Origin of the sequence: Enterobacter soli ATCC BAA-2102, from assembly GCF_001654845.1 — a bacterium.
GTDB classification, from domain to species: domain Bacteria; phylum Pseudomonadota; class Gammaproteobacteria; order Enterobacterales; family Enterobacteriaceae; genus Enterobacter; species Enterobacter soli.
The window spans coordinates 1-57671 of sequence record NZ_LXES01000018.1 but is presented as its reverse complement, the minus strand read 5'-3'; the positions used below and the strand labels follow the sequence as shown (position 1 = coordinate 57671).

The window sequence follows — 57671 nt, the reverse complement described above, 5'->3', positions numbered from 1 at the left end:
CCCGATGGGGCTGGGAAAATGGCAACACATTGAGGCCTTAGGGAAATTACCTTCCGTGGATGCCCGCTGGCAGGCAAAATTTGGCCGTGCAATGACGGCAGGCGACATCGATAAAATCTACGCCACCTTTATGCCGCTGCAAATCGCCAAAGTTGTCGATTTTGCGGCACCTATTGAGGGTGTTGTCGACACGATCGCTACTCTGCGCGCTCAACAGATAAAGATTGGCTCCTGCTCGGGCTACCCGCGTGCCGTGATGGAAAAGCTGGTGCCAGCCGCAGCCGCGCAAGGTTATGCACCGGACTGCTGGGTCGCCACTGACGATCTTGCACCTGGCGGTCGCCCTGGGCCGTGGATGGCGCTGCAAAATGTTATCACCCTGGGTATCGACGATGTGGCGCACTGCGTCAAGGTAGACGATGCGGCTCCGGGGATTGAAGAAGGCATTCATGCCGGGATGTGGAGCGTTGGGCTGGCGGTTTCCGGCAACGAGTTTGGTGCAACCTGGGAAGAGTATCAATCGATGTCGCCGCAAGAGATCGCCACCCGCCGTGAGGGGGCAGCCGCGAAGCTGTATGCCGCAGGGGCGCACTACGTGGTGGATTCACTGGCAGCGCTGCCGGAAGTCATTGCCGATATCAACGCTCGCCTGGCAAAGGGCGAACGTCCGTAATCTTTTCCCCCTTTTCCCCTGTGCGGGAGAAGGGGGACATTTTAACTATTTCGCCTTAACTTTCCCTGCCACCAGCAGCGCCGTCAGTAGCATCAGCGTGCCGGAAATCACCAGCGGCGACGTCAACCCGATATGGTCAAGCGCAATGCCGCCCACCGCCGCGCCACAGGTATTCGCCAGCTGAATCACCGCCACCTGAATCGACCCGGCTTTTTCGGCCTGATCGGCCAGAGAGCGGGTGATCCACGTTGACCAGCCCACCGGTACCAGCGCAAAGGCAAAGCCCCAGATAATCGCAATCGCCGACGCGACCCATTTATCGCTACCCCACAGTACCAGCACCGCCGCGCTTATCGCCAGCACCAGCGGGGCACCCGCCAGCGCCACTTTCAGGGAGCGTTTCAGGAACTGGGACGACAGGGACGTACCGATAAAGCTGGCAATGCCGAAGCTCAACAGCACCAGCGTCAGACCATCCACATCAAAACCGGCCATGGTCATAAACACCGGACGGATATAGGTAAAGAAGGCAAACTGCCCGGCAAAGGCCATAAAGATGGCGCTCATCCCCGCCAGCACGCCCGGGCGTTTCAGCAGGCTGAACATATTCTGTTTGTGATGTGCCGCCTCACCCGGCAGGGACGGCAACGCTTTCCACACCCAGATAATGCACAGCAAACCCATGACAGCCGCTGCGTTAAACACATTTCGCCAGCCGATAATCCCGCCCAGGAAACTGCCCAGCGGCGCGGCGATCACCAGTGCGATAGACACGGCGCCAAAGATAACGGACAAGGCTTTAGGCACCGTGCGCGCAGGCACCAGACGCATGGTGAGGGATGCCGACATTGCCCAGAAGCCGCCCAGCCCTAATCCCAGACAGGCGCGCCCAAGCAGCAGCAGGGTAAAGTTATTGGCAAAAGAAACCAGCAGGCAGGAGAGCGTCAATAGCACGCTAAAAAGAATGACCACTTTGCGGCGGTCGATCGTGCCAATTACCTGGGTGATAAACAGGCTGGCGAACATCGCCACAAACGCGGTCACAGTAACAGACTGCCCCGCTACGCCTTCGGAAATACCCAGATCCTGCGCCATTGGCGTCAGCAGGCTGACCGGTAAAAACTCGACGGTAATCAGGCAGGCCACGCAGAATGCCACGGAGAAAACCGCCGACCAGTTCGGGCGTGAAACCTCTTTGGTCTGCGGTCTGGTCGTGGTCTGGATATGTTCGGTCATGGCGTCACCTGAAGATAAATGTGCGGAAAAGCTGCGCAGTTTATCATCAAAAGTGTGACGAATTTAACGTTTTGACAACTTTTCTTTCATCGCGGCATTCGCCAGCCCGACGATCCACTCCTGGTGTCCGTTAATCATCGGGTTCGGCACGGTGCGTGCTAATTCCTGCGCCGGAACACCTTTCTGCGACTCCTGAGTCAGAATGCGCACGCGGTTACCGGGCAGGTCTTCAAACAGCCACGCGTGGATCACGTCCAGACGCGAGTTCGCCTCGCCCTCCACCCAGCCGTGCCAGGCGATACGCGCCGCTTCACCGTCAACCGGCGGCACATATTCCGTCACCTGCGCTTCAACCGGGAAGCCAAAGGTGGTGAAGCGGAAACGGGCGTTGGCACTCAGTTCAGGGCCGCTGCCGTCGTGGAAACGGATATCCTCAGCGTTGCTGTAGTAGCCCGGCCACAGGGCCGTGTCGTTGAGCTGCACCCAAATCTCTTTGGCGCTCAGCCCGGCAACGATGATTTCGTTAGATGCAAAGTTATCAGTGGTACCTGGCAGATAGTCGTTCGGCCAAATAATCGCGGATTGTTTCATGGTTCACCTCGTCATGTTGTTGATGAGGTGATGTTGCGCTCACGGGTGGTATAAATCTAATGATGATGTTTTATACTCTTCATCACGATTCGTGATATCAGTGCAGGTAAAACACGCCCTCTTGCGGCAAGAAAAGCTGGTTATAACGCAGCTGGAAGGCATTAAGTTCCTGCGGATCTGGCTCCATCTCGCGCATAAAGCCCAGCGCGAGGCGGATTTGCGCATCGGTGATTGGCGCGGCAAGACGGGCTTTACGCAGCAGCCGATGCCAGGTATGCAGGTTCTCTTCGCTGCCGTTGACGATACAGACCTGCCAGATCAGCAGCACCTGCGCCGCGTTTTGCAGATGCGCTTCGTCCGGGCGCTCAAGGTAGCGGATAAACTCATTGCCGGGCGTTTTACCAAACTGATCGATCATCGATTCTACCGGCACCAGAGTGATACCCAGACGCTCGCTTAATCGTTTGATCGCGCGGCGGGAATCAGAGGTCAGGATCCGAAATCCGACCACGAACACCACCACGAGGGTTGCCAGCATTATCCAGACCATGCGTTCTCCTTAAATTAGCCGCTCATCATATCGGGAAACGCGCAGCGTCAACAGCAGGCAGCGCCATAATAGTGAACTGAAAAAAGGTGGAATAACCTCATGAAAGCGGATCTGCGCACCCTGGATCTCAACCTGTTGAAAACGCTGGATGCCCTGCTGGACGAACGCAGCGTCACCCGCGCCGCAGCGCGTCTTGCCCTTACACAGCCTGCGGTGAGCGGGATGCTGAACCGCCTGCGGGATTACTTCGACGACCCGTTGTTTATCCGCGCCCCACACGGCATTGTGCCAACCATCCGTGCGGAAGCGCTGGCCGCGCCTATCAAGCGCATTCTGGCGGATATCGATGTGCTGTTGCAGCCTATCGACTTTGATCCGCTCATCGCCAGACAGACCTTTACCCTCGCCGCCACGGATTACGCGTTGCGCGCGGTGATCGTGCCGTTTATCGCCGCCCTGAAGGTGCAAGCCCCTTACATCCGCGTGCGCGTGGTGCCGGTAGAGCCAGATCGACTCGTCACCCAGCTTGAGCAGGGGAAAATCGACCTCGCCCTGCTGACGCCGCACACCACACCGGATGAGCTCCACAGCCGCGCGCTTTATGATGAACGGTACGTCTGCATGATGCGTGCCGATCACCCGGATGCAGGCAAACCGCTTTCACTTGAGCGCTTTTGTACTCTGGAGCATGTGCTGGTGTCTTACGAGGGCGAAAGCTTCCACGGTGTGACCGACGATGCGCTGGCAAAGGCCGGGCGCGAGCGACGCGTGGGATTATCGGTGAGCAGCTTTTTGGTGCTGCCGGAGGTGCTGGCCATCAGCGATATGATCGCCGTCGTGCCACAGCGCATGGCCGAAAACCGGGCGGATATGTTTGTGTGTGACACGCCGGTTCCGGTGCAAGGGTTTACCAAAAGCATGGCCTGGCACGCACGCACGCACCGAAACCCGGCGCAGGTGTGGCTGAGGGAGTTGTTGCTGGAGACCAGCGGGCGGGCGTAAACCAACCACCCGTACCACATGGGAATACCCAGGATCATCCATATGTCTGAACGTTGAGGCGCAAGGCGGAAAGCCGCATATCAATGGTGTATTGTCGATGAAAATCATGCCCGCCGATCGCGAATATTCATGTCAGGGAAGGAGCGAATATGTCCATAACTATCAGCGTCCTGCTGGAAAATCGTCTTAGCTACAGCGCTAAAAAATTACTGCACGCTAAAGCAGGGCTGAGCCTGTTTATACAGGATGAAAATGATTCCATTTTATTTGATACCGGACCTGATGATAGTTTCTGCCATAACGCAGCGCTGATGGGGATCGATTTAACCAACCTGACCGCAGCCGTGCTTTCTCACGGCCACTATGACCACTGTGGTGGTGTTCCGTGGCTGCCTGAAAAATGTCGGATCGTATGTCACCCCCTCGTGACCAGCGAGCGCTACTCGGCAATAAGGTTTTCAGGGTATACCGTCAGAATAAAAAAATTGTCTCTGAATAATGACTATTCCCGTTATCACATGGAATACAGCAGCACTCCGCTTCGAATTGGAGAACGTTTTATGTGGTCAGGCGAGATCCCAGTAGCCAGGCCACACGCATACGGTGTTATCGGTGGTAAAAATACGACAGTGGATTATGTAAAAGACGAAGGGGTTTTAATCTATAAATCTGACCGTGGGTTGGTTATTTTTATCGGCTGTGGGCATCGAGGGCTGAATGATATTGTGCGTCACTGCCAGAGAATAACCGGCATTAATCATGTTCACGCTCTGTTCGGTGGTTTTCACCTGCGTAGCGCCTCACCCCGGAAGCTCTGGGCTATCAGGCAGTTTTTGCACGACCTGAAACCCGATAAAATAATGGGCTGCCATTGTACAGGGAAATGGGGCAATTTATGGTTGCCGGAAGCAATCACTCCATCCACAGGGGATGTTTATGTTCTTGGTTAGAACATAACTATGTGAATAAAAAAAGCCCGGCATCACGCCGGGCAAAAAGTTACCTGCACACTCAGGCTGCTTTCAATTTCTGCTTCTGCGCGCGGTTTTCGCGGCGAATTTTACGTTCTTCCAGCACCGCGACCATTGCCATCAGGACGATACAGCCGATGGCTGCGGCATCCAGCGCGGCGAAGGTGCCAGCCCAGCCGGTGAGGCCGAAAATCGGCGTGCCGTCAGCGATCATCCCCAGACCGAGCTTGGCGAAGCTGTCACCAATCAGATACGCGAAGGTGCCCTTAATCCCATCGGCAGCGCCGATCGCTTTTTTCGGTACGAAACCAACGGCGGCTACGCCGATCAGCAGCTGCGGGCCAAACACCAGGAAACCCAGCGCGAACAGCGATGCGAGGTAAACGTACTGATTGCTGGCATGTTGATAAACACCGAGGGTCGCGATGATCAGGGCCAGCGCCACACAGGCCACCAGCGCACGACGTCCGTTGGCAAGGTCAGAAAGCCAGCCCCACAGCAGCGTGCCGACCAGCGCGCCCACTTCAAACAGGGTAAAGCCCTGGATCGCGACTTCTTTGGACAGCTTCAGCTCCTGGAAGGCATACACGGTAGACCACTGGTCGATACCGATACGCACCACGTACAGAAAGATGTTCGAGAAACATAACAGCCAGATCACTTTGTTTTTCAGCACGTACTCAACAAAGATCTGCCATTTGGTCATCTCGTTTTCTTCGGTTTCTTTGTCCTCTTCGCTGATCTCCTCGCCAAACAGCTCTTCAGCTTTGCCCAGACCGTAAGATTCCGGGGAGTCGCTGCCAAAGCGCAGGCCGATAAAACCAACGATCAGGGCGATAATCGACGGGAAGATAAACATACCGATCACGTGGCCATCGAACAGATAGTTAGCACCGAACAGCGCCACGCCAGCCGCACCCGCACCACCGAGGTTGTGGGAGATGTTCCACATGCCAAGATACGACCCACGCTTACGGCGCGGCGTCCATTTGGTGATGGTGGAATAGCTGCAAGACCCGCCGGTACTCTGGAAGAAACCGCTCAGGGCGTAGAAGGCAATCATCAGGAACAAGCTGACCGAGCCCGCGCCCATGCTGGCGCTAAAGCCGAGCATACAGATGGCGGAGAGGATCAGCATAAACGGCAGGAACTGCTTGGTATTTTTGCCGTCGGCGTAATAGGAAACCAGCGTTTTACCCACGCCGTAGGTGATGGAGAAGCCCAGGCCAATCATCCCCAGCTGCGTCATGCTCAGCCCGTAGGTCGAGATCATGTCGTTCTGCGCGATGTTAAAGTTCTTGCGGATCAGGTACATGGTCAGGTAGCCAATAAAGACCACCAGGTAGGACTGCATGAAGGGTTTGAACCACATTTTACGCCGCACATCGAGCGGCAGATCCAGGGTCGGCTTACGTACCTGGTTTAAGAAGGCCAGCATGGTTTGCTCCTGAGCTGATTTTTATACCTGCGAATGGCAGGCATTGTAAAAATCAGCCGGGAGAGACGCCTGAGACAGCGTCCAGGTGAAACCGGGAAAATTTCCTAGTTTTGCCCCACTCGGGGCGAAAAGGTGAGGCGCATCACATCACACTGGTTTCGCGTGGGGCCTGAGCGTTTAAAAATGGCAGCAACAGCAGGGCGGAAATCCCCGCAGCGATAGCGATCACCGCAAAAAACCCGCTCCAGTGCCAGATGTCGATGACCCGCGCCAGCGGCCAGCCGGAAAGCGACGCGCCAAGATAGGCAAACAGCCCGACAAAGCCCGTCGCCGCGCCTGCCGCCTCTTTGTGCGAGCACTCCGCCGCGGCCATACCGATCAGCATCTGCGGGCCAAACACGAAGAAACCGGTGGTGAAGAAGCACGCGGCCTGCATCACGTAGCTGGCAAATGGCATCAGCCACAGCGAGCCCACCGAGAGCAATATCCCGGCGGCGAAAATCAGGTTCATCGGGCCACGGTTACCGTTAAACAGCTTGTCCGACCCCCAGCCCGCCACCAGCGCGCCAATAAACCCGCCCAGCTCGAACATGGTCACCGCCGAGTTAGCCGTCACCAGATCCACGCCGAGCGTCTCGGACATGTACAGGTTACCCCAGTCGTTGATCGCCGCACGCACCACGTAGACCAGCACGTAACACAGCGACAGCAGCCAGATGTACGGGTTTTTCAGCACGTATTTGGTGAGGATCTCTTTGCGGGTCAGCCCCGCACCTTCCTGCTGTTGGGCAATTTCCATTTCGTCGTGCCGCCAGTCGCCCACCGCCGGCAGCCCCACGGTCTGCGGCCGGTCGCGCAAGCGCCAGCACAGGAACACCCCGGCAAGTATTGCCAGGCCGCCCGCAATCATCATTCCTGCCCGCCAGCCGTAGTGCAGTGCCGCGGCACCCACCACGATCGGGATCAGCGCGCCGCCAACGTTATGCGCGGTATTCCAGATTGCCCACCAGCCGCCACGTTCGTTGCGTGAATACCAGGTGGTGAGCAGGCGGGCGCAGACCGGCGCGCCCCAGCCCTGGAAAAAGGCGTTCAGCGCCCACAGCAGCGCGAAGGCCCACAACGAGGTGGAAAAACCAAACAGAATATTCACCACCCCGGTGGCAATCAGCCCGAAGCCCATAAAATAGCGGGCGTTAGAGTGGTCGCTGACGATACCGGAGAAGAACTTCGACAGGCCGTAGGTGATGTAAAACAGCGTCGCCAGCAGGCCGATATCGGTGCGTACCATCACGCCGCTGGCCAGGATTTCGGGGGCTGCGGCGTTAAAACTTTTGCGGGTGAAGTAGAACAGCGCGTAGCCGAGCCAGATGGTTGCCAGGATATGGCGTCGCCAGTAGCGGTAGCGGGCGTCGATTTCCGCTTTATCGCTTACCGGAGCGGCGTTGGCAGGCGTTTTAAACATGGAGAGTCCTTAAGCGTAACGTAGCGGCAAGCTGACGCTAACGCGGGTGCCGTGGGTGCAGGAGATGGTCAATGTACCGCCGAGGGCCGTTACGCGTTCGCGCATTCCCGCCAGGCCAAAACCCTGCTGACCTGAACCCGGAGGCAAACCGCAGCCATCGTCTTCAATTACCAGCATCAGGCGTTCGTCCTGCTGCCAGCCCTGTAGGGTTACCGCGCTGGCGCTGGCGTGCTTAACGATATTATTCAGCCCTTCCTGGCAGACGCGAAACAGCGTGACGCGCTGGCCTTCACTCAGCCCCGGTTCATCAATGTGCCACTCAAGATGGCTGACAATCCCGCGGCTTTCCAGCTCCATCTCGCGCATCAGGGAACGCACCGCCTGCTCAAGGGAAAGGTCGTCCAGCTGGCGTGGACGCAGCCGCCCCAGCAGGCGACGCACCGAATCATACACGCCGAGAGAAAGCTGTTCGATATGTGCCCCGCCCTGCTTCACGCCTGTGTTTTCTGCCGCCAGGCGCTGAACAATACCCGCCTGGGTGCGGATGGCGGTGATGGTCTGGCCGATGTCGTCGTGCAGCTCACGCGCCACCTCCTGGCGCACTGACTCTTCGGTTTCCAGCAGGCGTTCTGCCAGACGACGGTTGCGCGCCAGCTCGGTTTGCAACGACTGGTTCAGCTCACGCAGGCGCTGAATGCCCGCCCCGAGCAGCAGCCCGGTCAGGCTTTGCGCCAGCAGAGAAAGGAGTAAATCTACCGGATGATCGTGCCAGGTCTGGCTGGCAATCAGCGCAATGGCGTTCATCAGCGTGGCGATCAGCGCCCCCTGCCAGCCGTAATGCCAGGCAAGCGCAATGATCGGCAGCGCCAGACAAAACGGTGTAAAGCGTGAAAGCTCCGCAGGCAGGCCAAGCTGCAACCACAGGCTCACCACGAACAACAGCAGATACCAGATGAGATGCCGCGCACGCCAGTTTACCGGCTGAGACACCAGCCCCGGGCCGAGCGGCTGCCAGACGGTGCTGGTGAGGTAATGCCAGATAACCAGGCAGGTTGGCGCGAGCGTCAGGCCGCCGGTGAGGGTGAGCAGCAGCGCGTTGAGCATCTCTTTTTCACCCACCCACGGCAGGGACTGGAGCAGCGCGGCAGCAATCAGCGCCGCCCCCTGACGCAGCAGCGTGCGCCAGTCCCGCTGGTGTCGGTAGCGGGAGATAAGCGCAACCGGGAGAAGCGTAAGCAGGCTTCCGGTCATCAATAATGGCAGATGCGCCAGAGACACTTCCTGCGCCAGCCACACCAGCATCAGCCACTCGGCGCCGAGCAGCACCGGCCAGTAGCCACGCGGGCATTGCAGCATCAATCCCAGACGCAGGCCAAACGGGAACAGCAGCACCGCCAGTTCCGGGCGTTCAACCAGATGCAGGCTGATGCTCCACAGGCAAAACCAGGCGGCAGAGAAGATAAAAAAGCTGGCGATGACGGCAATCAGCCGCGAGAAAACGGGACTCATTGCCAGGTATCAAACATGCGGCGCGCCAGCTCGACATCATTGCTGACACCGAGTTTTTCCATCAGGTTGGCGCGGTGAACGTGAACGGTTTTGGGTGACAACCCCAGTTCGGCGGCGATCTCTTTGACCGCCATCCCCTGCGCGAGTTTTTCCGCCACCTGGCGTTCGCGTCGGGTCAGCGGATCCTGGCGTCCTGCCGCCAGCTTGATGGCAATATCCGGCGTAAGGTAACAGCCCCCCGTCGACACGGTGCGTACGGCGGCAATCAGTTCATCCGGGCTACAGCGTTTGGAAAGGAATCCACGCGCTCCCGCGTTAAGCGCCTGTTCCACCAGCGCCGGGCTGTCGTGTACCGAGAGCATGATGGTCGACATCCCTTTCGGCAACTGGGTTAACAGCTCCAGCCCGGAGAGATCCGGCATTGAGATATCGCAGATACAGACCTGGACCCCGCGTCCGGGCAGACCGGCCAACGCCTCGCGGCCAGAACCGAACTCAGCCACCACCTGAAAATCAGGTTCGAGGCTCAAAAGCTGGGCAAATCCGGAGCGGACGATCAGGTGGTCGTCGATAAGGGCGATGGTGGTCATGGCGCGTTCCTGGCGGGCGGATAAAAAAACGCGCTTACCTTAACGATAAGCGCGTGGGTGTTCAAGCAATGAGCGATTTATTCGAAGAACACCGCAATTTTGTTAAACATGGTGGGATCGGACTGGTTGCGCGCCACTTTGGTCACATCTTCCAGTTTATCGATCTGCGCCATCATCTGTTCCAGACGTTGATCGTCGTTAACAAGCAGCCAGATGCGGCTGTGTTCACTGCCCTGAATCGGCAGACAGAGGATGCCTTCTACGTTAAACGCGCGGCGGGCAAACAGCCCGCAAACGTGCGTCATAACGCCAGGGTGGTTACGGACGGTGAGTTCCAGAATGACGTTATCATGTTGTTTCTGCATGGTTTATTCCCCCACCATCTCAGTATTTGCCGCACCCGGCGGCACCATCGGATACACTTTTTGTTGCGCGTCGATACGCACGTGGATCAGCGCCGGGCCCGGGCGAGAAATCGCTTCCTGCAACGCCGCGTGCGCGTCTTCTTCTGCGTTCAGATCGCAGGTATGCAGGCCAAAACCGGCGGCAATCTGCATAAAGTTGATCATACCAGGGTAGGTCGCGGCAAACACGCCCTGCTTGTAGAACAGACTCTGCTGCTGATGCACAAGCCCCAGCGCTTCGTTGTTCATCAGAATGATTTTCACGTCTAACTGGTTTTCGGCCGCGGTCGCCATTTCCTGAATGTTCATCATCAGGCTGCCGTCGCCGGAGAAGCAGATAACCTTGCGATCCGGGTTAGCCAGCGCCGCACCTACCGCCGCAGGCAGGCCAAAGCCCATGGTGCCCAGGCCGCCGGAGGTCAGCCACTGGCGCGGACGGTTCAGCGGATACGCCTGGGCAGTCCACATCTGATGCTGGCCCACGTCGGTGGTAATGATGGCGCTGTCGTCCACGCAGGCAGCAACGGCGTTAATCAGCCCGTAGTGGCTGAGCGGGTCGCCTTCGGTCGGGATGGCGCCCGGGAACTCTTTTTGCAGGTCTGCCACCAGCTGACGCCAGTCTTCACGGCCTGTCGCGTCGGTTTGTGGGATCAGCTGTGACAGTACCTCGGCAACATCACCCTGAATCGCGACATGCGGCTGTTTGATTTTGCCAAGCTCAGCGCGGTCGATATCCACGTGAATGATTTTGGCGTTCGGGCAGAACTGTTCGGTTTTACCAATCGCCCGGTCATCAAAACGCGCACCCAGAACAATCAGTAAATCAGACTCTTGCAGGATATAGTTGGTGCTACGCGCGCCGTGCATTCCCAGCATCCCCAGTGACAGCGGGTGCGCTTTTGGCAACATGCCGAGCGCCATCAGGGTCATGGTGGTGGGCAGGTTGGCTTTTTCAGCGAACTGGCGCACCTCTTCTGAGGCGTTGATCGCCCCGCCACCCAGATAGAGCACCGGGCGTTTGGCAGCGTTAATCATCGCCGCAGCATCACGCACGCTGTCAGCACTGAATTCTGGCGCAGGGGCACGGCCGCCCGGCTCAGGCAGCACGTCGATGTCGATTTCTGCGGTTTGCACATCCTTAGGAATGTCTATCCACACCGGGCCCGGACGGCCAGACTGGGCAATGCGGAACGCATCGCTGATAACCTGTGGAAGTTCGGCGATATCGCGAACTAAATAGTTATGTTTGGTGATGGGGATAGAGATGCCGTAGGTGTCCACTTCCTGGAACGCATCCGTACCAATCATCGACGACGGCACCTGGCCGGTAATGCAGATCAGGGGAATGGAGTCGAGGCGCGCATCGGCGATAGCGGTCACCAGGTTGGTCGCGCCCGGCCCACTACAGGCCATACAGACCGCCGGTTTACCCTGCGTACGCGCCATGCCCTGGGCGATAAAACCTGCGCCCTGCTCGTGGCGTGCCAGTACGTGACGGATCTGCGTGCTTTGGCTTAACGCATCATACAGCGGCAGCACTGTCCCGCCAGGGATACCCGCAACCGTGGTGATGCCCTGTCGTTCCAGTAAATGAACGATCAGCTGCGCGCCGGTGAAACGCGTCTTGGTGGATGTTGTGCCCGAAATTGCCATGCTCCAGTCCTTTTATGGGCCGACTTTCCGGGAGGCGTTTAAACGAAAAACCCCGCCCGGTTTGCGCCGGCGGGGTTTTGGAATCGTGTGTTGTTCCAGTCCCTACGGCGCATTGCCGACGACCACCACCACACGCACGACGACCACTGCGGCTGATGGCGCAGTTTTTAGTAGGGTCGCGGTGTTCATGAATGTAGTCATTGGGGACCTGTGTTTGGAATCATTGATAGAATTTATACAAACACAGGTTTTTCGGCGTGACAATGGAAATATTTTCATGCGCGCAAAAATGCGCCAGGGATCACGTTTCGGCTGTTGAGTAATTTGGTGAATTTCATCGTGACGGGAAAAGGGTTTAGCCCTGACAAATTAAGAGATTACCAAACGGTTGGCAAAGTCTGAAAATCCACGGAAATCATTTAACCCTCATACTGAAGTGGTTATTCTTTGTGCTCACCAAAATGGTGATTTACGTTAGGGAAAACAGATGAAAATCTATTTCATCGCTTTTATTGCCACAATCACGCTGCTCAACGGATGCGACAAGCCTGTCAAAACAGAGCCCACCCCGCCCGGCGGGGGCGGCACCATCGAAGCCATCAACCACACCAGCTGGGCCATTAACCGCTTCAGCGTTAACGGACAGTCCGGCCTCGATATTATCAACCCCTATTCCGGCGGCGGCGGGGGTTGCTGCTTTGGCGTGAAGGGCCCGTGGCAGCCCGGCATGACCGTGCAGGTTGACTGGGAAACTGGCGTCGCCTTCGCCAGCGATGTGCCGGAAATTCCTGAGCCTGAAAGGCCTGTTTTAACAGGTAAAAGCCGGGAAGAAAGATACAAATTGGCACAGGAATATTTCGATAAAAAACAAGAATGGTACAAGAAAATTGAAGCGTTCAGCAGGAAGCATACCCGACTCGTTCCCCTGCCCGACTACACCGGCCAGAAAACCTGCGGCATCACCGTGCATTTCCTGCCCTGCGACCAGGTGAAGGTCACCACCAGCTGTGCCGCCTACGGCAGCCCGGACTACCCCATCAAAGAACGCGTGCAAATGGAGAAGCCGACAGTATGTCCTCAATAAACTCAATTATCCTTCTGGCAGCCATTCTGGTGCTGGCCGGGTGCGACAAGCCTGTCAAAACCGAGCCCACGCCGCCCGGCGGGGGCGGCACCATCGAAGCCATTAACCACACCAGCTGGGCCATTAACCGCTTCAGCGTTAACGGACAGTCTGGCCTCGATATTATCAACCCCTATTCCGGCGGCGGCGGGGGTTGCTGCTTTGGCGTAAAAGGCCCCTGGCAGCCCGGCATGACCGTGCAGGTTGACTGGGAAACCGGCGTTGCCTTCGCCAGCGATGTGCCCGAAATTCCTGAGCCTGAAAGGCCCGATACCAAAGGGATGGATGAGAAAGCTTATTACAAGGCCTGGCAGGAATATACCGAGCGACGCCGTGAATGGCGTAAAATCATTAAAGCGAGGAATAAACAACATTCTTTAAATGTCCCTCTCCCCGACTACACCGGCCAGAAAACCTGTGGCATCACCGTTCATTTCCTGCCCTGCGACCAGGTAAAGGTCACCACCAGCTGTGCCGCCTACGGCAGCCCGGACTACCCCATCAAAGAACGCGTGCAAATGGAGAAGCCGACAGTATGTCCAAATTAAATCCTGCCAGCGCCTGGTACCCACCTGAATTTCCCGAAATCGGGAGACTTCCAACGGAGAAATCCGTAATCGGCAAAAACTGCAAACAGCATGACAGCCTGGACATACAGCACCATGATGCACTGTGCGCGGCAGCTAACCGCCGGGTTGCCCCCCCCTGCTGTAAGACCCTGCATATCAGCCTGTTTTTTGACGGCACGGGCAATAACCTGAACCACGATCTCTTTGAATCCACCCCACCCCATCCCACCAATATCGCCCGCCTGTTTCGCGCCACCATCGGGCAGGGCTATGCTGGCGGCTCGCGAGCCCATACCGCGGAGCTGGTTGATCAAGAGGGCTCGGCGGGCAACCAGTATTACAAATATTATATGCCCGGCGTGGGCACGCCCTTTCCGGAGGTGATGGATCTCGATTTCAGCGATGAGGGGCTCAAGTATGCCACTGGTGGTGAAGAGCGCATTAACTGGGCGCTGCTGCGCCTCATTGACGCCCTGCGCCAGACTCTCGGTCTGAATAAACTGAGTGATAACGAAAACTGGCTCGCCGTCCAGTCCATGGCCACCACCCATACCGAAGCAAAAGTGTCGGGCGAATACCGCCGCCATACCGCGTTTTTCCGGCTGCTCAACGGGTTAGGTAAGACGCTGCACGTCGCGTTAACCCAGCCCGAGCCCGGCAAACCAAAGCTGCTGGGCATCAAGCTGTATGTCTACGGGTTTTCCCGCGGCGCAGCGTCTGCCCGGGCCTTTGTGAACTGGCTGAACCAGCTGCTTTCCCCGTCCGGCGCAGGTGCACTGCTTCCCTTCTGCCTGGCCACTGAGCACGGCGAAATCCCCGTCAGCATCGAGTTTCTCGGGCTGCTGGATACGGTGGCCTCCGTCGGCATCGCCCACATCGCCCCGGTGGCCGAAGGCCATATGAGCTGGGCCGACGGCACGATGGAGCTGCCGGACAACGCCCTGATTAAACGCTGCGTGCACCTGGTCTCTTCCCACGAGCAGCGGCTGTGTTTTCCGCTTGATTCCATCTGCCGCACAGATGGTCGGTATCCGGAATATGCCGTTGAAGTGGTTTATCCCGGCATGCATTCGGATGTGGGCGGGGGATATCCACCTGGCGACCAGGGAAAAGCTTGCGGTGAAAAAGATGTACTTCTGCTGTCAAAAATTGCGCTGAATGATATGTATGCGGCAGCATTTGCCACAGGAGCCCCTTTAAAGGTTAGTGCCCTTGCTCTTCCAGATGACCTGAAAGCCAATCCCTGGCGAATCATGCCAGCGGAGCTAATTCAGGAGTTTGAAATTTCGCCTGATGTCATCCAGCGCTTCAACGCCTGGCGGCAGCTCACCCTTAACCTGCCGCCCAGCAAAACCGGCATTCCCGATGAACAGACCACCCACTACTCCCCCGTTCGCGCAGATATCAACGTTATTGAAGCGCTGGAGCGACAAACGGGCTGGATCACCGCATGGCGAATCGGCCGCTACGCTCACGGCACCTTCCGCACGCAAAACTTCTACCGCGACGCCGCCGCCAACGATCAGGATAAAGATCGCGATCCCGCCGTCAGGGCCGAACGGGAGCGGGAGCGTGCCAAAACGCAAAAAGACATTGAGCGGGTGCGTATTCATGAGATCAGCAAAAAACAGAGGGGCGAGTTTGTACTGCAATCGACAGGCCCGAAAGACTTCGATGCCCGTCTTGGACAAACGCAGCTTTCAGAGGCTGCTATTGAATTTAAAGAGGATTATCAGCAGATCCCCCGCACTCATACAAAAAGCTTCACCTATGCGGCGCTGGATTACTTTAAGGGATTTGTGTACGCCTTTAATCAGGATGATATGCCCGTTGAATATAAAAAAATTAAAGCGGCAGGAGAAGCGCACCTGGCCACGCTGTTCCCGGTACAGGGTGAACGCCATAACGCAGACGCTCCCTCCGGGCTGGTGAGAGCGCTGTTTGATGACCAGGTGCATGATTCCCGCGCCTGGTTTATGCACAGCGCGCTTGGCGCACGCGAACCCTGGGGAAGCTATTTTCTGTACCGCATGATTTACTTCGGGGAGGCCACCAGCAAGCAGGTTAAGCCTCTCGCGATGCTGGGGTATGTGGCAGGCCTGGGCTACCCCATCTCAACGCACCAGATTAATTTCCTCATTGAGATGATTGAGAAACCCCGTACACCCGGAGAACCCGCTTCTGTCGAACAGAAGATTTCCCTGGTGGATGCCGGAACAGGCTATCCGCTGGGCGTTCTGCAGGATAAAACGCGACAAATTCCGTGCGTTAACTACCCGGCAACGGCGCTCGCTGAATGCCAGAAAGTGCAGGAAATGGCTGTTGAGCAGCAGAAGGCCCGGGTTTTATCTCTTTTCAGTAACGAACGCTGAGCGCAGCGGTTGACCACAGACAAGGAATGCACGATGAAATGTTTGCCCTTTTTATGTCTGGCAGCAGTCTCCCTGCTGACGGCCTGCGACAAGCCCGTAAAAACAGAGCCCACCCCGCCCGGTGGAGGCGGCACCATCGAAGCCATTAACCACACCAGCTGGGCCATTAACCGCTTCAGCGTTAACGGACAGTCCGGCCTCGATATTATCAACCCCTATTCCGGCGGCGGCGGGGGTTGCTGTTTTGGCGTAAAAGGCCCGTGGCAGCCCGGTATGACCGTGCAGGTTGACTGGGAAACCGGCGTCGCCTTCGCCAGCGATGTGCCGGAAATTCCTGAGCCTGAAAGGCCTGTTTGAACAGGTAAAAGCCGGGAAGAAAGATACAAATTAGCGCAGGCATATTCCGATAAATATCACGAGTGGTATGAAAAGATTAAAGCCTACAGTAAAAAGCATACCCGGCTCGTTCCCCTGCCCGACTACACCGGCCAGAAAACCTGCGGCATCACCGTGCATTTCCTGCCCTGCGACCAGGTGAAGATCACCACCAGCTGCGCCACCTACGGCAGCCCGGATTACCCCATCAAAGAACACGTGTACATGGAAAAGCCAACAGTATGTCCAAACCAGACGCTGGCAAAGTAACGTCGCCGCAGCGAATCACTTGATGCAGAAAACAAAAAACCCCGCCGGAGCGAGGTTTTTTTTCAGGGTTTGCGGCTGGTAACCGCAGAACACACTGTGTTACGTCAACGCAAAAAGTATACGCGATCGGCGACGAACGCGCAATTTAAGGCACGGATTTTGACGTTTCTGAGTATGTACCCTCTGGCAATTTTTGTCCACAAAATACTGTTCATGCATACAGTGTTTATCTATACTGAGGGTGTTCGCAGTGCGCGAGGGGGCCGCTGTTTTACCGGCGCAACAAAGTCCTGGCTGAAACGGGTGGTGCCGTCAGTGCCTTAACCCCTGAAGTGAGCACACTGTGTTACGTCAATCCAGGTGCTGGCAACAGGCGGCGGAAAGGTACGCCAGCATCGTGCTCCTTTTTACCAAAAGGAGACGCGTATGAGCGTAGTGGATATGGTGGTTCTTATCCTCAAACTCATTGTTGCTGTACTGCAACTGCTTGATGCCGTCCTGAAATACCTGCGGTGATTCAGGTTCAAGTCGCACCTGAGAGGGGCGGGCAACCGCCCCTCTTTAATAACGAGGGAATGCTATGTCGCGTCTGTTAATTGAACCCATTACACCTGAAGAACCCGGGTATATTGCCCTGAAAACTGAAAGCATCACGCTGAATTTCAATATGCTACGCAGGCTGGAAGAGAACTGGCAGCGCGGTGAAAACCGCTTTAACGCACCGGGTGAAAAACTGCTGGGGGCGTTTCTGAACGGCAAACTGGTGGGCGTATGCGGCCTTAACCGCGATCCGTTTAGCCAGCAGCCGCGGGCCGGACGCATTCGCCATCTCTATATCAGCGAAAAGTGTCGCGGCCAGGGTATCGGCAAACAGCTGCTGGCCGTGGTGGTGGCGGATGCCAGCATCTGGTTTGATTTTCTCAATACCCATGCGCCGGAAACAGCCTATGCGTTCTACCATCGCGCCGGGTTTACGCGGGTTTCCGACGAGCCACGGGTCACGCACCGTCTTTTTTGCGCGGTGTAACGGGCTGGCAGCATGAAAAGGTGAATGTTACAGTTGAATGACAATTCACCATCCGATAAACCATGACCATCACCGTTTTCTGCATTTTGCTGTTTGCCGCACTGCTACATGCCAGCTGGAATGCCATTGTCAAAGCCGGAACGGACAAACTCTATTCTGCGATCAGCGTCAGCGGCTCCGCCACGCTTATTGCACTGATCTTACTGCCATTCTCACCACAGCCTTCTGCCGCCAGTTGGCCATTTTTGATTGTCTCCTGTGCATTACAGGTGGTGTATACGGTGCTGGTGGCAAAAACCTATCAAATTTCTGACATGAGCCAAACCTATCCACTGATGCGCGGCACAGCACCGCTTTTGGTCGCGCTGGTCAGCGTTCTGGCTCTGGGGGATACACTCTCCTGGATGGCCTGGTCCGGCATCGGCGTGATCTGCCTTTCGATTCTGGCAATGGCGATGAACGGGCGGATGCAATCACGCAAGGGGATCACGTTTGCGCTATTGAACGCCTGCTTTATCGCGGGGTATACCCTCGTGGACGGCACCGGGGTGCGTTTATCGGAAACGGCGCTGGGTTATACGCTGTGGACATTCTTTATGAACGGTTTTTGCCTGCTGAGCTGGGCAATGGTGGCGCGCCGTCGCGAAGCTTCCAGCTATCTGCGCCTGCACTGGAAAAAAGGCCTGCTCGGTGGCATCGGGACGATGGGTTCTTACGGCCTGGCATTATGGGCGATGACTCAAGCACCATTGGCCGTGGTGGCAGCACTACGGGAAACCTCCATTCTCTTTGGTGCACTGATCGCGTTTATCCTTCTAAAAGAAAACGTTGCTGGCCTGCGCATTGCCGCGGCGCTGGGTATTGCCGGCGGGGCGATCCTGCTTCGCCTGGCCTAAATCGCTGGCAACATTAGTTGCCAATCTTGTTTACAAAACCTGCCTTAGTGTCTTCTTCCATTCATCACAGCAATGCTTAATTTGTCATCTCATTGTGGTAGATTCCTCGCGCATTTATGGGAATGCGTAGTCACTTATTCTTTATTTCTCTCTTTTGGCAAAAGTATTCAGCGACATGAAAAAACAAAGGAACGTTAACTTATTGTTGATGCTGGTGTTACTGGTGGCCGTCGGTCAGATGGCGCAAACCATCTACATTCCGGCGATCGCCGACATGGCAAAGGAACTGAACGTCCGCGAGGGCGCAGTGCAGAGCGTTATGGCCGCTTATCTGCTGACCTATGGCGTCTCTCAGCTGTTCTACGGCCCGCTGTCCGATCGCGTCGGGCGTCGCCCGGTGATTCTGGTGGGGATGTGTATTTTCATGGTGGCAACCGTGATTGCCATTACCACCCATAGCCTGACGGTACTGATTGCCGCCAGCGCTCTGCAAGGCGTCGGGACCGGCGTTGGCGGGGTGATGGCGCGTACCTTGCCACGCGACCTGTATCAGGGCACCCAGCTTCGCCATGCCAACAGTCTGCTGAATATGGGCATTCTGGTGAGCCCGCTGCTGGCCCCGCTGATTGGCGGCCTGCTGGATACGATGTGGTCGTGGCGTGCCTGCTACGCCTTCCTGCTGGTGCTGTGCGTGATTGTGACCTTCAGCATGGCGCGCTGGATGCCGGAAACGCGCCCTACCGATGCACCGCGCACCAAACTTATCACCAGTTATAAAACGCTGTTCGGCAACGGGGCGTTCACCTGCTACCTGTTGATGTTGATCGGCGGCCTGGCGGGGATTGCCGTGTTTGAAGCCTGCTCCGGCGTGCTGTTAGGCGCAGGGCTTGGCCTCAGCAGCATGGTGGTCAGTATCCTGTTTATCCTGCCGATCCCGGCGGCGTTTTTCGGCGCATGGTTTGCCGGACGCCCGAACAAACGTTTCTCCACGCTGATGTGGCAGTCAGTGATTAGCTGCCTGCTGGCGGGCGTCATGATGTGGATCCCAGGGTTGTTCGGCGTGATGACCGTCTGGACGCTGCTTATCCCGGCGGCGCTGTTCTTCTTCGGTGCAGGGATGCTGTTCCCGCTCGCCACCAGTGGCGCAATGGAGCCGTTCCCGTTCCTCGCAGGCACGGCGGGCGCGCTGGTGGGTGGTTTGCAGAATATCGGTTCCGGTGCGCTGGCCTGGCTTTCTGCGATGTTGCCACAAACCGGTCAGGCTAGTTTGGGTTTGCTGATGACGCTGATGGGGCTGCTGATTTTACTGTGCTGGCTGCCGCTGGCGTCCCGTGTCCCGCATCATGAGCAGCCGGTTTAACCGCATGATGGCCCGGCTTCTCGGCGGGCTTTTCACACTCAGGTGTAATCATGGTCTGCAATAAGGGCTCTGGCGCAGGCCGCCAGGCCCCTTCTTCCCCGTCATAAAACTGGAAATCGGCGTTAATGGCATACGGGATTTTCGCCTTTTGCAGCTCACAGGCCATAAAAGTGGCAAACGCCAGCTGCGACGCCGTTGGCGTAAATCGGCTTGATTCGCCCACTCCCCATCCGCCCACCCAACTGACGTGTCCGGTTTTTTGCTGCCAGTGCAGCGCGGTGTTAATCCGGTTGTGAATGGCTGCTTTTTCGGCCGCCGTACCGGACGTCCACGGGTATTTGCCGTTATTTTTCAGCGGCCCCCACGGGAAGATATGCCACTCGGCCAGCAGGTAGTTTTGGCTGTGCGCAGGCAGCTTCATACTGGATAAATCTTCCGGCGCGGCGCGCAGACGTGGCGCGATAAAAATCATGCGATTCGCATCAATGCTGTGAATGACTTTGATCGTTTTCTCGTACACCCGGTTCAGCGAAGCCTGATTGTGGTTAAGCTTATCCGCAGGCTCATAGATCAGATCAAACCCAAGCAGCGGTGAGCTTTGGCCAAAATAGTGCGCCACCGCAATCCACCAGTTGATCACCTCTTTTTCATTATCCGCTTTCGGGTCGTTTTTATATTCGTCAGCCTGATAAGAGATGATGGGGATCACCCCGTATTGCTCGCACGCCTCTACCAGTTTACGCAGATGAATGAGCCTCGCTTCGGTGGGCTCATCCGCCACGCGAATACGCACATGCGTTAACCCTTTGGCGCGAAAATCACGTACCACCAGCGGATCGAATTCCCGGATGCCACGTTCAGTGCGCGCCCAGTCTACATCAATACCCACGCCAAGCTGCTGCGCGTAAAGTGCAGCCGTCAGCGGCGGCTCAGCGGCGATGGCCCAGCCGGAAGTTAGCAATAACGCAGTGGCAATGAGAGGCTTAAACACGTTGTACCTTGCGAGAAATCAAAAGCAATAACTTGTATTTAGCACGCTTTTTCACATTTCGTGTAGAGCCAAAGCGTAATAATTCTTCACTACACCATCGCCTTCAGCCAGCTGATAAAGGCATCGATTTTTGGCCACTGCCGCCCGGACGGGGTGGAAACATAATAGTGTTGATGGCATTTCAGCGTTTTCTCGCCAAAGGGGGCTATCAGCTCCCCGCGTTCAAGACGTTTTTGTACCAGCCGTTTACGCCCCATCGCCACCCCCACGTGATTCATGGCGGCAATAATGGCTAAATCAGAACGATCGAAGCCAATTCCCGATGATGGCGGCATATTGACTGCAAAATGCTGCGCCCAGCTAAACCACTCGTCGGTGCCGGAGTCATTGCTCCAGGCCTGGCGGTCGTGCAGCAAGGTGCAGTGGCGAAGGTTATCCGGGTTCTGAAGCAGCGCATGTTGTTGTGCATATTCAGGGGAACACACCGGCAGGATAACCTCATCCATCAGAAAGTGGTGAGACAGATGATTTGGCGGCGTATCGTCGAAATAGAGCACCAGATCGACACCCGTTCGCTGCATATTCACATAATCATTACCGGTCAAAATGGTCAGCGAGATCGACGGATACCGGCGGGTGAAGTCCCCCAGCATCGGCACCAGCCAGCACTGGGCTATCGAAGGGCGGGAGTAAACCGTCAGCGTGCCGGACAGCGCCTGGTTTTTAATATCCAGGATCTCCTGATTCAGGGTGTCCAGCGACGATTTTAACGTCCAGTACACACGCTTCCCTTCCTGGGTCAGCTCCACTTTGCGGTGCGAGCGCACAAACAGCTGAATGCCCAGCTCCTCTTCCAGCAGGTTGATACGGTGGCTGACCGCGCTGGGGCTTAACGACAGCTCTTCCGCCGCCAGCGCAAAGGATTCGTGCCGTGCCGCCACTTCAAAGGTGTACATTTTTGACAACTGCCAGCCATTTAACAGGCGGTTTCTGGCCTCATTTGCATCATTCATCGCCATTCTCACTCTCTTTTTACCTGCCCAGAATACCTTTCAGAGATGAATTTATGTGAACCAAACACAAAATAAGTGCGCTTTTTAGAGATTAGTCACTCACTTGATTCAATCTGGCTCACCTGAAAGGCAATTTATATCGTTTGTCAGCCCATGCCGTTTTTTCGTCCAATACCCGCAGATTACTTAAGGGTGAGGTGAGATATGGGATCTCAGGTCTGGGTTGTGGCGACGCTGCTCATCAGCATCGTGTTGATTGTATTAACCATCGTAAAACTGAAGTTTCACCCGTTCCTGGCACTGCTGCTGGCGAGCTTTTTCGTCGGCGCCATGATGGGGATGGGCCCGCTGGATATGGTAAATGCCATTGAGAGCGGGATTGGCGGCACGCTGGGCTTCCTGGCTGCGGTGATTGGCCTGGGGACAATCCTCGGCAAGATGATGGAAGTGTCCGGCGCGGCGGAGCGTATCGGCATCACGCTTCAGCGCTGCCGCTGGTTATCCGCCGATGTGATTATGGTGCTGGTGGGGATGATTTGCGGCATCACGCTGTTTGTGGAAGTGGGTGTGGTATTACTGATCCCGCTGGCTTTCTCGATTGCCAAAAAAACCCAGACCTCGTTACTGAAGCTGGCGATCCCACTCTGCACTGCGCTGATGGCCGTACATTGCGTAGTACCTCCACACCCGGCGGCGCTGTTCGTCACCAACAAACTGGGCGCCGATGTAGGGACAGTTATCGTCTACGGCTTACTGGTTGGCCTGATGGCCTCGCTGGTAGGCGGCCCGCTGTTCCTGAAACTGCTCGGTAATCGCCTGCCCTTCAAACCCGTTCCGGCAGAGTTCTCTGACCTGAAAGTTCGGGAAGAACACACCCTTCCGTCACTTGGCGCAACACTGTTCACGGTGCTGCTGCCCATCGGCCTGATGCTGGTGAAAACCATCGCCGAGCTGAACATGGCGAAAACAGGCTCGCTGTACACGGTACTGGAATTTATTGGCAACCCGATCACCGCGATGTTTATCGCCGTGTTTGTTGCCTACTACCTGCTGGGGCTGCGCCAGCATATGGGGATGGGCACTATGCTCACCCATACTGAACACGGCTTTGGCTCTATCGCCAACATTCTGCTGATCATCGGTGCGGGCGGGGCGTTTAACGCTATCCTCAAAACCAGCGGGCTGGCCGATACGCTGGCGCAGATCCTGTCGAATCTGCATATGCATCCGATCCTGCTGGCCTGGCTGGTGGCATTAGTTCTGCACGCTGCGGTAGGTTCAGCCACCGTCGCGATGATGGGCGCAACCGCCATCGTGGCCCCGATGCTGCCGCTGTATCCGAACGTCAGCCCGGAAATCATTACCATTGCCATCGGTTCTGGCGCCATTGGCTGCACGATTGTAACCGATTCCCTCTTCTGGCTTGTGAAGCAATACTGCGGCGCGACCCTGAATGAGACGTTCAAATACTATACGACGGCGACCTTTATCGCCTCGGTGCTTGCACTTGGCGGCACATTCCTGCTTTCTTTCATTATCTGAGCGCGAAGAGATTTATTATGGAAAACGCAACTATCACCACGCTAACCGCACAGTTCCCTCTGGTTGAGGATCTGATTGCCCTGAAAGAAACCACCTGGTTTAACCCGCGTACCACCTCGCTTGAAGAAGGGTTGCCGTATGTCGGGCTGACCAAAGCCGACGTGGACGATGCCCATGCACGGCTAAACCGCTTTGCGCCGTATCTGGCGAAAGCATTCCCGGAAACGGCCGCCACCCACGGGATTATTGAATCTGAACTGGTGGCCATTCCGGCCATGCACAAGCGGCTGGAGAAAGAGTTCGGCACGACGATCCCCGGCACGCTGTTGTTGAAAAAAGACAGCCACCTGCCGATTTCCGGTTCCATTAAAGCGCGCGGCGGTATCTATGAAGTACTTACTCACGCGGAAAAACTGGCGCTGGCGGCGGGCCTGCTCAGTGTTGATGACGATTACAGTATCCTGCTGGAGCCACGCTTTAAGGACTTCTTCAGTCAGTACAGTATTGCGGTAGGGTCAACCGGCAACCTGGGGATGTCCATCGGGATCATGAGTGCGCGGATCGGTTTTAAGGTCACAGTGCATATGTCTGCCGATGCCCGTGAATGGAAGAAAGCCAAACTGCGCAGCCACGGCGTGATTGTCGTCGAATACGAGCAGGATTACGGCGTGGCGGTGGAACAAGGGCGCAAAGCAGCGGAGAGCGATCCGAACTGCTTCTTCATCGATGATGAAAACTCCCGCACGCTGTTTCTGGGCTACGCGGTGGCGGGCGAACGTCTGAAAGCACAGTTTGCCGCACAGGGCCGTGTGGTGGATGCGCAGCACCCGCTGTACGTTTACCTGCCGTGTGGCGTGGGCGGTGGCCCTGGCGGTGTGGCGTTTGGTCTGAAGCTGGCCTTCGGCGACAACGTTCACTGCTTCTTTGCCGAGCCAACTCACTCCCCTTGTATGCTGCTGGGGGTTTACACCGGCCTGCACGACGAGATTGCGGTGCAGGATCTGGGGATCGACAACGTGACGGCAGCTGATGGTCTGGCGGTCGGTCGTGCGTCTGGTTTCGTGGGCCGGGCGATGGAGCGCTTGCTCGATGGCTTCTACACCTTAAGCGATCAGAGCATGTATGACATGCTCGGCTGGCTGGCGCAGGAAGAAGGCATTCGCCTGGAGCCCTCAGCGCTGGCGGGTATGGCCGGGCCGGTGCGCGTGCAGGCCAACGCCACCCACCTGGTGTGGGCGACCGGCGGCGGTATGGTGCCAGAAGACGAAATGGCGAAGTATCTGGCGAAGGGCCGTTAAGGGGTTTTGTGTATCCCTCTCCTGTGGGAGAGGGATCGATTTTTTTTACAGATTCAGGATCTGCTGAATATGGGTCACAGCAAACAGCAACGCCAGTGACAACACGGCCAGCGCGATCAAAAACTTATCCCGCACCGCTTTTGGTTGTACAAAGTCGTCCTGAGCAACATCCATCAGGTTACGGCTGCGGGTATAACGCCACAAAATGATCGCCACCAATGCCAGCACAACAAGAGAAACCCAGAACGGCACGCCTGTGCGATGCCAGTTGTGTTTAATCGCCAGCGCGATCAGCGCGCCATATCCCAGTAGCGTACGTAGCCAGGCCAGCGAGGTTCGTTCCGGCTGCAAGCCGGGATCGGCTTCGCGGCGCGCTTTGCGGCTATCCGCCATAGAACACCAGCACCATCACCACACCTGCCACCGTCAACAGTATCGCGCTGATAATCAATAACCCGCGCGTGTAGGGCAGATCCTGCTTCAGGCGCATCGCCTTTTCGTTACGTAACCAGCGCAGGTAGCCGTAAATCGCCAGCACGCCCGCAAACAGGCACAGCAGCAGGGCCAACACTTCGCGGATCAACGGGGTCGCAAAATCCGGGGCCAGTTGGTCAAGACCGACACCCGCTGCGAGAAAGCCCAGTGCAGTACGTATCCACGCTAAAAATGTACGTTCATTGGCCAGCGAGAAGCGGTAGTCCGGGGCTTCGCCGAGGCGAGAAATTTTCATCAGTTCTCCTCACAACTTCTACTTCTTCTGTTACCCGGACATCGCACAGCCGGCGTAATTAACGAGCTCAACAGGCAAGACGGTGGGCAGAATGTTACTGCGCTCAGCATAGCGTGCCGAGACGATCTGGTTAAATATTTCGAAGGGATCTTTGCAGGAGTCCCAGAACGTAGCACCCGTTTATATGTTTCCTTACCACTCTCCATACGGGTAGGTTTTGCCTTTGATGAACTCTCTTGTCTCCTGATCGTACCCGTCAGGCACGGCATAATTGAAATTAATTCTGGGTGGAACATATTTGCAGGCATCCAGTTTTTCACCGGACAGCGTTGTGAGCCGCTGTGGCTCTACCGGCAAGTTATCATTCCCACCACGGCTGTTTTGCAGCCAGATACGCACCCTGCCTTCCGGGGCCAGACCAATCAGCAGCGTGTTGTACCAGGCGGTAGCGCCAGCTGTAGTCTTTCCGGTAGGGATCAGCATTCTGGTCCTGAGCGAGGCCGGAAAAACTATCCGGGTCTCATAGGTCTTTTTGTCGATGACCGAATCCCAGCAGAACAGCATCATCACGGGTGGGTGACGCGCCTGATTAAACTGGGCGTTCCGTCGCACCCGGTTACTCCATGCTCCCACTGTAACGGCACTGTCCTGCACAGAATCCAGCGTCCGGAAGGTATACACCACGCCCTTCTCATCAATAATCAGCGCCTGCGTGACTTCGGCATACAGCGCTTTCGGGGTGAAGAAAGCAAAGTCCCATTTCCCGTAAGGCATCCCGCCGGTTTCTTCGGGGGTTGCAGGCTCTCCTGTGTGGCAGCCGGACAGCAGAAAGAGGCCTGCCAGTACTGTGGCGAATCTCCTTTTCATTGTTTTTCCTTACCACTGTCCATACGGGTAGGTTTTGCCTTTGATGAACTCTCTTGTCTCCTGATCGTACCCATCAGGCACGGCATAATTGAAATTAATTCTGGGTGGAACATATTTGCAGGCATCCAGTTTTTCACCGGACAGCGTGGTGAGCCGCTGTGGCTCTACCGGCAGGTTATCGCCAATCCCGCTGTTCTGCAGCCAGATACGCACCCTGCCTTCCGGGGCCAGACCAATCAGCAGCGTGTCATACCACGTGGTGCCGTATGAGTCCTGGCCGGTAGGCGTCAGCATTCTGGACTTCAGCGAGGCCGGAAAAACTATCCGGGTCTCATAGGTCTTTTTGTCGATGACCGAATCCCAGCAGAACAGCATCATCGCGGGAGGATGGCGCGCCTGGTTAAACTGCGCGTGTCGACGAACCTCGTTATTCCATGCTCCCACTGTAATGGCACTGTCCTGCACAGAATCCAGCGTCCGGAAGGTATACACCACACCCTTCTCATCAATAAGCAGCGCCTGCGTGACTTCGGCATACAGCGCTTTCGGGGTGAAGAAAGCAAAGTCCCATTTCCCGTAAGGCATTCCGCCGGTTTCTTCGGGTGTCGTGGGCACTACTGCCTGACACCCCGTGAGGGTGATGAAAATTAAAAAAAGCCACAATCCGCGTTGTTTCAAAATGTCTTTCCATCCATGTTATAGCGTGTACGCCGCCAGTTTTCATCGGGGCGATTGACGAAGCTAATCAGTTCAGCCAGCGCTGCGCCGCCCTGAATATCTCCACGGGCATTTGTCACGACGGGGTTCCAGTTAGCAGAGCAGTGGATATATGAACGGGCCAGAAGATTCATTTCCTGCGGAGTAAAAGCAAGCGGCACTTTGCCAGCACGTACCGCTTTTCCCATCAGCAGAGCTTTGTCGCAAAAAGCTGAAAGCTCAGAAGGAAAATTCAGTACCTCGTCATTGTTTGTAATAGCTTTGAAATTCACCCCAGACTCTTTAGCCGCCTCGATCATCACCCGCAGTATCACCTTTGCCCAGTCGTTACGAATCAACCGGTTGCGTAGCGTCAGCGCTGAATAACTGCGTTTCTGAAACTGCCCGTAGCGATCCGGTGGAAGCCGGTCGTCATACCAGGTTTCAGCCAGAATGTTACTGGTCCGCAGAATCGGAGCGAGACTGGGCACCGTATCCAGTTGCGGAAGCTGCTGTACCAGCCGCTGATAGCTGCGTGTCTGGATCCCCGGCTGGCTGAGAGGTACCGTCTCCGTAACTGGACGAGTGAGGAAGAAGTTTTCCCGCACCAGCGGCAAATAGCCCCCGCCAATGTCAGAATGCGATCCCGGCAAAACCAGCTCTGGCCATACGGGCCGGACGCTGTTCAGGGCAAAGTTAAACCGGCACTCATTCTCTGCCGTGATATGGAAAACCTTCTCCGCTATACCGGCAGGCAACGTGATTTTCACCTCTCCGGTACTGGCTGAGTGGGGATTCATGCCGTTCACCGGGCTGCCAATGGCCGCAACGGTGTCAAATATGCCAATAAAACGGGTCTTTCCGGCTGGCGGCCCCTGAAAGGCGACGCCGTTCAGTCCCTGACGAATGGCGGCGGTAATCGCGCTGTCCTGAGCCAGGACGCGGTTGGCGAAATGACGTGCCGCAGCGGCACCACGGCTGAACCCGAAAATATCGAACTTCAGGGACCTCAATATTAATTTCTCAGAGTTTAGTTCTGTTTTAATACTTTCAATAGCTTGGCTAAGTGTCTGGGCCAGACCCGCTACCGCTTTATCCGTTTTGGCAATCACGCCCGTATCCGCAATTCCCAGTGACTGGCCAATCAGGCTATCGGGTTTGCCCGCTTCCGTGCCGATACCGTCGATATACAGCGACGCCTGAACCTCAGTGCTGTCGGGTAACAGATCGGTCTGATACAACGTGTGCAGCCAGTGCACATTGGTGTAATACCCGATGTAGCTGCCTGCGCTGATGCCGGACACCCCAAATTCCTCGCGTGCACACCGGGTCATAATGACCTCAGCTTCCACGCTGGTGTAGTCGAAGTGCCTGGCCGTACAGGCTTTAATCATGTTCTCCGTGTTAACGGCATTATTCCCCGTACCGTCAAAAAACAGGCCGATGGTCAGCGTCACCTCTTGCGGCGTGGAGGAATTTGACTCAGATGGCGGTGAAAGCGGTGAAGAAATGTGCGGAGAAGAGAATGGAGGGAATGAGGTTCGCAGTGCTTCTGTCTGCCTGCTGAATGACGAATGCCCCGTGGGTTGTACAGTGTCCTGAGTTATCGCACTGACGTCAGAAAAAGGGACGATAATGCGATTGCTGCCTGCCAGACAGCCACATTTGACTTCAGAGTCATGAATGGCAGCCCAGACTCCGTCAATAATGAAATCCGGCGTGCCGGTGACAATGGTGCCGGGAATTTTACAGAGGGGGCAACACGTTGTTTTATCGCCCAAGCGAACCATGCCTCTGCCGGTGTCCTGATTAGCGGGAAGGGAGCTGATACAGCGGGCACCGGTGGTGGTTTTATCCCCGTCAAGGGCAAGCCCGAGTGCATCAATACTGACAAAGTGGGGCATTTCATATCCGTATGAAAAATGTGCTTAATGAGCCGAACTATACGCCCGGTCTGCAGGTGAAAAAATATGCTTAGCACGAAAATAGTCAGATATGGATAAAATTAGGAGTAATGCCTGGTTTATATAGGTGTTTGTTTATTAAGGGGGAAACCGGCACCACCACGATGCCGGTCAGGAAGATTAATGCAGCTCTGGCCAGTACTCTTTGTTGGCTTCAATCAGGTCATCGAGGATCGCTTTGGCGACCGATGCGCTCGGCACGGTTTTCGACAAGGTTATCGCCTGCCAGAGTTTCTGATACGAGCGCTGCTCCCAGGCATCCACCACCAGTTTTTCCACCGCCACCTGCTGGCTCATCAACCCTTTCTGGAAGTGCGGAATGTCGCCTACGGTCAGCGGTTCAGGGCCGTTATGCCCAACCAGGCAAGGAATTTCCACCATCGCATCGGCATCAAAGTTATGGATTGCGCCGTTGTTTGGCACGATAAGCAACATGCGCTCCTGAGTGTTAAACGCAATCGCGGTGGCCAGATCGACGATGTAAGACGCGTGTTCGTCGATTTCCAGTTCCCCGGCGGAAGATTTACCGGCTTCAATAATCGCCCGGCAGGAGCTGAACACATGCTTCTCGCGGTGATCCATCACCTCATTCGCGCGGGTGCGTTCCGGGTTGGAGTGCGCTACCACGTAATCAGGGAAGAAGTAATATTTCAGGTAGGTGTTCGGCATGGTGTCGGGATCCAGCGCCTGCACGTCTTTCGCTTTGGCAAAGGTATCGTTCCAGCTTGCTTCGGTATGAGCGTCCTCAGAAGGCGGAACATACCCGTTTTTCGCAACATATTCGCGCAGTTTTGGCATCAGATCGTTGCCGTTCAAATCTTCAATCGATGTCCACCAGCCGAAGTGGTTCAGGCCGTAGTAACGCACACGCATCTCTTTACGGTCTTTCAGGCCAACAATCTGCGCCATGCGCCCTTCAATGCCGATCGGCATATCGCAGATGTTGAGGATTTTGGCGTTCGGACGCAGGCGACGGGTTGCTTCTGCCACAATCGCCGCCGGGTTGGAGTAGTTCAGCATCCACGCATTTGGCGAGTACTGTTGCATGTAATCCACCAGCTCCAGCACACCGCCGATAGAGCGCATCCCGTAAGAGATCCCGCCCGGGCCGCAGGTTTCCTGGCCCAGTACGCCGTGGCGCAGCGGGATTTTCTCGTCTTTTTCGCGCATCGGGTATTTACCCACACGAATATGCGCCATCACGAAATCCACATCGGTAAAGGCCGCTTTTGGGTCAGTGGTGTAGCTAAAGTCGATGTCCGGGGCCTGCTCTTTGAGGATAATTTTGCACGCCTCAGCGATGGTTTCCTGGCGTGCGCCGTCGTTGTCATAGAACTTCAGGGCGCGCAGCGGGAAACGGTCACGGTTGGCTAACAACATCAGGACGATACCCGGGGTAAAGGTACTGCCGCCGCCTGCAATGACAACTGAGAATTTTTTCATGATACAGCCTCCGTCAGGGTGGTTTGTTCGTTCGTTAAAGGGGTTTTCATCAGCGATTCAAGCTGGTCGCGCACCTGGGGAACGTGCAGTCCGACAATCACCTGAATGCCGTTGCCGCGTCGCACCACACCGTGTGCGCCCAGGGCTTTAAAGACGTCGTCGCTTTGGGTCTGTGCCATATCCACCAGCGTGATACGTAAGCGGGTGGCGCAGTTATTCACGCTTTCGATATTGGCGGCGCCACCGAGCGCCTGTAAGAAACCGGCTGCCTGCCCAACCTGCTGGCTTGCCGCTGCCGGTGCGGTGGTTTGCCCGCGAGCGGCCTGGTAGTCGGCCTTGCTGTAGAGTTTGATTTCGCTCTCTTCGCGGCCCGGGGTTTTGAGGTTCAGCCGCTCAATCAACGTTTTGAAGACCACGAAGTAGATACCGGTGAAACAGATACCAATGCCTATCTGGGTGAACATCGTGGATGCGTGGTTGTGGAACATCGGGATCCAGTTTTGCGGCAGGAACTGGTCAAGTAGCCCGCCCCCCATGTTGCCCACCACACCAAAGACGTACATCACCGTCGCCATCGTTGCCGCCAACACGGCGTGGACAGCAAACAGCAGCGGCGAAATAAACAGGAAGGTGAACTCAAGCGGTTCGGTAATGCCCACCAGCATGGCGGTAAGCGTTGCCGGGATCAGCAGCCCTGCCACCTTGACGCGGTTTTCAGGCGAAGCGGTGTACCAGAGCGCCAGCGCAATCCCGACGGAGCCGAACACTTTCGAGTTGCCGTGCAGCGCGAAGCCGCCTTCCGGGAACAGGGTTTTCAGTGGCAGCGTGCTCTGACTGAATTCCTGTAAATGCTGGGCCCAGTACACCTGAATGCCGCCTTCCACCGCCGCCGGACCGAAGATAAACGGACCGTAGACAAAGTGGTGCAGGCCGGTTGGGATCAGAATGCGTTCCAGGAAGGTATAAACCCACACGCCCAGCGCCCCGGCAGAGCGTAAAAAGGCCTGTAAGGATTCAATGCCCATCTGCACTTTTGGCCAGCCTAACAGCGTCAGCCAGGCGCAGGGGATCATCACGAAAAATGCGAGGATGACGACAAACGACGTCCCCTGGAAAATCCCCAGAAACACTGGCAGGGGTTTGTCGAAATAGCGGTTATGGATGGCGGTGACGATGCCCGAAATAACAATCGCCCCGATAATGCTGGTATCCAGCGTTTTAATCCCGGCAATCATTGCCAGCCCGCTGCCCGCGGTGGGTTCAGCGGAGAAATCGACGCCAAAGAAATGGCCCCAGGTCATCCCCATCGCATTGATGAAGTAGTTCCAGGTCAGGAAGCTAATCAGCACCGCAAGACAAGCCCGACCTTGCGCCTGTTTTGCCAGGCCAATGGGTAAACCTACGGCGAAAATCAGCGGCATGTTGCGAAACACCGCCCAGCCACCTTCTTCAATGATGTGAACGATTTGCGCGAATAAATTATCCGGAGCAGTGAGCGCTTCACCCACGAAAAGCGGGTTGCGCAGCATGATGGCGATCCCAACCACGATCCCGGCAAACGGAAACAACAACACCGGGGTAAACATGGCACCGCCAAAACGTTGTATTTGACTGAGCATTTTTAAATCCTCATGTAACAACCTGTAGGGGGTAGAGGCCTTTATGGTTTTTTACTGGCCTGAAATGAGCATAAGAATTTACTGATCAGCAAACATGACGTGCCGCTGCGTTCCGTGATCGCATTCATGGTTTTAATTTGGTCAGTCAGGTCTACTTTTGGTTATAAATATGGACATCTTCATACCCAACTCTCCCCCTTGATACGCACAGAGAGGTCTACAGGTGATCTACAAATCCATTGCCGACAGACTGCGGTTACGGCTGAATTCATCGGATTACAATGTCGGTAGCCCATTACCGGGTGAGAAAGCGCTGGCGCTGGAGTTTGGCGTGGCGCGAATGACCATCCGTAAAGCGCTCGATTTACTGGTGAGCTGGGGGCTGGTTGAACGCCGTCACGGCAGCGGCACCTTTGTGGCGCGTAAAGACGTCCACCATGAGACCACGAACCTGACCGGGCTGGTGGAAGTGCTTCGTCAGCAAGGAAAAGAGGTGCAAAGCAAGGTGTTACAGTTCGAAGTGATGCCCGCACCGCCTGCCATTGCCAGCCAGTTACGTATTCAAATTGATGAGCGGATCTACTTTTCGCGCCGGGTGCGCTATGTAGAAGGTAAACCGCTGATGCTGGAAGACAGCTTTATGCCGGTGAAGCTGTTTCGCAACCTGTCGCTGGCGCATCTTGAAGGGTCGAAGTTTGATTACATCGAAAAAGAGTGTGGGATAACCATCAGCGGGAACTATGAGAGCCTGACACCCGTTCTGGCAGACAAACAGCTGGCGCAGTACCTGAACCTGCCGGAACAAACGCCGCTGCTGCGTATTACCTCTCTCTCTTACAGCGACAGCGGCGAGTTCCTCAATTATTCCGTGATGTTCCGTAATACCAGCGATTACCAGGTGGACTACCATTTACGGCGCATCCACCCGGAAGAGCTACTAGCTCATCCCCCAGAAAACCACCGCCAGTAGCTGTGGCGTAATGATGCGCAGGAACATCACCAGCGGATAGACCGTGGCATAAGAGAGCGCTGCCGCACCGCTGGTGGCGTGCAGGTTATTGGCAAAGGCGAGCGCGGGCGGGTCGGTCATGGAGCCCGCGAGCATCCCGCAGAGTGTCAGATAGTTCATTTTGGCGAACATCCGCGCCAGAATGCCCATCGTCAGCAGCGGGATCGCGGTAATAAATATCCCGTAGCCTACCCAGCTCATCCCTTCGCCCCTGACCAGGGTATCTACAAAATCACCGCCGGACTTCAGGCCGACAACCGCCAGAAATAGCACAATTCCCAGCTCACGCAGCGCCAGGTTGGCGCTCGGTGGCATAAACCAGTACAGCTTACCGATACAGCCGATACGCCCGAGGATCAGCGCCATAATCAGCGGGCCACCCGCCAGCCCCAGTTTGAGCGCCACCGGGAAGCCCGGTACATACAGCGGAATGGAGCCGAGCAGCACGCCCAGGCCGATACCGATAAACACCGGCAGCATCTGCACCTGCTGCAATTTTTGCTGCGCGTTGCCGACCATGTCCGCCACGGCATCAATAGACGAGGGCCGGCCAACCAGATTGAGGATATCGCCAAATTGCAGGCTGGCTTCCGGGCTGGCAACCAGTTCGACCCCTGCACGGTTAAGCCGCGAGATCACCACGTCATAACGCTCTTTTACCTGCAAATCGCGGATTTTCTTACCCAGAACCTGCTCGTTGGTGACCACAACACGCTCAACGCGCATGTCGGTTCCGCGTGTGGAGAGCGAGGTATCCACCTCCTGACCAATCACCAGCCGCGCGTTATGCAGATCCCCCGGCTGCCCGACCAGGTGCAGTAAATCCCCCATCTGAATAATGGTGCCGGGCGATGGCACCATCAGCATATCGTCGCGTTTAAGCCGTGAGCAGATGATGTTGACGCTGTTCAGGATCGGTACGTCCTGAATCGCCATTTTGTCGAGGTTGGGGTTATCAACCCGAATATTGATGGTTTTGATCAGTGCATGGCCGTTCGTCAGCGTGGATTCATGCTCCTGCGCCTCTTTCTCAACATTGATGCGAAACAGCACGCGCATCAGCCACATCGAGAGCAGGATGCCGCAAATACCGAACGGGTAAGCCATGGCATAGCTCATCCCCATCTGGTCCACAATGCCTGGCGAGATGCCCAGATCGCGCAGAATTTGCTGCCCGGCACCCAGTGCAGGCGTGTTGGTGACCGCGCCAGAGAAAATACCCAGCACCACAGGGAGCGGAATATCAAAGAGTTTATGCAGAATGGCGGTGACCAGCCCGCCCATCACGACAATGCCGAGAGCAAACAGATTGAGGCGCAAGCCAGAAACACGAAGAGAAGCGAAAAAGCCCGGCCCGACCTGGATACCAATGGTATAGACGAAGAGGATCAGACCGAATTCCTGGATGAAGTGCAGCATCTCAGCGCTGAGCACAAGCCCAAGCTGGTCAGCAAAATGTCCGACAAAAATTCCGCCGAACAACACCCCGCCAATACCAAACCCGACGCCACGGATTTTAATATTGCCAATCCACAGGCCAACTACCGCGACCAGGGCCAACACGCTAACAGTTAACGCGATATCACTCATGATCCACTTCCTGTGCATAACCTTAGTTATTACGAGGATTCTCTCAGAGCCAGACGCGGCTGTATGGGCGATGGCGCACAAAAAAGCCCCGCCAGGGCGGGGCTTTATCTTTCCACCCTCTCCCTGTGGGAGAGGGCCGGGGTGAGGGCACCAGCCCGCACACTATTAACTATTCAACGCTGGCCGCTCGCTAATGGCGATACGTTGCGGTGCAATGGCGTCCGGCACGTTGCGGGTCAGGTCGATATGCAGCAACCCGTTAGTGAACGTGGCGCCAGAAACTTCCATATGGTCGGCCAGGGTAAAGCTCAGGCTAAACGGCTGAGTCACCAGCCCCTGATGCAGCCATTTGGTTTCGGTCTCTTGTTTTTCCGGCGTCCCTTTTACGCTCAGGCGGGTGCCTTCAAGCTGAATATCCAGGTCTTCCTGGCGGAAGCCAGCCAGCGCCAGCGTGATGCGATAGTGGTTATCATCGCTCTTTTCGATGTTGTACGGCGGAAATGTCTGTTGCTCGGTGGTGCTTTGCAGGGCGTTAGCCAGTTTGTCAAAACCAATCCACTGACGCAGCAGGGGTGATAAATCGTAATTACGCATACTAAATCTCCTTCTGAGAAGCGAGTTCGGCACAGTTTAATTTTGTGCGCAGTTGTTCCTGCAAATCCTTATGGATTCGCATATGCTCCCGGTTCGGCAAGCAATTCGGATTGGGCCGCGAAGGCGACCCGCTAAATCAGTTAATTTCGATACGGCGCGGTTTTTTCTCTTCTGGAATGATGCGTTCCAGTTCGACAAACAGCAGGCCGTTGACCAGATTCGCGCCTTTAACGTGAATGTTCTCGGCTAACTGGAACTTGCGTTCAAAGTTGCGCTCGGCGATGCCCTGATACAGGTAGGTACGTTCTTTCTGCTCCGCCGTGTGGGAACCTTTCACCAGCAGCAGGTTATCCTGGGCGGTGATCTCCAGTTCGTTCTCTGCAAAACCGGCGACGGCAATGGCGATGCGATAGTGGTTTTCATCCACCAGCTCAACATTGTATGGAGGGTAGCCGTTGCTCTGGCTTTGATTATTTTCTAAATGGTTAAACAGGCGGTCAAAACCAATGGCAGAACGGTATAACGGGGAAAGATCGAAGTTACGCATAAATAAAAGCTCCTGAAATCAGCGAGAATTTTTAGCCTTCCACCATGGACAGGCTGTTGTCCCCCCCAAATACCCATCAGGCGTATCTGTTATCGGGGCACATTCTTAAAATGGGTCTGGAAACGGAGATTTCAAGCCACAGATCGCGAGATTTTTTTGCACTTTGCTGGTACTTGCATAGACTGGGACTACAGCACAAAGGGTTAAATTGCGATGGCCGCCACAGAGCGGCGCTTTTCGACTATTCATTTCGAACATGGCCCGCTATAAACCCCATTGCAGGTTTGAGCCGTGCCATTAACGATGATTACAGATGATGAAAAATGTTCTGATTAAGCTGACAACGTTCAGCGGAGTGGTATTACTTTGCGGGTGTTCGAGCGTGATGTCTCACACTGGCGGTAAAGAAGGAACATACCCGGGCACTCGTGCGAGCGCCGCGATGATCTCGGATGACGACACAAACTGGGGCACTAAATCCCTGGTGATACTGGATATGCCGCTGACGGCAGTCGCCGATACGCTCCTGCTACCGTGGGATATGTTGCGTACCGACAACTCCGTGCGTTCGCGCGTCGAGAAAAGCGAGCAGGAAAACCTGGCGACAAACTCCGTTATCCCGCCCGCGGCGATGCCCTCACACTAACATTACGCGGTTTCCGTGATCCAAATCTGACGGAAACCCGCAATCTCTTCCATCCAGGCAACCCGATCCCCATCCGGTGAAAACACTATGGCGTCCCCGGACGGCGGGTTGCCGTGATCGGACGTCAAAAACGTCACCTCTCCTGTGGCCGCATCGCACTGGGCTATCCTGTTTTCGAGCACAAATCCAAGCATGTTCCCGGATGGATGCCAGTTAAACGCCGACTGAATATCGCTCTCGTTACGGGTTAACTGTCGCGGCTCACCGCCTTCAGGTGAAATAAGCCACAGCTGAACGATGCCGTTATCGTCACGCATCAGGAACGCGATTTGCGTTGCTTGCGGATTGCTGCGCACCCAGTGGCGCGGAACATTCACCAGCCCCGGAAACGCCTTTTGATGGGTAAAGGTTAAACGACGCTGTATCACCCCCGCAGGTGGCGCAGGCATGGTATCCGGCGTTCCCTGCAACGGCGCATCACCCGCACGTTTCCAGTCCTGCTCATTCTTCGGTAAATCGACAATAAACAGTTCCGGTACTTTCTCGCCGTGGGCAGACACGGTGTCGCCGATAAACGCCAGCCTGTCGTTACCTACCCAGCCCTCTTCATAGGCACGGTTGATGTCATCGCTTCCCGGCACAGGCGTGGGCGTGGTTCGGCTCACCAGCACGCTCCAGAACGTACCAGCATATTCACGCGGGTGAGCACCCGGTGGCGTTACCGGGCCATAGGGTACAGCCACGCCTACATTGCGTAAATCGAGCTTTGGATCGCGCTCGTGCAGGACATGGTCGTTGTAGGTAAAGCTCACGTACTGCCCGTCCGGGCTAAAGACGTGGACATGGCTGCCACCACGCAGTGCTCCTGCGGTATAGGGTGCGGTAATGTCCATTGCGTCGAGGTGGCTTACCTGCCCGTTGTGGGCAATCACGCCCTGACGATGGTGGAAATCATAATGCCAGCCGGCATCCGGGTTTTCCGGGCCGTGGATAAAGACATACTTATCTTCTGCGGGATGAACGGTCACCACCCCGACATGCGCGCCGTGGGTGGCGCGATAAATGACGTCAACTTCTCCCGAGTTAACGTTCACCCGCTCAATGGTTTCACCAGTAAAAGAGGCACCAGAAGGACGCACATCGAAGACAAGCCAGTGGCTGTCAGGCGTCCAGGTGTTGGTATTTGTCAGTTGATGATGGCGCGAAGCGGAGGTGATTTGTTTCATGTCGTTATCCGGGCAAAGGACCAGGCGACATAGTACCGCTTATCTCCGCGCGAAGACCATCACAGGCGAGAGAAAGCCGATGCCTCACGCATAAGTTGCTCATCCGGGCGGACGCCGGTATAGAGCGCAAATTGCTCGAGCGCCTGCAAAGCTATCACTTCAGCCCCGGTCACGACCGGTTTTCCGAGCTGTTTTGCCAGCCGGATAAGGGGCGTCTCGGAAGGAAAAGCGACCACATCAAACACCCAGCGTGCCGTACTCACCGCCTCTTTTTCGAAGGCCAGGCTATTTTCTTCCATACCGCCGCTCATGCCAATCGGGGTGACATTCACGAGGATATCAGCCTGCTGACCTGCCGCATCCTGACGCCACTGATAGCCATATTTTTCGGCGAGCGCCTGCCCCTGCTGCTGATTGCGCGCCACAATGGTGACACGGGTAAACCCGCTATCGCGAAATGCCGCAACAACCGCTTTCGCCATCCCGCCGCTGCCTTTCACGAAGACCGACATTTGCGTATCGTTAAAATTATCCTGAATGAGGTTTTTAACCGCAATGTAGTCCGTGTTGTAGGCCGTCAGATGGCCCTTATCGTTGACGATGGTATTCACTGAATCAATCGCCAGTACGGAATCGGACAGGGTATCAATAAACGGAATGCAGGTTTCTTTGAACGGCATCGAGACAGAGCAACCGCGAATGCCCAGCGCTTTCACGCCTTTTACCGCGTGTTCGATGTCCGTTGTGCTAAAGGCTTTGTAGATAAAATCGAGGTCGAGCTTTTGATACAGGTAGTTATGAAAACGCGTGCCAATGTTACTGGGTCTTCCTGATAGAGAAATGCATAGTTGTGTGTCTTTATTTAACATCACCGCCTCCTGTTCATTTCCATCACAAGCCCTGTGACACCTTTCAGGCATCACAGGGAAATTACGCATCACATATTAATTGAGGACAAACTTCTCGATTGCCCAGGCAACGCCGTCTTCCAGGTTGGATTTGGTGACAAAGTTGGCCACTTCTTTCACCGATGGGATCGCGTTATCCATCGCGACACCCATGCCAGCGTATTCAATCATTGCGATGTCATTTTCCTGATCGCCCAGCGCCATAATCTCTTCAGGTTTGATGCCCAGCGCATCGGCGAGTGATTTCACACCTGTGCCTTTATTAACGCGTTTATCGAGGATTTCGAGGAAGTAAGGCGCACTTTTAAGCACGGTGTACTTCTCTTTTACGTCCGCCGGGATACGCGCAATGGCTTTGTCCAGGATTTCGGGTTCGTCGATCATCATCACTTTCAGGAACTGAGTATTTGGATCCATCTTCTCTGCTTCGCAGAACACCAGCGGAATGGTGGCGACAAAGGATTCATGCACGGTGTAGTAACTGATGTCGCGGTTCGCGGTATAGAGCGTGTTGCGATCAAGCGCGTGGAAATGGGAGCCCACCTCGCGCGAGAGTTTTTCCAGGAACAGGTAATCGTCATAGTTCAGCGCGGTTTGCGCCACGGTGCTGCCGTCAGCGGCTTTTTGCACCAGAGCACCGTTGTACGTGATGCAATAATCACCCGGTTGATTCATATGCAGTTCTTTCAGGTAGCTGTGTACACCGGCATACGGACGGCCAGTGGTCAGTACCACGTTCACGCCTTTTTCACGTGCAGCGGCAATCGCATTTTTAACGGCAGGAGAAATTGTGTGGTCTGGCAGCAGCAGCGTGCCGTCCATATCGATTGCAATGAGTTTGATGGCCATGAGATCCCCGGGTTATGTGAGTCTTTGCTCATGCTAACTCGATTCCGCTCAAAAAACAGTAACAGAGTCGGGGATAAAGGGGGATGAGATAGAGAAAGGGGATTCCTCTTTTATGCGCAAAATGATTTCCCCTCACCCCGCCCTCTCCCCATAGGGGCGAGGGAGACAAGACAGCATCCCCTCTCCCCTTGAGGGAGAGGGTGAGGGGTATAACGGCTTAAATATCGATATTCGCCGCTTTCAGGGCGTTTTCTTCGATAAAGGCACGACGCGGTTCAACCGCATCGCCCATCAGGGTGGTGAACAGCTGGTCAGCAGCAATCGCATCCTTCACGGTCACACGCAGCATGCGGCGGCTTTCAGGATCCATGGTGGTTTCCCACAGCTGATCAGGGTTCATTTCGCCCAGACCTTTATAACGCTGAATAGACAGGCCACGACGGGACTCTTTCACCAGCCAGTCCAGCGCCTGCTCGAAGCTGGCAACCGGCTGACGACGTTCGCCACGTTCGATGAAGGCATCGTCTTCGATCAGACCGCGCAGCTTCTCGCCGAGCGTGCAGATACGACGATATTCCGGGCCAGTCACAAACTCGTGCTCCAGCGGGTAGTCGGTGTCAACGCCGTGGGTACGCACGCGAATAACCGGCTCAAACTGCTGTTCAGCGTTCTGCTGGATATCAAACTTCCACTGGCTACCGTGCTGCTCTTTCTCGTTCAGCTCGCTCACCAGGGTGTTTACCCAACGGGTGACGGTCTGTTCGTTGCTCAGGTCGGCTTCGGTCAGGGTTGGCTGATACACCAGCTCTTTCAGCAGCGCTTTTGGATAACGTCGCTCCATACGACCGATCATTTTCTGGGTCGCGTTGAACTCGGACACCAGGCGCTCCAGCGGCTCGCCTGCCAGTGCTGGTGCGCTGGAGTTCGCGTGCAGCGTTGCACCATCAAGGGCGATTGCGATCTGGTACTGGTCCATCGCTTCGTCGTCTTTGATGTACTGTTCCTGTTTGCCTTTCTTCACTTTATACAGCGGTGGCTGTGCAATGTAGACGTGGCCACGTTCAACGATTTCCGGCATCTGACGATAGAAGAAGGTCAACAGCAGCGTACGGATGTGCGAGCCGTCGACGTCCGCATCGGTCATGATGATGATGCTGTGATAACGCAGTTTGTCCGGGTTGTACTCGTCACGACCGATGCCGCAGCCCAGCGCGGTAATCAGCGTTGCCACTTCCTGAGAAGAGAGCATCTTGTCGAAACGCGCTTTTTCTACGTTGAGGATCTTACCCTTCAACGGCAGAATCGCCTGGTTCTTACGGTTACGGCCCTGCTTCGCAGAACCGCCCGCTGAGTCCCCTTCCACAAGGTACAGTTCAGACAGCGCCGGGTCGCGTTCCTGGCAGTCCGCCAGTTTGCCTGGCAGGCCTGCTAAGTCCAGCGCGCCTTTACGGCGGGTCATTTCACGGGCTTTACGCGCCGCTTCACGCGCACGTGCCGCGTCGATAATTTTACCCACCACGATTTTCGCGTCAGACGGGTTTTCCAGCAGGTATTCGCTCAGCAGTTCGTTCATCTGCTGTTCAACCGCCGATTTAACCTCAGAAGAAACCAGTTTGTCTTTGGTCTGTGAGGAGAACTTCGGATCCGGCACCTTCACGGAGACAACAGCAATCAGGCCTTCACGGGCATCGTCACCGGTGGCACTGACTTTCGCTTTTTTGCTGTAGCCTTCTTTGTCCATGTAGGCATTCAGGGTACGGGTCATCGCTGCGCGGAAGCCCGCCAGGTGAGTACCGCCGTCACGCTGCGGAATGTTGTTGGTAAAGCAGTAGATGTTTTCCTGGAAACCATCGTTCCACTGCAATGCCACTTCTACGCCGATACCGTCTTTTTCGGTGGAGAAGTAGAAGATATTCGGGTGAATTGGCGTTTTGTTCTTGTTCAGATACTCAACAAACGCCTTGATACCGCCTTCGTAATGGAAGTGGTCTTCTTTTCCGTCACGCTTATCTTTCAGGCGAATAGAGACGCCTGAGTTCAGGAACGACAGTTCACGCAGGCGTTTTGCCAGAATGTCGTATTCGAATTCGGTCACGTTAGTGAAGGTTTCGAGGCTCGGCCAGAAACGGACCAGCGTACCGGTTTTATCCGTGTCGCCAGTAACGGCCAGCGGTGCCTGCGGCACGCCATGGGTATACAGCTGACGGTGAACTTTACCTTCACGCTGGATAACCAGCTCCAGTTTCTGCGACAGGGCGTTAACCACAGATACGCCTACGCCGTGCAGGCCGCCGGAAACTTTATAGGAGTTATCATCGAATTTACCGCCTGCGTGCAGGACGGTCATGATCACTTCCGCAGCGGATACGCCCTCTTCCGGGTGAATACCGGTCGGGATGCCACGGCCATCATCGGTGACAGAGACAGAGTTGTCCGCATGGATAGTCACCACGATGTCTTTACAGTGACCCGCGAGCGCTTCGTCGATAGCGTTATCCACAACCTCGAATACCATGTGGTGCAGACCGGTGCCGTCATCCGTATCGCCGATATACATACCCGGGCGCTTACGCACCGCATCCAGTCCTTTCAGGACTTTGATACTGGAGGAGTCATAAGAATTCGACATCAACGTTTCTCGCTCATTTAATCTTGGGTTAATCCGTTATTTTACCCTTTTCCACGGTAAACATCTTCGAATTTTCGTCCGACATGTCCATAACGTGTTCAGCGCTAATGGCGCTGACGAAAACCTGCGACTGCGTGGCTTTTAAGCGGCTGGCAAGCAGCCCGCGCCGCGCGTCATCAAGTTCCGAGGCAAAATCATCTATCAGATACAGGCAGCGTCGCCCGCTCTCGCGGGTTAAAAACTCCCCCTGCGCCAGACGTAGCGCGCACATCAGGAGCTTGAGCTGCCCGCGCGACAAGGTATCTTCGACCGGCGCACCGTCTGCACGAATGCGGAAATCCGCCTTGTGCGGGCCGTGTGCGGTGTAGGTCAACATGCGATCGCGCTCGAAGTTTCTCTCTAACACTTCCGCATAATCCGTCTCTTTCTCCCAGCCGCGCTGGAAGGAGAAGGTGAGAGAAAATTCAGGTAAAAACTGTTTGCAGGTGTCCGCCATATCTTCGGCGATACCTGCACTGTATTCGGCACGCCAGCGGCTGATTTGTTCCGCCAGCGGGATCAATTCCATATCCCACGGGCGCAGCTGCGCGTAACGCGTGACCTGGCGCAACGCGGCGTTACGCTGCTTGAGCAGACGCTTCAGGTTGCTCCAGGCATTAAAAAAACCGGCTTCGTTGTGAAAGCATCCCCAGTCAAGGAACGCTCTTCTGTATTTGGGGCCGCCGTTGAGTAAAGTAAACCCCTCCGGCGTAATCAGCTGCATCGGCATCAGCAACGCCAGTTCAGCCACTTTGTGGCCGTCGGTGCCGTCGATACGAACCTTGCTGTCGCCCTGCTTGTCTTTGGTCAGGCCGATGGCGGTTTCCCGCTCCTCGCCCTGTAAACGCCCATGCAGAACGAAGGACTCTTGTTCGTGGCGAATCACGCGACCGATTTGCAAACTGCGAAACGCCCGGCCATGGCCGAGCGTATAGATGGCTTCCAGCACGCTGGTTTTGCCGCTGCCGTTTGCGCCAACCAGGAAGTTAAAGCCAGGGGATAAAGCGAGATCCGCGCTTTCGATATTGCGGAAATCTTTAATTAACAGGCGCGTCAGTGACATATCTGGATTTCTTCGGGCCAGGGCGTAATCGGCGCAGCCAGTTTCAACGCGGACTGCGCGCAGACCCTGGAGCGTACACGCAGTACGTGACAGGGGCGAGCACAGCCCAGGTTGAAAATGGCAAGTAAGATAGCCCGATATTTTTCACTACAGTCTCATTGGCATGACAACATAAGCAGCCGACTGTGATGCGGCATCTTCAATCTGTACGCTCGAAACGGAGTCGGTCAGCAGAATGCGTACATTCTCGCATTTCAGTGCATTTAGCACATCCAGTACGTAGCTGACGTTAAAGCCGATTTCCATCTCGGTCCCGGCATAGGTGACGTCCAGAATCTCTTCTGCTTCTTCCTGTTCCGGGTTGTTCGCGGTGATTTTGATCTGGTTTTCACTCACATACAGGCGCACGCCACGGAATTTCTCGTTAGAGAGAATGGCCGCACGGGCAAAGGCCTGCTTGAGGATATCGCAACCGGCTTCCAGCGTTTTGTCCGGATTTTTCGGCAATACGCGGCGATAGTCAGGGAAACGACCGTCAACCAGCTTGGATGTGAAGACAAAATCGCCGACATGGGCACGAATATTGTTGCTGCCAATCTGCACGCGCAGCGGGGTTTCGCCGCCGTCGAGCATACGCATCAGCTCAATCACGCCTTTACGCGGCACGATCACCGAATGGTTTGGCAGGGAATCGCCAATCGGCATCGAACACACCGCCAGGCGGTGACCGTCGGTCGCGACTGTACGCAGCTCTTCGCCTTCGGTTTCGAACAACATGCCGTTTAAGTAATAACGCACATCCTGATGCGCCATCGAAAACTGGGTCGCTTCGATCAGACGCTTCATCGTCGCCTGAGGCAGAGTGAATTCAACTTCACTTTGCCAGTCGTCCAGGTTCGGGAAGTCTGCGGCAGGCAGCGTAGAGAGCGAAAAACGGCTGCGGCCAGAGCGTACCAGCATCCGGTCGCCTTCCAGCTGTACAGCGATTTCTGCGCCTTCCGGCAACCCGCGGCAGATATCAAAGAATTTACGTGCCGGAACAGTGGTCGCGCCCGCATCGTGCGGCTGAGTCAGCGTAACGCGCGCGATCATTTCCATTTCCAGGTCTGTGCCGGTCAGCGACAGCGTACCATCCGCAACCTGAAGCAGCAGGTTTCCAAGAATAGGCAGCGTTGGGCGGCCGCCTAATGGGCCACTCACCTGTTGCAGCGGTTTTAATAAATGTTCACGTTCAACGGTAAATTTCATAGCGTCACGATGATAATGTTCTGATTAAATTGGAAAAATCTTCTTTTATGTCGTGGCTTTCTTCGCGTAACTGCTCAATCTTACGACAAGCGTGCAGCACGGTCGTATGGTCACGGCCACCAAACGCATCGCCGATCTCCGGCAGACTGTGGTTGGTTAACTCTTTTGCCAGAGCCATCGCCATCTGACGCGGACGCGCCACCGAGCGGGAACGACGTTTAGACAGCAAATCTGCCACTTTGATTTTGTAGTACTCAGCCACCGTCTTTTGAATATTGTCGATGGTGACTAATTTTTCCTGCAACGCCAGCAAATCGCGCAGCGCTTCACGCACGAAATCGATAGTGATCGCGCGGCCGGTAAAGTTGGCATTGGCGATGACGCGGTTCAGTGCCCCTTCCAGCTCACGTACGTTGGAACGCAGACGCTTGGCAATGAAGAACGCCACTTCACCCGGCAGGCGAATGTCGTTTTCATCGGCTTTTTTCATCAGGATCGCAACGCGGGTTTCCAGCTCCGGTGGCTCGATCGCCACGGTCAAGCCCCAGCCAAAACGGGATTTCAGACGATCTTCAACACCGTTGATCTCTTTTGGATAGCGATCCGAGGTCAAAATGATCTGCTGATTACCTTCCAGCAGCGCATTAAAGGTGTGGAAAAACTCTTCCTGTGAACGTTCTTTATTCGCAAAGAACTGAATGTCATCGATAAGCAGTGCGTCAACGGAACGATAGTAGCGTTTAAACTCTTCGATCGCATTGTTCTGGAGGGCTTTCACCATGTCCTGAACGAAGCGTTCGGAGTGCATATACACCACTTTCGCATTCGGTTTGCGCGCCATGATGCCGTTGCCGACAGCGTGCAATAGGTGGGTTTTACCCAGGCCCGTGCCGCCATACAGGAACAGAGGGTTATACGCGCCACCCGGATTATCAGCAACCTGGCGAGCCGCAGCACGCGCCAGCTGGTTCGATTTACCTTCAACGAAGTTATCGAACGTGTGCTTAACATTGACGTTAGAACGGTAGGTTGGCTCTGCCGGAGCAGGAACGTTATCCCAGCCCGGACGCGCCGCAGGGGCAACACGAGGAGCAGGAGCTGGCGCCGCTTGCGCAGGTACTGCCACATTCACCGTTTCACGAACGGTTTGCGTGACTGGCTTTGTTCCCACTTCAAAGCGCAGCTGCGGAGCATCTGATCCGCAGAAATCATTTAACAGTCCATTGATGTTATTGAGGTATTTGTCCCTTACCCAATCGAGCACAAAACGGTTTGGCGCATACAAAGCCAGCGTGTTATCGCTCAGTTCCGCCTGCAATGGGCGGATCCACATACTGAATTCTGTGGCTGGTAACTCATCCTGCAATCGGGCAAGACACTGCTGCCAAAGCGAAAGTGACACGGCGGACTCCACTCGAACAATATAAAGAAAACTATTGAATATTCATGATTGTTGGCACACATCGACAAGACCCTGTGCAAAAGGGTGATGTGCGAATTGCTATCTGCAATTTTATCCAGACCAGGATCCTGGGATCGCGATCGGGACCGCGGATCATAGCCTAAACTGAGCCAGAGATCTTCTGTTTCTCACAGATTCTTCCCGATTTATCCACAGGAAGATCCGAAACCGGGTAAGTGTAATCGATCCTGACGGGAGTGCCCCACGATTTAGCCCGCATATTGGAAAAATTAATGAGTACAGACAATTTTTTGCTTAAATGATCTAACGAAGATCCTGGACGATCCTTGCGCTTTACCGGGGAGGTCGTATAATCCCCCACCCGTCGCGTAAAGCTCGGCTTCCCCGCGTTGAACGCTGTTCATTTTCCACGCGAAAACGTGCGAAAATACGCGGGAATTAAGGAAAGAGAATTGACTCCGGAGTGTACAATTATTACAATCCGGCCTCTTTAATCACCCACGCTGAGGCGTTAGTCGTTCGAAACTCGTTCGGGTAAACGCAAAAGTCAGTGAATTTATTCAAGTTTAGGTAGAAATCGCCATGAAACGCACTTTTCAACCGTCTGTACTGAAGCGCAACCGTTCTCACGGCTTCCGTGCTCGTATGGCTACTAAAAATGGTCGTCAGGTTCTGGCACGTCGTCGTGCTAAAGGCCGCGCTCGTCTGACCGTTTCCAAGTAATAAAGCTAACCCCTGAGTGGTTAAGCTAGCATTTCCCAGGGAGTTACGTTTGTTAACTCCCACTCATTTCACTTTCGTCTTCCAGCAGCCACAACGGGCTGGCACGCCGCAAATCACCATCCTCGGCCGCCAAAATTCGCTGGGGCATCCCCGCATCGGTCTAACTGTCGCCAAGAAAAACGTTAAGCGCGCGCACGAACGCAATCGGATTAAACGTCTGACGCGTGAGAGCTTCCGTTTACGTCAGCATGAACTCCCGTCTATGGATTTCGTGGTGGTGGCAAAAAAAGGGGTTGCCGACCTCGATAACCGTGCTCTCTCGGAAGCGTTGGAAAAATTATGGCGCCGCCACTGTCGCCTGGCTCACGGGTCCTGATAGCCCTCATTCGGGTCTATCAACGCCTGATTAGTCCGCTACTCGGGCCGCACTGTCGTTTCACACCAACATGCTCAAGCTACGGAATTGAGGCATTGCGCAGGTTTGGTGTGATAAAAGGCAGTTGGTTGACGGTGAAACGCGTATTAAAATGCCACCCTTTACACCCAGGTGGAGACGATCCCGTCCCCCCAGGGCCATTTGATACCAGAGAACACTAACGATGGATTCGCAACGCAATCTTCTTATCATCGCTTTGTTGTTCGTGTCTTTCATGATCTGGCAGGCGTGGGAGCAGGATAAAAATCCTCAACCACAACAGCAGGTCACGCAGACAACGACCACAGCAGCGGGTAGCGCCGCCGACCAGGGCGTGCCGGCCAGTGGCCAGGGGAAACAGATTACGGTTAAGACCGATGTGCTTGAGCTGACTATCAACACCCGTGGTGGTGATGTTGAGCAGGCGCTGCTGTTAACCTACCCAAAAGAACTGAAATCTAACGAACCGTTCCAGTTACTTGAAACCACGCCTGAGTTTATCTACCAGGCTCAGAGCGGCCTGACCGGTCGTGACGGCCCAGATAACCCGGCGAACGGTCCGCGTCCGCTGTATAACGTCGATAAAGATACGTTTGTTCTGGCTGATGGCCAAAACGAACTTGTGATCCCGTTGACTTACACTGATGCTGCGGGCAACACCTTCACCAAATCCTTCACCCTGAAACGCGGTGAATATTCAGTGAACGTGGGCTATAGCGTGCAGAACACCGGTGCAAAACCACTGGAACTCGCGACCTTTGGCCAGCTGAAGCAGTCCATCAATCTGCCTACGCATCGCGATACCGGAAGCAGCAACTTTGCGCTGCATACCTTCCGTGGCGCGGCATACTCCACGCCTGATGCGAAGTACGAGAAATACAAATTCGACACCATCGCCGATAACGAAAACCTGAACGTCAGCGCTAAAGGCGGTTGGGTTGCGATGCTGCAACAGTATTTCGCGACTGCATGGGTTCCGCGTAACGAAGGCACTAACAACTTCTACACCGCAAACCTGGGCAACGGCATTGCAGCTATCGGTTACAAATCCGAGCCAGTACTGGTTCAGCCGGGTCAAACCGCTAACCTGGGCAGCACCCTGTGGGTCGGCCCGGAAATCCAGGACAAAATGGCCGCTGTCGCACCGCACCTGGATCTGACCGTAGATTACGGTTGGTTGTGGTTCATCTCTCAGCCGCTGTTTAAGCTGCTGAAGTTCATCCACAGCTTCCTGGGTAACTGGGGCTTCTCCATCATCGTTATCACCTTTATCGTTCGTGGCATCATGTACCCGCTGACTAAAGCGCAGTACACCTCCATGGCGAAGATGCGTATGCTGCAGCCGAAGATTGCGGCAATGCGTGAGCGTCTGGGTGATGACAAACAGCGTCAAAGCCAGGAAATGATGGCCCTGTATAAAGCAGAGAAAGTGAACCCGCTGGGTGGTTGCTTCCCGCTGCTGATTCAGATGCCAATCTTCCTTGCGCTGTACTACATGCTGATGGGCTCCGTTGAACTGCGCCACGCGCCGTTCGCACTGTGGATCCATGACTTGTCTGCACAGGACCCGTACTACATCCTGCCGATCCTGATGGGTATCACGATGTTCTTCATCCAGAAGATGTCGCCTACCACTGTGACCGACCCGATGCAGCAGAAGATCATGACCTTTATGCCGGTCATCTTCACCGTGTTCTTCCTGTGGTTCCCGTCAGGTCTGGTGCTGTACTATATCGTCAGCAACCTGGTAACCATTATTCAGCAGCAGCTGATTTACCGTGGTCTGGAGAAGCGTGGCCTGCATAGCCGCGAAAAGAAAAAATCCTAATCAGGTAACTTAACGCTAAAATAAGGGCGGTCGATTGACCGCCTTTTTTTATTGCAACACTGTAGAGACAAACCATGAGCCATAACGACACTATCGTCGCCCAGGCAACCCCACCGGGACGCGGTGGTGTAGGTATTTTGCGCATCTCCGGCCTCAAGGCACGTGAAGTTGCCGAAGCCGTGCTGGGCAAACTGCCAAAACCACGCTATGCCGACTATCTGCCGTTTAAAGATGCTGACGGTACGGCGCTGGACCAGGGCATTGCGCTGTGGTTCCCCGGCCCGAACTCCTTTACCGGTGAAGACGTGCTGGAACTACAGGGTCACGGCGGTCCGGTTATCCTCGATCTGCTGTTAAAACGCATTCTGACCCTGCCGGGTCTGCGTATTGCAAAGCCGGGTGAGTTTTCAGAGCGTGCGTTTCTGAACGATAAGCTCGATCTGGCGCAAGCCGAGGCAATTGCCGACCTGATCGACGCCAGCTCTGAGCAAGCTGCGCGCTCTGCGCTGAACTCGCTCCAGGGTGCATTTTCCGCACGTGTAAACCACCTTGTGGAAGCACTTACTCACCTTCGGATCTACGTCGAAGCCGCTATCGACTTCCCTGACGAAGAGATCGACTTCCTTTCTGACGGCAAAATCGAAGCCCAGCTTAACAACGTGATGGCCGACCTCGACGCAGTTCGCGCCGAAGCACGCCAGGGAAGCCTGCTGCGTGAAGGAATGAAGGTTGTTATCGCCGGTCGCCCTAACGCCGGGAAATCGAGCCTGCTGAACGCCCTGGCGGGCCGTGAAGCGGCGATCGTGACCGATATTGCCGGGACTACGCGTGACGTGCTGCGCGAGCATATCCATATCGATGGGATGCCGCTGCACATCATCGATACCGCCGGGTTACGCGATGCGAGTGATGAAGTGGAGCGTATCGGTATTGAACGTGCCTGGCAGGAAATCGAGCAAGCCGATCGCGTCTTGTTTATGGTGGATGGCACAACCACTGCTGCCGTTGACCCGGCGGAGATCTGGCCTGACTTTATCGCCCGTCTGCCAGCAAAACTACCCATCACAGTGGTGCGCAACAAAGCGGATGTGACAGGCGAAACGCTGGGCATCAGCGATGTGAATGGTCACTCACTGATCCGCCTGTCGGCCCGTACCGGCGAAGGCGTGGACGACCTGCGTAACCATCTCAAACAGAGTATGGGCTTCGACACCAGCATGGAAGGCGGCTTCCTGGCGCGTCGTCGTCATTTACAGGCCCTGGAAGAGGCGGCGAACCACCTTGTTCAGGGTAAAGCGCAGCTGATCGGTGCATGGGCGGGTGAACTGCTGGCGGAAGAACTGCGTCTGGCGCAGCAAAATCTGAGTGAGATCACCGGGGAGTTTACGTCGGACGATCTGCTGGGACGGATTTTCTCCAGTTTCTGTATTGGCAAATAATTAAAAACCACGCGTATTTAGTTGCGCGTGGTTTTTTAAAATCCATTCATCGAATTAGACTTATTAAACTAATCAATACACCCGCCAAATATTAAATAAAAAGTCCACAAACACACTATTAATTAATTGAGAGAGTGGGTATATAATAAACTCTGCACCGTATATTCATTCACTTAGTGAATTATAAACAAGGGTTTATTATGTTTAAATCCACAGGCCTTTATTTCACTTGCCAGATTGGCAACCTTTCAGATGACACCCTGGAAACCACCAATTTTTCAATGACAGAAGGGCTCTCCGAACTTTTTACCCTTTCAGTCACATTAGTCAGCGCACGTGATGACATTAATGTTCATGAGTACTTACTCCAACCTGTTTCGTTTACCATTACCGTCGATGGTATCGATCAGCGAATAATTAATGGCGTTATCAGCGCTTTCGAACAAGGGGACACGGGTTTTCGACGAACGTATTATTACCTCACCGTGAGACCAACGCTTTGGGTCCTTAGCCTGAACCAGGACAGCCGTATTTTTCATAAAAAATCGGTCCCACAATTACTTGATGAATTAATTCAGCCTTTCTGCGTTCAGGGTCGCAATCTGTTGATGAAAGAAAGTCATCCGGTTCATGAATATGTTACTCAAAAACGTGAATCTTCATGGGACTTTTTCAACCGACTGGCTTCCCAGGAAGGCATCACCTACTGGTTCGATCAGGAAGGCCTCTGTTATAGCGACAGCCGTCTGGCAATGCATAATGTTGCAACACTCGCCTATAACCCTCACCCGGCATCGTTACTACGTGACAATATTGTGTCCCAGTGGCGGGCAGGCGCCGCGATGCAGCCGCTGGAAACTATTCATAAAGACAGAAACTACCACAATCCAGCGAATCCTTTGCGCGCCAGTCGCGCATCTGCAGACAAGACCGGCAGCGGCACAATGTTTTCAGCCTTTGAAAGCTATGGTCGCTTTCAGGAGGATGGCGAAGGGCGCTCTACGGTTCAGTATCGAATGGATCGTTTTGAGGCAGGAATGCGCACAGGTAGCGGTCGCACCAACTGTGCCCTGTTAATGCCAGGAACCATTTTTACACTTGAAGATCATCCAGCAGATGCCATGAATGGCGAGTGGCAAGTGATTACAACGCAGATGCAGGGAAAAATGCCAGAGGCTGCCGAGGAAGAGGGAAGCGGCGGTGGAACCACACTCATTTGCGATTTCACGTTTATTCCCGGTAACGCCCAATGGCGTCCGCCTTATCGTTACAAACCGTTGGCGGATGGTGACGAAGTGGCAACGGTTGTCGGTCCTGAAGATGAAGAGATTTACGTTAATGAGGATGGCTGCGTACGGGTTCACTTTCACTGGGACCGCTATAATCCAGCCGATGAGAATGCCTCTTGTTGGATCCGCGTGGCGCAGGGCTGGAACGGAAGCGGATTCGGTATGATGGCAATTCCCCGCATTGGCCAGGAGGTGATTGTCTCTTACCTCAACGGAGATATTGACCGTCCTATCATCACGGGTTTCACCTATAACGGGATTAATCGTCCTCCCTACGAACTGCCGGGTAACAAAACGAAAATGGTTATTCGCAGTAAAACCCATAAGGGAGACGGTTATAACGAGATTTCATTTGAAGATAACGCTGGTCAGGAGCAGCTTTTCCTGAGAGCTCAAAAAGACCTGCTGGGCCGCGTAGAGAACGACGCACAGTGGCATATCGTACGCGATCAGCACACCAAAATTGAACGCGATCAGATCACCGAACTAACACGCGATCGTCACGAGAGCATATCAGGTGAATGGCGTAGCAAGGTGGAAGGTGAAGTTTCCCAGGAAATGGGGAGTAGCCTGAACCAGAAAGTCGCGAAGTCGCTTATCAGTGAGGCAGGTCAAGAGATCCACTATAAAGCGGGAAGCAAGGTGGTGATTGAAGCCGGTATGGAGCTAACACTGAAAGCAGGCGGCATGTTCCTGACCATCAATCCTTCCGGTATATGCATGACAGGGCCGGTGCGAATTAATGGCGGAGTTGCAGGTAACGGTTCCGCACTGCGTTTATTGCGCCCGGGCATACCGCTACAAATTCCGCAGCCTCCACAACTGTCACCCGTCCAACTGGAAACATTCCAGGCTGAAGCGCCCTATTGCGAGGAGTGTGAGAAGTGCAAGGATGGACTATGCGATTTTAATGAAACTTAATCACAAGATGATGTTGTTCAACATGCACAATCCCGTCACAAAAAACACGATAAGAAAGACTCAACCATTACGTTAATCATCGCATATAACTTTCAGTTTTTTTGGGGATGTGATTTTTGAAGATCGTTCAGTTTCACAAAAATGAGCTAAAATCATGTACGTTAATTTTATATTAATATTGCTCGCACAGATAATATTCATATTGAATATGGAATTTATCTATTTTTTTACAAAATTCTCACAGTATTGTTTTTCATACGGAATATTATTTAACATCCTAGTTTTTGCATTTATTTTTTTATTCTTTAATTCCGCGATAATCAATAAGAAGATAGTTTATTTGTTACCATGGTTTTTTTTCGTTGGGATTGTAATAGGGATGTTATCCCACTACATATCCGGGGTGTACTTTAAGAAATACCAAGTAGATTACGCAGAGCTATATCATTCAAGAGATTATGTGACATTTTTATTATCATCATGGGGTTGGATAATTCTTCCGCTATTAATCATTCCAATAAAAAGATTAAAGAAAGGTTTTTGCAACAAGGAAGATTAAACCAGCGGCATACATTAAGGGATTAAAGATGATCGATAACTCAACACGTATTCAGAACTGGTTAAATTCATCGTTGTCGTCAGGGGATACTCTCTGGGTCGTTCTCGCCAGCACCAATGGCGCAACAGGGCTTAAAGCCTGGTACGAACTCGATGGCACAGCAACACCAGTTGGACTTTACAGGGGTACACCGTATGAGCAATGGCACGCCGTTCAGCCTCTGCTGGTTAAGGTCGGGCGCTACAGTCCTTTCCTGCAGTGGGTAGAAAAGACAGACTCCCTATCCTGGGGATGGTTAGCCGTTTCTCCCTTAAATGAAAAAAACATTACCGACCACCTGCGCACCCTTACGCAAATCTTTCTACCTGACGGTAACACCGCTTTCTTTCGCTACTGGGACGGCCGCTTTCTGCTAACGCATATTTCATGGTCGCTTAAGGAATGGCAGAAAGTTCTGCCAGTCTTTAGCAGTTACTGGATCAACGGAGTAACCGTAGATACCGAGGTCAATACAGACATCCCTGTTCGCCATTCTCCATGGTGGAAGGTTCCTGAGGGTCTTATTGAACTCCTGAATAATCAACACGCTCCGGCTGCGGTCGCCAATGTGGTTCAATGGCTGAAGGAAACATACCCGTCTCTTTACACCCAATATTCTTCCCAACAAATCACTCACAAAATAGCCCTGTTTTACAACCACGTTCATTCGCTCTCTCTCAGCAAACAGGACCAAAGCGCCCTACTCAAAAAGACGCTATTGGCTGATCTCTCTCCTCTCACTCATGGATGACACATATGAGCGCTGGCTCCTTCCTTACCGGCTATCTGGCGGGTATTGAGAACGAACTTTCTCTGTTTAAAAACAACGAACTCATCACTCAGGAGTACCGGCAGTTCGTGCGCGAATGGGCGCGCGCCAGCCATCTTTCTGGCATGCTGAATGGCCCCACGCTGGAGATGGAGCGCGTTATCGCCCTGAACGGCAAGGAAACCGTTGTCGACAACGATGACGGCAGTGCGCTCAGCGCTGCGATCGTCTGCCCGAAAAACCGCACCATTACCGTGGTCCTTAAGCACCAGTCGATAATCGACCTGCCTATCCCGGATGCCAGTATTGAGCTGTATGAAGACCCCGCATTTACCCCAGATAAACGGGTTGACGTAAAAATAACGGATCAAAGCGGCAGGGCCGTTTTTACTGACCTGAAGGCAGGTAAAAGCTATTACGCCCGGGCCATCGATCCCACGCTGGAAGCGCACAACGATGCCCTGCTGGCGGCCTATGACGAACTCTCCCGGCAGCAATACGCTGCCCTCACAGCGCGGTGGGATGAATATCGTCCGCAATGGACGCTGAATGCCATAACGGCCAGCCTGTCTGAAGCCTTTAGCGAGGGACTATTCAGTTCGCTGACCGGCCTCTGGAGCGACATCAAACTGGCCTGGAATATCATCTCCGACCCGGAACCGTATCTGAGAAAAATTGGCGATGCCCTCACGCAGGCCGGCCAATGGGTGTCTGGTCTCTCGCTTCCGGATTTTTCAGGGGCCCTTGAGGCCAACAAAGAACGCGCCCGACAGTTGATGGCGTTGTTTAACGATGAGGCGGCCCTGTATCTGCTCACCCGCGCCACCCTGCTGCGTCTGCGCATGTACCCCTGGGGACAACTGCTCACCCCACTGGCTGAATTTGCGGGTGAAATCCTGTCCGGCCTGGTATTCGGGGCGCTGCTGACGCTGGTCACCGGCCCCGGCGGCCCGGCCTTTCTGGCGTACAAAGTGGTCAGTATGCTGACGCGCTACGGCCCCCGCCTCGGACAGTCTGTCCGGACGTTATGGCACGCGCTGACGGAAATCATGGCGGACATGGCCGGCATCATGTCCGGTTTTCTGGAAAAACATGGCGCCATTAACCACAAGCGCCAGACTAATGCCCGGCTGGGGCCAGACCATGAAACCGACCTGGGTACGAGCCGTCACACCGAAATCGACCTGAAAACCCGTGAGGAAAGTTCTCCGGCCACGGACCCCAACGGTAAACCGACGAAAAATACCGATGCCTGCGATACAGACGGCTGTCCGGTGTCATTAATCAACGGAGAAGAGCTGCTGGCGCTGACGGATTTTACCCTGCCCGATGCCATCCCGTTCAGCGTTGGCCGGCAGTACCGCACCGCGGCGGTTGAGGAGGCGTCAACGCTCGGGTTTGGCTGGCGGCATACGCTCGACCATCACATCACCTTCACCGAAGGCCATATCCTGTGGCGTGATCATGAAAACGTCACCCTGCGCCTGCCGCTGCCGGACCGTGCGATGCCCGCCTCCCGCAATCCGCTGGCCGGTGCCCGGGCCTGGTGTGATAAAGAGGATAATACCTTTGCGCTAAGCGCGCCGTCGCTGAATGGCTGGCTGATGCATGTCGTTCGGGAGCCGGACGGCTCACAGGGACGCGTGAGCGGATTTTCCCGCCAGCGGCGACGCTGGCAAATCGAGTATGAGGGCGCGTTACCCGTCAGGCTGTTCAATACTGCGGGGCTGTCGCTGCATCTCCGTTACCGCGTACACGCCAGAGGGCCACGCCTGAGTGCGCTGGTATTCGAAAATACACGGCTGGACATGACGCGTGGCGCCGTGACGGTGATGTGCTATGACCACGATGAAGAGGGGCGCCTCTGTCGTGCCCAGGCGCCGGGGCAGGAGGCCGAACAGTATCACTACCGGGACGACCATCTTTTTATCTACCGTGAGCTGCCCGGCGGGGCGAAATTTTACTGGGAGTGGTCCGGTTCGGGTAAAACGGCCCGGGCCATTCGCCACTGGAGCAGCCTTCCAGGCCTGTCCCGGGAGTATATCTGGCAGACTGGCGGGCGCGTCACGGTTCGCCATGAAGACGGTGCGGAAGAGCACTGGCGACACGATCCGGACACCGCCCGGCTAGTTGAACAAACCAGTGCGGATGGCACCACCACCCGATATGAATATGATACGCGGGGCAACCTGGTCGCCCTGACCGATCCGTCGGGTGCGGTGACCCGCTGGCGTCATAACCGCGATGGCCAGGCCACGGAAGAGCGCCTGCCGGACGGGCAAATCATTCGTCGCTATTACAGCGCAGGCCGCTGTATTGAGCAGGTTACCTGCAGCGCTGACGGGCTGGCAAAGCAACGCGAGTGCTGGCGCTATGACGCCGACGGTTGCCTGCTTGCATCAACCGATGCCGAAGGAAACACCACACGCTATCGCTGGTCGGAAGAGGGCGCACTGGTCGCAACGGAATGGGCTGACGGGAGTGATGAAACCCGTCAACTTAACGCCGCGGGTCTGGTGATACGTCAGAAAGATCGCACCGGGAAAGTCATTGCTTTTCGCTACGACCTGTTGTGCCGGCCGGTCTGGCAGGGCAATCCTGAGACCGGGACCGGCGAACAGATCCACCGGGACGACGCGGGCAACCCGGAATGTATTATCCATGAGGACGGTAGCGAACTCAGATGGACATGGAGCGGTGACGGCCAGCTGCTGACGGAGCAGGATGAATCAGGACACCTCACCCGCTATACGTACCATCCCGGCACCGCGCTGCTGAGCGGCATCATTTATCCTGATAATACCCGGGAGATATACCGGTACGATCTTCGAACCGGACAGGTGACTGAGATCGTCGACGGCAACGGCCAGCGCTGGCAGCTTCTTTACACCCGCACCGGTCTTCTGGCAGAGGAAACCCGCATCGACGGTATCCGCCTTTGCCGGGAATATGATGCCTGCGGCAGGCTTATCACCCTGCGGGAATATGACCTCAGCGGCAGTGAGGAGCATGTCCGTGTCACCCGCCTGACGCGAGATGTATCCGGGCGAGTCACGGAGAAAACGCTGCCTGACGGGAAAAAAATCCGCTACGCCTACGACGGTTTCGGGCGGCTGATTTCCGCTGACGACGGCGAGTGGCCGAACGCATGGCAGTATGACCGCCGGGGGCTGCTGACGGCTGAGCATCAGGGGCCGGCAAGCCTCCACTATCAGCGGGACAGCACCGGCGCGCTGACCGCCATGCGCCTTCCGGACGGACGGACCGTGTCATGGCAGCGCCATCATGGCCTGATAACCCAGACCTCACTGGACGCACAGATGCTGGTCCGTCATGACTGGCGAAACGGCGCTGAGCGGACCCGGCACAGCGGAGCGTTTCGCCAGCATTTCGCCCGTGACGCCCGCGACCGCCTGATACGTCAGTCCGTCGTGATGGCTGACGACCGTACCGACAGGGCCCGGGAATACACCCCGGACGCCCGGAGCCTGCTGTCGCGCATCACCGACACCGCCACCGGGGAGTGGCGTTTCAGCCATGATGAGCGGGGGCGCCTTGCCGCCACCGCATTCACACCGCGCCGGGTGGACGGACTCATGTCATGGCAGGAGTCCTTCACGCACGATGCCGCCGGTAACCTGACCGGCCCCCTGACGGTCGCTTCCGGCAATCGCCTGACGCACG

The 57671-nt window shown here is 55.2% G+C and carries 51 protein-coding genes, 1 pseudogene and 1 other annotated feature (1 of these 53 running past the window's edge); of the genes and pseudogenes, 23 read left to right on the top strand and 29 right to left on the bottom strand.

The features are described from left to right. Window positions 1–673, top strand: partial view of a phosphonoacetaldehyde hydrolase gene (phnX, locus tag M987_RS06115; RefSeq protein WP_014068287.1) — the 3' portion only. The gene continues 137 nt to the left of window position 1, outside the view; the window shows 673 of its 810 coding nt (coding positions 138–810); its start codon lies beyond the left edge, outside the window; its stop codon occupies window positions 671–673. A gap of 45 nt (window positions 674–718) precedes the next feature. Here the strand turns inward: phnX and nepI are convergent, their stop codons facing one another. The 3 genes from nepI to M987_RS06100 form a co-directional block, all read right to left on the bottom strand. Continuing rightward, complete coding sequence (gene nepI / locus M987_RS06110; protein WP_014068286.1) at window positions 719–1909, bottom strand: purine ribonucleoside efflux pump NepI; 1191 nt, start codon at window positions 1907–1909, stop codon at window positions 719–721. A 63-nt stretch (window positions 1910–1972) separates the two neighbouring features. Continuing rightward, on the bottom strand, window positions 1973–2500 hold the full coding sequence (locus M987_RS06105) for an SRPBCC family protein (protein WP_014068285.1): 528 nt from the start codon (window positions 2498–2500) through the stop codon (window positions 1973–1975). Between the two features lie 97 nt (window positions 2501–2597). Further along, window positions 2598–3050: a DUF1198 domain-containing protein gene (locus tag M987_RS06100; RefSeq protein WP_014068284.1), complete on the bottom strand. Its 453-nt coding sequence runs from the start codon at window positions 3048–3050 to the stop codon at window positions 2598–2600. 99 nt (window positions 3051–3149) lie between these two features. Between M987_RS06100 and M987_RS06095 the strand changes: the two genes are divergently transcribed. Together M987_RS06095 and M987_RS06090 are read left to right on the top strand one after the other, a co-directional pair. Continuing rightward, window positions 3150–4052: a LysR family transcriptional regulator gene (locus M987_RS06095; RefSeq protein ID WP_014068283.1), complete on the top strand. Its 903-nt coding sequence runs from the start codon at window positions 3150–3152 to the stop codon at window positions 4050–4052. Window positions 4053–4201: 149 nt separating this feature from the next. After that, window positions 4202–5002: an MBL fold metallo-hydrolase gene (locus M987_RS06090; protein WP_014068282.1), complete on the top strand. Its 801-nt coding sequence runs from the start codon at window positions 4202–4204 to the stop codon at window positions 5000–5002. A gap of 61 nt (window positions 5003–5063) precedes the next feature. On the opposite strand, the gene uhpT is transcribed toward M987_RS06090, so the two are convergent. The 7 genes from uhpT to ivbL all read right to left on the bottom strand — a co-directional run bounded on the left by uhpT (window position 5064) and on the right by ivbL (window position 12280). Next, window positions 5064–6461, bottom strand: a complete 1398-nt coding sequence (uhpT, locus tag M987_RS06085; RefSeq protein ID WP_014068281.1) for a hexose-6-phosphate:phosphate antiporter UhpT — start codon at window positions 6459–6461, stop codon at window positions 5064–5066. A 142-nt stretch (window positions 6462–6603) separates the two neighbouring features. Continuing rightward, window positions 6604–7923, bottom strand: a complete 1320-nt coding sequence (gene uhpC, locus M987_RS06080) for an MFS transporter (RefSeq protein WP_014068280.1) — start codon at window positions 7921–7923, stop codon at window positions 6604–6606. 9 nt (window positions 7924–7932) lie between these two features. Further along, complete coding sequence (gene uhpB / locus M987_RS06075) at window positions 7933–9432, bottom strand: signal transduction histidine-protein kinase/phosphatase UhpB (protein WP_014068279.1); 1500 nt, start codon at window positions 9430–9432, stop codon at window positions 7933–7935. Beyond that, window positions 9429–10022 carry a response regulator transcription factor UhpA gene (uhpA, locus tag M987_RS06070; protein ID WP_014068278.1) on the bottom strand — a complete coding sequence of 198 codons (594 nt, stop codon included), beginning with the start codon at window positions 10020–10022 and terminating at the stop codon, window positions 9429–9431. Before uhpA ends, uhpB begins: the two co-directional genes overlap by 4 nt. Window positions 10023–10099: 77 nt before the next feature. After that, on the bottom strand, window positions 10100–10387 hold the full coding sequence (ilvN, locus tag M987_RS06065) for an acetolactate synthase small subunit (protein WP_010426528.1): 288 nt from the start codon (window positions 10385–10387) through the stop codon (window positions 10100–10102). 3 nt (window positions 10388–10390) lie between these two features. Continuing rightward, on the bottom strand, window positions 10391–12079 hold the full coding sequence (ilvB, locus tag M987_RS06060; protein ID WP_014068277.1) for an acetolactate synthase large subunit: 1689 nt from the start codon (window positions 12077–12079) through the stop codon (window positions 10391–10393). Window positions 12080–12181: 102 nt separating this feature from the next. Next, a complete protein-coding gene (gene ivbL, locus M987_RS23800) occupies window positions 12182–12280 on the bottom strand; it encodes an ilvB operon leader peptide IvbL (protein WP_014068276.1) in 99 nt (32 codons plus the stop codon). A 286-nt stretch (window positions 12281–12566) separates the two neighbouring features. Here ivbL and tli1a (M987_RS06055) point away from each other — a divergent pair, with 286 nt between their 5' ends. The 8 genes and pseudogenes from tli1a (M987_RS06055) (at window position 12567) to emrD (ending at window position 20071) form a co-directional block, all read left to right on the top strand. Continuing rightward, on the top strand, window positions 12567–13163 hold the full coding sequence (gene tli1a / locus M987_RS06055; RefSeq protein ID WP_014068275.1) for a Tli1a family immunity protein: 597 nt from the start codon (window positions 12567–12569) through the stop codon (window positions 13161–13163). Next, window positions 13151–13750: a Tli1a family immunity protein gene (gene tli1a, locus M987_RS06050; RefSeq protein ID WP_014068274.1), complete on the top strand. Its 600-nt coding sequence runs from the start codon at window positions 13151–13153 to the stop codon at window positions 13748–13750. Before tli1a (M987_RS06055) ends, tli1a (M987_RS06050) begins: the two co-directional genes overlap by 13 nt. Beyond that, complete coding sequence (locus tag M987_RS06045; RefSeq protein ID WP_014068273.1) at window positions 13738–16143, top strand: T6SS phospholipase effector Tle1-like catalytic domain-containing protein; 2406 nt, start codon at window positions 13738–13740, stop codon at window positions 16141–16143. The genes tli1a (M987_RS06050) and M987_RS06045 overlap by 13 nt, the downstream gene beginning before the upstream one ends. Window positions 16144–16176: 33 nt before the next feature. Continuing rightward, window positions 16177–16788, top strand: a pseudogene (gene tli1a / locus M987_RS06040) (Tli1a family immunity protein). Window positions 16789–17214: 426 nt separating this feature from the next. Further along, the gene (gene tisB / locus M987_RS23795; protein WP_071599731.1) at window positions 17215–17304 is read left to right on the top strand and encodes a type I toxin-antitoxin system toxin TisB; all 90 of its coding nucleotides are present in this window, start codon (window positions 17215–17217) and stop codon (window positions 17302–17304) included. A gap of 64 nt (window positions 17305–17368) precedes the next feature. After that, the gene (locus tag M987_RS06030) at window positions 17369–17815 is read left to right on the top strand and encodes a GNAT family N-acetyltransferase (RefSeq protein ID WP_014068271.1); all 447 of its coding nucleotides are present in this window, start codon (window positions 17369–17371) and stop codon (window positions 17813–17815) included. Between the two features lie 62 nt (window positions 17816–17877). Continuing rightward, the gene (locus tag M987_RS06025) at window positions 17878–18711 is read left to right on the top strand and encodes an EamA family transporter (RefSeq protein ID WP_014068270.1); all 834 of its coding nucleotides are present in this window, start codon (window positions 17878–17880) and stop codon (window positions 18709–18711) included. A 175-nt stretch (window positions 18712–18886) separates the two neighbouring features. After that, window positions 18887–20071 (top strand): multidrug efflux MFS transporter EmrD, encoded by a 1185-nt coding sequence (emrD, locus tag M987_RS06020; RefSeq protein WP_014068269.1) that lies wholly within the window; start codon window positions 18887–18889, stop codon window positions 20069–20071. Here the strand turns inward: emrD and M987_RS06015 are convergent. Together M987_RS06015 and dsdC are read right to left on the bottom strand one after the other, a co-directional pair. Next, entirely contained in the window at window positions 19974–21062 is a 1089-nt protein-coding gene (locus M987_RS06015; protein ID WP_014068268.1) for a cellulase family glycosylhydrolase, read from the bottom strand. The two genes, emrD and M987_RS06015, sit on opposite strands and share 98 nt — an antisense overlap. Window positions 21063–21151: 89 nt before the next feature. Beyond that, a complete protein-coding gene (dsdC, locus tag M987_RS06010) occupies window positions 21152–22075 on the bottom strand; it encodes a DNA-binding transcriptional regulator DsdC (protein ID WP_041162167.1) in 924 nt (307 codons plus the stop codon). Window positions 22076–22279: 204 nt separating this feature from the next. Between dsdC and dsdX the strand changes: the two genes are divergently transcribed. Both dsdX and dsdA read left to right on the top strand, forming a co-directional pair. Beyond that, a complete protein-coding gene (gene dsdX, locus M987_RS06005; RefSeq protein ID WP_014068266.1) occupies window positions 22280–23617 on the top strand; it encodes a D-serine transporter DsdX in 1338 nt (445 codons plus the stop codon). Window positions 23618–23634: 17 nt separating this feature from the next. Next, window positions 23635–24915 carry a D-serine ammonia-lyase gene (dsdA, locus tag M987_RS06000; protein WP_014068265.1) on the top strand — a complete coding sequence of 427 codons (1281 nt, stop codon included), beginning with the start codon at window positions 23635–23637 and terminating at the stop codon, window positions 24913–24915. 45 nt (window positions 24916–24960) lie between these two features. Here dsdA and M987_RS05995 read toward each other — a convergent pair whose 3' ends face one another. The 7 genes from M987_RS05995 to M987_RS05965 form a co-directional block, all read right to left on the bottom strand. After that, window positions 24961–25308 carry a DUF202 domain-containing protein gene (locus tag M987_RS05995; RefSeq protein ID WP_014068264.1) on the bottom strand — a complete coding sequence of 116 codons (348 nt, stop codon included), beginning with the start codon at window positions 25306–25308 and terminating at the stop codon, window positions 24961–24963. Next, entirely contained in the window at window positions 25298–25645 is a 348-nt protein-coding gene (locus M987_RS05990) for a YidH family protein (protein WP_014068263.1), read from the bottom strand. Before M987_RS05990 ends, M987_RS05995 begins: the two co-directional genes overlap by 11 nt. 192 nt (window positions 25646–25837) lie before the next feature. Then, a complete protein-coding gene (locus tag M987_RS05985; protein ID WP_014068262.1) occupies window positions 25838–26512 on the bottom strand; it encodes a DUF2931 family protein in 675 nt (224 codons plus the stop codon). 9 nt (window positions 26513–26521) lie between these two features. After that, window positions 26522–27193, bottom strand: coding sequence for a DUF2931 family protein (locus M987_RS05980; RefSeq protein WP_041161972.1), 672 nt, complete (start codon window positions 27191–27193; stop codon window positions 26522–26524). Beyond that, window positions 27187–29112, bottom strand: coding sequence for a PAAR domain-containing protein (locus M987_RS05975; protein WP_014068260.1), 1926 nt, complete (start codon window positions 29110–29112; stop codon window positions 27187–27189). Before M987_RS05975 ends, M987_RS05980 begins: the two co-directional genes overlap by 7 nt. 180 nt (window positions 29113–29292) lie before the next feature. Beyond that, window positions 29293–30615, bottom strand: a complete 1323-nt coding sequence (locus M987_RS05970; protein ID WP_014068259.1) for a 6-phospho-alpha-glucosidase — start codon at window positions 30613–30615, stop codon at window positions 29293–29295. After that, window positions 30612–32234, bottom strand: a complete 1623-nt coding sequence (locus M987_RS05965; protein ID WP_014068258.1) for an alpha-glucoside-specific PTS transporter subunit IIBC — start codon at window positions 32232–32234, stop codon at window positions 30612–30614. Before M987_RS05965 ends, M987_RS05970 begins: the two co-directional genes overlap by 4 nt. A 223-nt stretch (window positions 32235–32457) precedes the next feature. Here M987_RS05965 and M987_RS05960 point away from each other — a divergent pair, with 223 nt between their 5' ends. Beyond that, the gene (locus tag M987_RS05960; RefSeq protein ID WP_014068257.1) at window positions 32458–33204 is read left to right on the top strand and encodes a GntR family transcriptional regulator; all 747 of its coding nucleotides are present in this window, start codon (window positions 32458–32460) and stop codon (window positions 33202–33204) included. On the opposite strand, the gene M987_RS05955 is transcribed toward M987_RS05960, so the two are convergent. The 3 genes from M987_RS05955 to ibpA all read right to left on the bottom strand — a co-directional run bounded on the left by M987_RS05955 (window position 33172) and on the right by ibpA (window position 35974). Next, window positions 33172–34833: a putative transporter gene (locus M987_RS05955; RefSeq protein WP_014068256.1), complete on the bottom strand. Its 1662-nt coding sequence runs from the start codon at window positions 34831–34833 to the stop codon at window positions 33172–33174. The two genes, M987_RS05960 and M987_RS05955, sit on opposite strands and share 33 nt — an antisense overlap. A gap of 165 nt (window positions 34834–34998) precedes the next feature. Beyond that, window positions 34999–35427 carry a small heat shock chaperone IbpB gene (gene ibpB, locus M987_RS05950; RefSeq protein ID WP_014068255.1) on the bottom strand — a complete coding sequence of 143 codons (429 nt, stop codon included), beginning with the start codon at window positions 35425–35427 and terminating at the stop codon, window positions 34999–35001. A 136-nt stretch (window positions 35428–35563) separates the two neighbouring features. Continuing rightward, window positions 35564–35974 carry a small heat shock chaperone IbpA gene (gene ibpA / locus M987_RS05945; RefSeq protein WP_014068254.1) on the bottom strand — a complete coding sequence of 137 codons (411 nt, stop codon included), beginning with the start codon at window positions 35972–35974 and terminating at the stop codon, window positions 35564–35566. Further along, window positions 35968–36040, bottom strand: a sequence feature (ROSE (Repression Of Heat Shock gene Expression) occurs in the 5'-region of heat shock genes and acts as an RNA thermometer to modulate expression.). Its footprint overlaps the gene before it by 7 nt. A gap of 247 nt (window positions 36041–36287) precedes the next feature. Here ibpA and M987_RS05940 point away from each other — a divergent pair. Continuing rightward, window positions 36288–36620 (top strand): YceK/YidQ family lipoprotein, encoded by a 333-nt coding sequence (locus M987_RS05940; RefSeq protein ID WP_014068253.1) that lies wholly within the window; start codon window positions 36288–36290, stop codon window positions 36618–36620. A 2-nt stretch (window positions 36621–36622) separates the two neighbouring features. On the opposite strand, the gene M987_RS05935 is transcribed toward M987_RS05940, so the two are convergent. From M987_RS05935 to dnaA, 7 genes are all read right to left on the bottom strand, one after another. After that, complete coding sequence (locus M987_RS05935; protein WP_014068252.1) at window positions 36623–37846, bottom strand: YidR family protein; 1224 nt, start codon at window positions 37844–37846, stop codon at window positions 36623–36625. Window positions 37847–37905: 59 nt separating this feature from the next. Continuing rightward, window positions 37906–38715: a shikimate 5-dehydrogenase gene (locus M987_RS05930; protein WP_014068251.1), complete on the bottom strand. Its 810-nt coding sequence runs from the start codon at window positions 38713–38715 to the stop codon at window positions 37906–37908. Window positions 38716–38790: 75 nt separating this feature from the next. Beyond that, a complete protein-coding gene (gene yidA / locus M987_RS05925) occupies window positions 38791–39603 on the bottom strand; it encodes a sugar-phosphatase (RefSeq protein ID WP_014068250.1) in 813 nt (270 codons plus the stop codon). A gap of 217 nt (window positions 39604–39820) precedes the next feature. Then, window positions 39821–42232: a DNA topoisomerase (ATP-hydrolyzing) subunit B gene (gene gyrB, locus M987_RS05920; RefSeq protein WP_014068249.1), complete on the bottom strand. Its 2412-nt coding sequence runs from the start codon at window positions 42230–42232 to the stop codon at window positions 39821–39823. Window positions 42233–42260: 28 nt separating this feature from the next. Further along, window positions 42261–43334, bottom strand: coding sequence for a DNA replication/repair protein RecF (gene recF / locus M987_RS05915; protein ID WP_014068248.1), 1074 nt, complete (start codon window positions 43332–43334; stop codon window positions 42261–42263). A 147-nt stretch (window positions 43335–43481) separates the two neighbouring features. Then, window positions 43482–44582 (bottom strand): DNA polymerase III subunit beta, encoded by a 1101-nt coding sequence (gene dnaN / locus M987_RS05910; protein WP_014068247.1) that lies wholly within the window; start codon window positions 44580–44582, stop codon window positions 43482–43484. A 4-nt stretch (window positions 44583–44586) separates the two neighbouring features. Further along, window positions 44587–45984 carry a chromosomal replication initiator protein DnaA gene (gene dnaA / locus M987_RS05905; RefSeq protein WP_014068246.1) on the bottom strand — a complete coding sequence of 466 codons (1398 nt, stop codon included), beginning with the start codon at window positions 45982–45984 and terminating at the stop codon, window positions 44587–44589. A 603-nt stretch (window positions 45985–46587) separates the two neighbouring features. On the opposite strand from dnaA, the gene rpmH reads away from it, so the two are divergent. The 8 genes from rpmH to M987_RS05865 form a co-directional block, all read left to right on the top strand. Further along, on the top strand, window positions 46588–46728 hold the full coding sequence (gene rpmH / locus M987_RS05900) for a 50S ribosomal protein L34 (protein ID WP_000831330.1): 141 nt from the start codon (window positions 46588–46590) through the stop codon (window positions 46726–46728). 16 nt (window positions 46729–46744) lie between these two features. Further along, window positions 46745–47104, top strand: a complete 360-nt coding sequence (gene rnpA, locus M987_RS05895) for a ribonuclease P protein component (RefSeq protein ID WP_014072458.1) — start codon at window positions 46745–46747, stop codon at window positions 47102–47104. After that, window positions 47068–47325 carry a membrane protein insertion efficiency factor YidD gene (yidD, locus tag M987_RS23790; protein ID WP_001307474.1) on the top strand — a complete coding sequence of 86 codons (258 nt, stop codon included), beginning with the start codon at window positions 47068–47070 and terminating at the stop codon, window positions 47323–47325. The genes rnpA and yidD overlap by 37 nt, the downstream gene beginning before the upstream one ends. 2 nt (window positions 47326–47327) lie before the next feature. Beyond that, on the top strand, window positions 47328–48971 hold the full coding sequence (gene yidC / locus M987_RS05890; RefSeq protein WP_014072457.1) for a membrane protein insertase YidC: 1644 nt from the start codon (window positions 47328–47330) through the stop codon (window positions 48969–48971). A gap of 74 nt (window positions 48972–49045) precedes the next feature. Next, window positions 49046–50410: a tRNA uridine-5-carboxymethylaminomethyl(34) synthesis GTPase MnmE gene (gene mnmE, locus M987_RS05885; RefSeq protein ID WP_014072456.1), complete on the top strand. Its 1365-nt coding sequence runs from the start codon at window positions 49046–49048 to the stop codon at window positions 50408–50410. Window positions 50411–50610: 200 nt separating this feature from the next. Continuing rightward, window positions 50611–52620, top strand: a complete 2010-nt coding sequence (locus M987_RS05880) for a type VI secretion system Vgr family protein (RefSeq protein WP_014072455.1) — start codon at window positions 50611–50613, stop codon at window positions 52618–52620. A 587-nt stretch (window positions 52621–53207) separates the two neighbouring features. After that, window positions 53208–53969, top strand: a complete 762-nt coding sequence (locus M987_RS05870; RefSeq protein ID WP_014072453.1) for a DUF4123 domain-containing protein — start codon at window positions 53208–53210, stop codon at window positions 53967–53969. A 5-nt stretch (window positions 53970–53974) separates the two neighbouring features. Next, a partial coding sequence (locus M987_RS05865; protein WP_064555837.1) for a DUF6531 domain-containing protein occupies window positions 53975–57671 on the top strand: 3697 nt, incomplete at its 3' end.

Coding starts and splice junctions, on each gene's coding strand:
- dnaN (WP_014068247.1), bottom strand. CDS start 44,582: ATGAAATTTACCGTTGAACGTGAACATTTATTAAAACCGCTGCAACAG.
- M987_RS06030 (WP_014068271.1), top strand. CDS start 17,369: ATGTCGCGTCTGTTAATTGAACCCATTACACCTGAAGAACCCGGGTAT.
- M987_RS06105 (WP_014068285.1), bottom strand. CDS start 2,500: ATGAAACAATCCGCGATTATTTGGCCGAACGACTATCTGCCAGGTACC.
- mnmE (WP_014072456.1), top strand. CDS start 49,046: ATGAGCCATAACGACACTATCGTCGCCCAGGCAACCCCACCGGGACGC.
- ibpB (WP_014068255.1), bottom strand. CDS start 35,427: ATGCGTAATTACGATTTATCACCCCTGCTGCGTCAGTGGATTGGTTTT.
- emrD (WP_014068269.1), top strand. CDS start 18,887: ATGAAAAAACAAAGGAACGTTAACTTATTGTTGATGCTGGTGTTACTG.
- uhpT (WP_014068281.1), bottom strand. CDS start 6,461: ATGCTGGCCTTCTTAAACCAGGTACGTAAGCCGACCCTGGATCTGCCG.
- M987_RS05965 (WP_014068258.1), bottom strand. CDS start 32,234: ATGCTCAGTCAAATACAACGTTTTGGCGGTGCCATGTTTACCCCGGTG.
- M987_RS05955 (WP_014068256.1), bottom strand. CDS start 34,833: ATGAGTGATATCGCGTTAACTGTTAGCGTGTTGGCCCTGGTCGCGGTA.
- yidD (WP_001307474.1), top strand. CDS start 47,068: ATGGCGCCGCCACTGTCGCCTGGCTCACGGGTCCTGATAGCCCTCATT.
- tisB (WP_071599731.1), top strand. CDS start 17,215: ATGAGCGTAGTGGATATGGTGGTTCTTATCCTCAAACTCATTGTTGCT.
- M987_RS05985 (WP_014068262.1), bottom strand. CDS start 26,512: ATGAAAAGGAGATTCGCCACAGTACTGGCAGGCCTCTTTCTGCTGTCC.
- ilvN (WP_010426528.1), bottom strand. CDS start 10,387: ATGCAGAAACAACATGATAACGTCATTCTGGAACTCACCGTCCGTAAC.
- M987_RS05935 (WP_014068252.1), bottom strand. CDS start 37,846: ATGAAACAAATCACCTCCGCTTCGCGCCATCATCAACTGACAAATACC.
- yidC (WP_014072457.1), top strand. CDS start 47,328: ATGGATTCGCAACGCAATCTTCTTATCATCGCTTTGTTGTTCGTGTCT.
- tli1a (WP_014068274.1), top strand. CDS start 13,151: ATGTCCTCAATAAACTCAATTATCCTTCTGGCAGCCATTCTGGTGCTG.
- uhpA (WP_014068278.1), bottom strand. CDS start 10,022: ATGACCACCATCGCCCTTATCGACGACCACCTGATCGTCCGCTCCGGA.
- ibpA (WP_014068254.1), bottom strand. CDS start 35,974: ATGCGTAACTTCGATCTTTCCCCGTTATACCGTTCTGCCATTGGTTTT.
- M987_RS05970 (WP_014068259.1), bottom strand. CDS start 30,615: ATGAAAAAATTCTCAGTTGTCATTGCAGGCGGCGGCAGTACCTTTACC.
- M987_RS06100 (WP_014068284.1), bottom strand. CDS start 3,050: ATGGTCTGGATAATGCTGGCAACCCTCGTGGTGGTGTTCGTGGTCGGA.
- M987_RS05880 (WP_014072455.1), top strand. CDS start 50,611: ATGTTTAAATCCACAGGCCTTTATTTCACTTGCCAGATTGGCAACCTT.
- uhpC (WP_014068280.1), bottom strand. CDS start 7,923: ATGTTTAAAACGCCTGCCAACGCCGCTCCGGTAAGCGATAAAGCGGAA.
- dsdC (WP_041162167.1), bottom strand. CDS start 22,075: ATGAATGATGCAAATGAGGCCAGAAACCGCCTGTTAAATGGCTGGCAG.
- M987_RS05930 (WP_014068251.1), bottom strand. CDS start 38,715: ATGTTAAATAAAGACACACAACTATGCATTTCTCTATCAGGAAGACCC.
- nepI (WP_014068286.1), bottom strand. CDS start 1,909: ATGACCGAACATATCCAGACCACGACCAGACCGCAGACCAAAGAGGTT.
- ilvB (WP_014068277.1), bottom strand. CDS start 12,079: ATGGCAATTTCGGGCACAACATCCACCAAGACGCGTTTCACCGGCGCG.
- M987_RS05940 (WP_014068253.1), top strand. CDS start 36,288: ATGATGAAAAATGTTCTGATTAAGCTGACAACGTTCAGCGGAGTGGTA.
- M987_RS06095 (WP_014068283.1), top strand. CDS start 3,150: ATGAAAGCGGATCTGCGCACCCTGGATCTCAACCTGTTGAAAACGCTG.
- rpmH (WP_000831330.1), top strand. CDS start 46,588: ATGAAACGCACTTTTCAACCGTCTGTACTGAAGCGCAACCGTTCTCAC.
- M987_RS06090 (WP_014068282.1), top strand. CDS start 4,202: ATGTCCATAACTATCAGCGTCCTGCTGGAAAATCGTCTTAGCTACAGC.
- ivbL (WP_014068276.1), bottom strand. CDS start 12,280: ATGACTACATTCATGAACACCGCGACCCTACTAAAAACTGCGCCATCA.
- uhpB (WP_014068279.1), bottom strand. CDS start 9,432: ATGAGTCCCGTTTTCTCGCGGCTGATTGCCGTCATCGCCAGCTTTTTT.
- tli1a (WP_014068275.1), top strand. CDS start 12,567: ATGAAAATCTATTTCATCGCTTTTATTGCCACAATCACGCTGCTCAAC.
- M987_RS05870 (WP_014072453.1), top strand. CDS start 53,208: ATGATCGATAACTCAACACGTATTCAGAACTGGTTAAATTCATCGTTG.
- M987_RS05995 (WP_014068264.1), bottom strand. CDS start 25,308: ATGGCGGATAGCCGCAAAGCGCGCCGCGAAGCCGATCCCGGCTTGCAG.
- M987_RS05975 (WP_014068260.1), bottom strand. CDS start 29,112: ATGCCCCACTTTGTCAGTATTGATGCACTCGGGCTTGCCCTTGACGGG.
- gyrB (WP_014068249.1), bottom strand. CDS start 42,232: ATGTCGAATTCTTATGACTCCTCCAGTATCAAAGTCCTGAAAGGACTG.
- dsdA (WP_014068265.1), top strand. CDS start 23,635: ATGGAAAACGCAACTATCACCACGCTAACCGCACAGTTCCCTCTGGTT.
- M987_RS06025 (WP_014068270.1), top strand. CDS start 17,878: ATGACCATCACCGTTTTCTGCATTTTGCTGTTTGCCGCACTGCTACAT.
- M987_RS05990 (WP_014068263.1), bottom strand. CDS start 25,645: ATGAAAATTTCTCGCCTCGGCGAAGCCCCGGACTACCGCTTCTCGCTG.
- M987_RS06045 (WP_014068273.1), top strand. CDS start 13,738: ATGTCCAAATTAAATCCTGCCAGCGCCTGGTACCCACCTGAATTTCCC.
- yidA (WP_014068250.1), bottom strand. CDS start 39,603: ATGGCCATCAAACTCATTGCAATCGATATGGACGGCACGCTGCTGCTG.
- dsdX (WP_014068266.1), top strand. CDS start 22,280: ATGGGATCTCAGGTCTGGGTTGTGGCGACGCTGCTCATCAGCATCGTG.
- recF (WP_014068248.1), bottom strand. CDS start 43,334: ATGTCACTGACGCGCCTGTTAATTAAAGATTTCCGCAATATCGAAAGC.